The following is a 56,478-nucleotide window of genomic DNA, read 5'->3' on the forward strand; positions in this document are numbered from 1 at the left end:
CTCGTCGACGTCGACGCCGCGGTGGCGGGCGTCGGCGGGCGAGCCGGCTGATCATCCGATCAGCGGCGGCGGACCCGGTGCAGCCGGAACGGCTTGCGGGTGGCCCGGACCGCCGGAGTCGGCCGGGGTGGCTCGGCCTGCGCGTCGGCCGGCAACTCCGCTCCGGCCAGTGGCGCACCGGCCGGGGCGAGCCGGTTCACCGCGCATCCGTCGGCGGCCCAACGCGCCACCAGGTCGGCGGTCGGACCCGGCGCGTTGAGGCGCTTCGCCGCCACCAGCGGCGCGGTGACGTCCCACGCCTCGGTGCCCGGCTGCAACCGGCTCACCCGGGCCGGCCAGGTGACGATCCGACCGCCGTGGTCGCCGCGCAGGGTGACCTGGGCCTCGGTCGCGTCGGCCAGACCCGGCGCGGTCTGCTCGCCCGGCCCGCTGACCACCAGCAGCGCGCCCTCCAGCGGGGCGCACCAGAGCGCGAGCGCCGGCCCGCCGGCAACGCTGACCCAGGCCACGGCGGCCTTCTTCATCGCCTCGTCGACCAGTGGGGTGCCCCCGGGGGCGTCCTCGTCCGTCACATCCGCATCCTCCCGCATCCGCGCCCCCGCTCAGCCCACGAACGGCGGCACGGCGATCTCGCCGCGGGCCACCGGCACCACCTGGCCGGCGACCGTCGCGCCGACCGCCACCCCGTTCGCCGCGGTGACCGTGCAGGCCAACGCGGACGGCCGATTCATCTCCACGCCCTGACGGACCGCGTACTCCGACCGCCCCTCGCCGGGCAGCAGACCACTCGCCACCAGCCAGACACCGAGGCCGAGCGCCGCCGAACCGGTCGCCGGGTCCTCCGGAACGCCGATCCCCGGCACGAACACCCGGGCGTGCGCGGTTTGCGCGGCCTCGTTCCAGGAGAAGACGCTGACGTGCGACACCCCGTACCGCTGCGCCGCCGCCGGGTCCACCCGGGCGCGGGCCACCGACTCCGGCCGCACCGGCAGGTACGGGAACTCCAGCCCGCAGCCGGCGACCCGTGGGGCGGGCCCGATGTGGTCGTCGGCGACCAACCCGGCGATCTCCAGCAACGGCTCAGGGTCCAGCTCCGGCCCAAGGGTCGGGGCGCCACCGGTCAGCGTCGCCCCGGACGCTGTCACCTCGATCGGCAGCACACCGGCGTGGCACTCCTGGGTGATCTGCCCCACACCGAACATCCCCCGCCGGCAGGCGGTGACCGCCGCGCCGACGCTGGGATGCCCGGCGAACGGCAACTCCTCCACCGGAGTGAAGATCCTGGCCCGATAGGTGACGCCGACCTGGGTCGGAGGCAGCACGAACACCGTCTCGGACAGGTTGAACTCCAACGCGAGCGCCTGCATCTGCTCGGTGGCCAGCGCCTCCGCGCCAAACACCACTGCCAGCGGGTTGCCGGCGAAGGGGCGATCGGTGAAGACGTCCACGATCTCGTAGGCCACTGTCGACATGTTGATAAACACTAGGCGCTTAGGCTGGTGCCCGTGAGTACGCCGACCCGGGTCTACATCGCCCGTCTCGCCGGAGTCGCCGTCTTCGACCCGAACGGCGATCAGGTGGGGCGGGTTCGCGACGCCGTGGCACGGCTGCGGGCGACGAAGCGTCCGCCGGAGGTGGTGGGCCTCGTCGCCGAGATGCCGATGCGTCGTCGGATCTTCCTGTCCATCAACCGGATCACCTCCATCGACGCGGACGCCGTCGTGCTCGGCTCCGGCACCCTCAACCTGCGCCGGTTCGAGAAGCGCCCTAACGAGCTGCTGGTGCTCCAGGAACTGCTCGACCGGCGGGTGCAACTCGACCCGGGCGGCCAGCCCGGCGCGGTCGTCGACGTCGCGATGGAGTGCACCCGGGGTGGCGAGTGGTCGTTGACCCGTGTCGCCGTACGTGAGCAGACCGGTCGGCTCAGCCGCCGCGGCCACCTGCACCAGGTCGAGTGGGACCGGGTGCGCGGGCTCAGCGGCATCGCCGACAACAGGGGTACGGCGAACCTGCTCGCCGTCCTGGAGGACATGCGCCCCGCCGACCTGGCCAACGCGTTGCAGGATCTGCCCGACGCGCGACGCAACGAGGTAGCGGCCGCGCTGGACGACGAGCGACTGGCCGACGTGCTCAGCGAGCTGCCGGAGCACGACCAGGTGGAGATCCTCGCCGCCCTCGACCGGGAGCGGGCCGCCGACATCCTGGAGGAGATGGACCCGGACGACGCCGCGGACCTGCTCAACGAGCTGCCCCCACCCGAGCAGGACGTGCTGCTGGACCTGATGGAGCCGGACGAGGCCGATCCGGTACGCCAACTGCTGAAGTACACCCCCGGCACGGCGGGCAGTGTGATGACCTCGGAGCCGGTCATCCTGCCGCCGGACGCCACCGTCGCCGAGGCGCTGGCCCGGATCCGGGAGCCGCAGCTCTCCCCCGCCGTCGCCGCGCAGGTCTTCGTGACCCGGGCACCGCAGAACACGCCGACCGGCCGCTACCTGGGCATGGTGCACTTCCAGGCGTTGCTGCGCGAACCCCCTGCCGACCTGCTGGGCAAGGTGGTGGTCAACGACATCGACCCGCTGCGCCCCACCACGCCACTGCCGGAGATCACCCGCCGGATGGCCACCTACGACCTGGTCGCCATGCCGGTGATCGACCGCAACAACCGGCTGGTCGGCGCCGTCACTGTCGACGACGTGCTGGACCACTCGCTGCCCCGGGACTGGCGGGACCGCGGCGTCCTGGCCGCCCCGGGTACCACCGACCCGGCGCTGGACGGCGCAGATGGCTGACCGGCGTCGGACGGAGCGTCTCGACCAGCCACGCGAGCCCCGGGGCGTCAAGCTGCCCCGGTTCGACGCGGAGGCGTTCGGTCGGTGGTCCGAGGGCATCGCCCGGGGCATGGGCACCGCGAACTTCATCGTCGTCATGACGGTGGTGATCGCGATCTGGTTCGTCTGGAACACCCTGGCCCCGGCGAACCTGCGCTTCGACCCGTACACCTTCACGTTCCTGACCCTGGTGCTGTCGTTGCAGGCCAGCTACGCGGCCCCGCTGATCCTGCTGGCCCAGAACCGGCAGGCCGACCGGGACCGGGTGGCCCTGGAGGAGGACCGGCGGCGGGCCACCGCGCAGAAGGCGGACACCGAGTACCTGGCCCGGGAGATCGCGGCCCTGCGGATCGCGCTGGGTGAGGTCGCCACCCGCGACTTCCTCCGCTCCGAGCTGGCCCGGCTGGCCGAGGAGCTGGACGAGGTGGGGCAACGCCGGCAGCGGCTGGAGCGCCGCCAGCAGGAGAAGGACAGCCGGCATGAGCGGCGTGGCCAGCGGCCGACCGACGGCGTCGGCCTGGAAGAACCCCGGGACGACCTGGACGGCGACTTCACCAGGGAAGCCCGGCCGGACGGCACCGGCCCGCGCCGGTCGGAGAGCTGACCGACGGGTCATCGATTGGCTCACACCGCCCCGGGCAGCGGCGGCAACGGATGCCCCGCGACGTAGCATTGCGGGCATGTCAGCACCCGTCAGCACCGTCGAGGACGCGATCCAGGCCGCCCTGGCCACCGTCAACGACCCGGAGATCCGCCGGCCCATCACCGAGCTGGGCATGGTCCGCTCCGCCACGATCGGTGCCAGCGGTGTCGTCCGCGTCGAGCTCCTGCTCACCGTCGCCGGCTGCCCGCTGAAGGACAAGCTGCGTAACGACATCACCGCCGCCGTCGCCGCCGTCCCCGGCGTCACCGGCGTGGAGATCGACTTCGGTGTGATGACCCCCGAGCAGCGGCAGGGGTTGCAGTCGCAGCTGCGCGGCGGCGGCGCCACCGAGGAGCCCGTCATCCCGTTCGCCCAGCCCGGCTCGCGCACCCGCGTGTACGCGGTGGCCAGCGGCAAGGGTGGCGTCGGCAAGTCCAGCGTCACGGTCAACCTGGCGGCGGCCCTCGCCGCCCGTGGGCTCTCCGTCGGGGTCGTCGACGCCGACATCTACGGCCACTCGGTGCCCCGGATGCTCGGCACCGAGGCCCGGCCCACCCGGGTCGAAGACATGATCATGCCGCCGCAGTCGCACGGCGTGAAGGTGATCTCCATCGGCATGTTCACGTCCGGCAACGCGGCGGTCGTGTGGCGCGGCCCCATGCTGCACCGGGCATTGCAGCAGTTCCTGGCCGACGTCTACTGGGGCGACCTGGACGTGCTCCTGCTCGATCTGCCGCCGGGCACCGGTGACGTGGCCATCTCGCTGGCCCAGTTGCTGCCCAACTCGGAGATCCTGATCGTCACCACCCCGCAGACCGCCGCCGCCGAGGTCGCGGAGCGGGCCGGGGCGATCGCCCTGCAGACCCACCAGCGGGTGGTCGGCGTCATCGAGAACATGTCCTGGCTGGAGCTGCCGGACGGCTCCCGGATGGAGATCTTCGGCGCCGGCGGTGGCGAGGCTGTTGCCGAGTCGCTGAGCCGGACCATCGGCGCGCAGGTGCCGCTGCTCGGTCAGATCCCACTGGACACCCGGGTCCGCGAGGCCGGCGACGCCGGCAACCCGATCGTGCTGGCCGAGCCGGGCTCCCCGGCCGCGCAGGCGCTCGGCACGATCGCCGACCGGCTCGCCCTGCGCCGCGAGTCGCTGCTCGGCAAGCCACTCGGTCTCAAGCCAGCTGGCCGCTGACCACCGCGAACACCGTCAGCCCGTCGGTCACCGTTGGCCGGCGGGCTGAGTCGCGTCGGTGGCTGGTCGAGCCAGGCCGCCGCAGCGTGGCCGGCTTGACCAGAGCAAGCGCCGGGGCCGGGCGGGTAGGTATCGGTCGGGGCGGGTACGGGTCGGTCAGGTGGCGTCGTCGTAGCTGACGCGGGGGGCCGGCGCCGAAGGGCTGCTGGTGGCCGTGCCGGCGGACGGGGTCCCGTTCGACCGCAGGTCGGCGGCGTTGGCCACGTCCTTCAGGTCGTTGTGCACGCCGCTGACATCCGCGCGCAGGTTGTCGTAGACGCCCTGCAACGGCTTGCGGATCGCCGCCTCGTCCTCCTCGCTGAGGAGGTGCTTGCGGATGAACGCCTTCGGGTGCAGGTCTTCCAGCTGGATGTCGGTGCCCAGCTCGCGGCTCAGGTCGCCGGTGGCGTTGCGGGCCATGTTGCGCAGGTTGCGCACCAACCGCAGGCCGTCGGTGATCACGGCGGGGAGCCGGTCGCCGAAGATCAGCAGCGCAAGGAGCAGCAGCGCACCGATCTCCCACCAGTTCAGGTTGTCGAGCATCCCGCGGGCCTCCTCTCGGCGTCAGCAGCAAGACTACGCACGCCGGACGGCTTTCGGGCAAGGGGTGCGCCGCTGTTCACTTCGCGTCCGCGGCGAGAGTTACCGAGGTGTTCTGCCGGGCGGAGCCCCGCCGATACTCGACTGTCACGACCGAGCCCGGCGCGTACTTGCGGACCAATGCGGTCAGGTCGGTCGGCTCGGTCATCGGCCGACCATTGATCTTGAGGATCACGTCGCCGACCTTGAGCCCGGCGCCGTCCGCGGGGCCGGACGGTTCCACCTCGGCCAGCCGCAGGCCACCCCCGACGACCCCGGTCGGGCCGTCGGCCCGGGCGCCGATCACCGTGCGCCGGGCCTTGCCGGTGCCGATGATGTCCTGGGTCACCCGCTTGGCCTGGTTGATCGGGATGGCGAAGGCGAGCCCGATGTTGCCCGCCTCCTGCCCCTCGGCGACAAGCGACTTGATGGTGGAGTTCACTCCGACCACCCGACCGGCGCCGTCGACCAGTGGGCCGCCCGAGTTGCCGTGGTTGACCGCGGCGTCGGTCTGGATGGCGGCGTAGTAACGCACCGGGCCGCCCGGCTCGCCGGCCTGCATCGTCCGGTCCAGAGCACTCACGATGCCGGCGGTGACCGTGTTGGCCAGCGACAACGGCGAGCCGATGGCGAGCACCGGGTCACCGACCGCCAGCGCGTCGGAGTCGCCGAACTCCACCGGTCGCAGCCCGGGACGACTCACCTTGATCACCGCGATGTCCGACTCCGCGTCCTGACCGACGATGGTCGCCGGCGCGGTGCTGCCGTCGTTGAAGACCACCGAAGCCTTGCCGGTGCCGCCGGCCAGCACATGGTCATTGGTGATCACATGGCCGTCGGCGGTGGCGATGAACCCGGAGCCCTCACTGGTCCCGCCGAGGCTGCTCACCCGGACGGTGACCACGCTGGGCAGGACCCGTTCGGCGACCCCGGCCAGCGACTCCGGTTTGCGCTGGGCCAGCGCCGGCACCTCCGCGGGCGCACCACCGAGGACCGCCGCACCGGCGCCGCCGCGCACCGCGAACGCGTACCCCAGCGCACCGCCGAGGGTGCCGGCCAGCAGCGCGGTGATCACGGGAATGAGCAGCAGGTGGCGCAGTGTCGGCCGGCCCGGCGCATCGGGGTCGGTGACCGGCTCGGGCTCGGCGCCGGGTGCCACCACCCCGGGCACCACCACCGCTGTCGGGGCCGCCGGGTCGCGCCAGGGGTCGGCGAGCGCGTCCGACCACCAGGCCGACGCGTCGGCCGAGGTGGGCCCGCCCGCAGCCGGTGCCGGCCAGCCCGGTGTCGGTCCGCCAGAAGGCGCCGGCCAACTCGGTGCCGGCCCGCCGGGAGACGCCGGCCAGCCCGGTGCCGGCCCGCTGCCTGGCGAGGCGAGGGGTGCGGGGTCAGACCCCGGCATGGTCGGCGGCCCCACCGACGGGGCTCCTGCCCCGGGCGGTCGCGCCGGAGCCGGAGTCTCACCGCCCCGGCGCCAGTCCCAGCCGTCGGTCACGTCGGTGCCTCCCAGTCCGTCCCCGGATCCCGCGCCGCGTCGCCCGGCCACGGGCCGGTCTGGTCGCGGCTGACGGGATACCGCCTCCAGGATTGCACGGATGGACGCGGTGCAGTCAGCGGTTGCCCCGGTGATCGCTTCCGGCGGAGGCGCGGCTGCGCCCCACGACGGTCGCCTCTACGCTCACAGTGCCAACCCGCCCCCGCACCACGCACCGCCCCCGGAGGTGCCCCATCGCCACGGTCGCCGGTTCCGGTAGTTCGACGACACAGGCCCAGCATTTCGCCGAGTCGTACGTCACCGAGGATCTCGTTCTGCGTACCGCCCGCAGCCTGGCCCGGGAGGTGGGCCTCGACGCGGTCACACCCGGCGCGGGGGCGGCGCTGCGGCTGCTGGCCGCCGCCGGCAATGCCCGTGCGGTGGTGGAGATCGGCACCGGCACCGGGGTCAGCGGCGTCTGGTTGCTGCGCGGCATGCGCGTCGACGGCGTGCTGACCACCATCGACGTGGAGGTGGAGCACCAGCGGATCGCCCGGCGGATCTTCGCCGAGGCGGGTTTCGCGGCCGGGCGCACCCGGATCATCACCGGTCGGGCGCTCGAGGTGCTGCCCCGGCTCGCCGACGGTGCGTACGACCTGGTCTTCGTGGACGCGGAGGCGACCGGCTTCCATGCCTGTGTGGAGGCGGCGCTGCGACTGTTGCGCCCGGGGGGCGTGCTGGCGCTCAACGGCGTGCTGGCCAGCGGCCGGATCGGCGACCCGGCCGCCCGGGACGCGGAGACGGTGACGGTTCGCGAGACGATAAAGGCGGTCCGGGAGTCGGAGCACTGGATTCCCGCGCTACTTCCGGTCGGGCACGGGCTGCTCGCCGCGGTGAAGTGCTGATCCGAGCCCAGGAGGGGTCAGAGCCTCGGCCGCCCGAGGCTCTGACCCACCCACTAGTTGACGTCGGCGAGCCAGCGCAGCAACGAGCGGACGCCCCACCCGGTGGCGCCGCGGCTGACCTCGGCCTGGTCGCCGTCGGCCCAGGACGGGGCGGACATGTCCAGGTGCAGCCAGCGGTCCCGTAGGTCGCCGGTGAACTCGCGCAGGTAGAGCGCCGCCAGCACCGAGCCGGCACCCTGCGTCGGTGCGCTGTAGAGGTCGGCGATCTCGCTGCCGAGGTACTCGACGTAGTCGGTGTGCAGCGGCATCCGCCACGCCGACTCGCCGGCCGCCTCGGCTGCGGCCAGCACGCCGGCGGCCAGTTCGTCGTTCTCGCTGTACAGGGCGGCGGTGCGCTTGCCCAGCGCCACCGAGTTCGCTCCGGTGAGCGTGGCCAGGTCGAGCAGCAGGTCCGGCTTGAGCTGCTGCACCGCGTACGCCAGCGCGTCGGCGAGGACCAGCCGACCCTCGGCGTCGGAGTTGGTCGTCTCGCTGGTCGTACCGCCGTAGTGCCGGATGACGTCGCCGGGGCGGAACGCCGAGCCGCTGACCATGTTCTCGGCCAGCGGTGCCAACGTGGTGATCCGGACCGGCAGCCGCAGCGCGGCGGCGCCCAGGGTGGCGGCGACGACCGCGGCCGCGCCCGCCATGTCCTTGCGCATCAGCTTCATCGACGCCACCGGCTTGATCGAGATGCCGCCGGTGTCGAAGGTGATGCCCTTGCCGATCAGCACCACGTGCGTGCGCGCGTTGGCGGGGTGCCAGTCCAGTTCGACGAGCCGTGGTCCGCTGGCGGAGCCACCGCCCACGGCGAGGATCCCGCCGAAGCCCTCGGTGGCGAGTTCGGCCGGGCCACGGACCCGCAGCCGCAGGTCCGGAAGGTCGGCTGCGGCGGAGGCCACCTGGTCGGCGAACCACTGCGGGGTCTTCACCGAGGAGGGGGTGTTGGTCAGGTCCCGGGCGAGGTGGGTCATCGCGGCCGTGGTCCGGGCCGTGGCGACGACGTCCTCGTACCCGGTCGGGTCGTGAAGCAGCAGGTCGACGTCGGTGAGCGCCGGTCGGTCGCCGGCCTCGGTGAGCCGGAACCGGTACGGGGCGAGCAGCAACCCCTCGGTCAGCCCGCGAACCGTGGCCGGGGTGACCTCGGCCGGCAGCGCGATGGTGATATGCGTCTCAGCCGAAGCTGAGCGGGCCAGGGCCGCGCCGGCCGTCCGCCAGGCCGCCTCGCCGCCGTCACCGATGCCGAGCAGCAGCAGCCGGCCGGGGGTACGCCCGGGGCGCAGCTGAGTGTGGATCTCGCCGGCTCGGCCCGTCAGTCGGGCCGCTGACGCCAGCGCTGCCGCCTCGTCGGCCGTGCCGTCCGGGCCCGCCACGGCGGTCGACACGGGCTCGGCCGAGGTGTCACCTTCCGCCGTCGAATCGCCGGGGCGGACGGGCAGGACGAGGACGTCGAGCCGGTCGGGCTCGGCGATCAGACGGATGGCGAGCACGCGGACCGCACCTCCAGGAAAGTGTCGCGGGCCGGCGGCGAAGCCACCTGCCCACAGCGTTGAAGACCCTGAGCCACCGGTGGTTCCGGTGGCTCAGGGCCTGAAGAACGTTCCGGGCGGCGTGAGCCGCCCGGAGCACTCCTTACTCAGCCGGCCGCTGCCTTCAGTGCGTCACCGAGCGCGTTGGCCTCGTCGGGAGTCATCTCGACGACGAGCCGGCCACCGCCCTCCAGCGGGACCCGCATGACGATGCCCCGCCCCTCCTTGGTGACTTCCAGCGGACCGTCGCCCGTCCGCGGCTTCATCGCCGCCATGTTGTCTCCCCTCAGACCTACACCAGGGTCGGTGGGTTGCCCCACGCCACTTCGTCACGACCACCCGCAACGGTCACGGGGGTGTCGACAAACGATTTTCCCTGATGAACACCGCCGGACCCAAACCGGAGCAGCATTGATGTAACAGCATCTAGCTTATCTTGAGAAGGCCTGTCACAATGTGCGGTCATGCAGGCACGGTCGGCACTCTTCGACCTGTACGGCGACCACCTCCGTCCGAGGGGTGGCCGGGCACCGGTTGCTGCCCTGGTCAAGCTACTGGCGCCGCTGGGAATCGCACCGCCGGCAGTTCGCACCGCCGTCTCCCGGATGGTGCGTCAGGGCTGGCTCGAACCCCTCCGGTTGGTCTCCGGACCGGGATATTCGATCACACCGAAAGCTGCCCGCCGACTCGACGAGGCAGCGGCCCGGATCTACCGGACCGGCCGGGTCACCTGGGACGGCCGGTTCGATCTGCTGGTGTTGGCGGCTCCGGGCTCCCGGCGGGACCGCCAGCGGCTCGCCGCCAACCTGAGCTTCCTCGGCTACGGGACGCTCGACGAGCAGACCTGGGTCGCCACCCGCCCCGCCGAGGACGTCGACCTGCTCCTCGCCGAGACCGGCATCCGGTTCGAGCGGTTCACCGCCTCGCACTTCTCCGGCACCCCGGGCGCGATGGGCGTGGTCCGACGCGCCTGGAACCTGGCCGAGATCGGCCGCGCCTACGAGCGATTCGTCGCGGACCAGCGTCCGCTGCTCGCCGCGGTCACCGTGCGCAGCAGCGACGAGGAGGCGTACGCGACGCGGTTCCGCCTCGTGCACGCGTGGCGTACCTTCCTCTTCCAGGATCCGCAACTGCCCCCGGCGCTGCTGCCCGAGCGGTGGCCTGGCACCGCCGCGGCCAGCTTCTTCGACCGGCACGCAGCACGCCTGCGTCCGGCCGCCGACCGGTACGTCGAACAGTGCCTCGACGCCGGCAACCGCATCGTCCGACAGAAGGGTCGTTAGACACGTGACCGAGCCGCTGCTCGTCGACCGGACCGATGCCGTCGTCACCCTCACGCTGAACCGGCCGAACGCGATGAACGCGTTCGACGTGGCGCTCAAGGAGGCGCTGCGGGACGCCCTCGCGGAGCTGGAGACCGACCGATCCTGCCGCGCGGTCGTCCTGGCCGGGGCCGGCGGGTCGTTCAGCGCCGGTCAGGACCTGCGTGAGCACGTGGCCACCCTGGAAAACTCCGCCAGTGACCCGCTGGGCACCGTGCGGGCGCACTACAACCCGATCGCCGCCCGGCTCGCCAACCTGCCCAAGCCGGTGATCGCCGCGGTCCGTGGGATGGCCGCCGGGGCGGGCGCGTCGCTGGCGTTCCTGGCCGACATTCGCATCGGCGGCCCGACCACCAGTTTCCTGATGGCCTTCGCCAAGGTCGGTCTCGCCGCCGACACCGGCGCCTCCTGGACGTTGCCCCGACTGGTCGGCCACGCCAAGGCGGTGGAGCTGCTGCTGCTGGCCGAGCCGGTCCGCGCCGAGGAGGCCTGCCGGTTGGGCCTGCTCAACCGGTTGACGGACGACGACGAGCAGGTGCTGCCCGTCGCCCAGGAGTTGGCCGCCCGCCTCGCCGCCGGCCCGACCGTCGCGTACGGGGCGATCAAGCGACAGCTCTCCATCGCCGACGCCGGCACCCTCGCCGACGCCCTCGCCGCCGAGGCGCAGGCCCAGTCGATCTGCGGTGCCACCGCCGACCACCGGGCGGCCACCCTCGCCTTCGTCGGCAAGCAGAAACCGGTCTTCGAGGGACGCTGAACGCGATCCGGACGCCGCCCTTACCGTCCTCGAACACGGGCCGCCTAGCGTCGGCCGGTATGAGCGATCGTGAAGCGGTGGCACACCTGCTGCGCCGGGCCACCTTCGGGCCGACCGCCGACGAGGTGGACGCGGCCGAGCGGGCCGGGCCGGCAGTGACCCTGGACCGGCTACTCAAGCCGCCCGCCACGGATCGGGGTGCTGCCGCCACGCCCGTCCCGACACTGCCCCCCGACCCGTACGCCGGGCTGACCAAGGACTCCTCCCGCGAGCAGCGGCAGCAGGCCAACGCGGAGCGCCGTAAGCAACTCCAGCAGGTCACCGAGTGGTGGCTGGACCGGATGGTGGCCGCCGAGGACGGGCTGACCGAGAAGTTGCTCTTCTTCTGGCACGGGCACTGGGCCACCAGCGCGCAGAAGGTCAAGTCCGCGCGGCTGATGGTGGGCCAGTTGGAGACGCTGCGCCGGCACGGTCGTGGGCCGCTGGGCCCGCTGGTCGCCGCGATGGTGCGCGACCCCGCCCTGATCGTCTGGCTGGACGGGCAGAAGAACACCCGCAAGGCGCCGAACGAGAATCTGGCCCGCGAGCTGATGGAGTTGTTCACCCTCGGCATCGGCGCCTACAGCGAGGCCGACGTGAAGGCCGGCGCGCGGGCCCTGACCGGCTGGGTGGTCGACCGGCGTACCGGCGCGGTCCGCTTCGAGACCAAGCGGCACGACCCTGGCGAGAAGGGCATCCTCGGGCAGAGCGGCCGGTTCGACGCCGAGGCGTACGCCGGTCTGCTCGCGGCTCAACCGGCGGCGGCGACCTTCGTGGCCGGCCGGCTCTGGTTCCGCTACGCCGGCACCGAGACCCCGGCGCCGGATGGCCTGGCCGGCGCGGACACCACAGCGACACTGCGCGCGCTCTTCTCCGCGCCGGCCTTCGCGCAGACCCGGGGCACGCTGGTGAAGCAGCCGGTGGAGTGGCTCGTCGGTGCGCTGCGGCAGCTCGGCATCCGACCGTCCGCGCTGCCCGAGCAGCAACGCAGACAACTGCTCGCCGGTCTGAACGCGCTCGACCAGGTGCCGTTGCGCCCACCGAGCGTGGGCGGTTGGCCGGCCGGGGCCGCCTGGCTGACCACCTCGTCGTTGCAGGCCCGGCTGCGGACGGCCGGGGTGCTCGCCGCCGCCACGGCACCGGCGGTGCTGGCCCGGCTGACCGCCGCGCCCGCCGCCGGCCGACCGGACGCGCTGGCCCGACTGCTGGTGGTCGACAGTTGGGGCGCACGCACCCGGGCGGCTCTCACCCCGCTGGCCGGTGAACCCCGCAAGCTGCTGGCCGCCGGCCTGGTCAGCCCCGAATACACAGTCAGCTGAGCGGAGGAGTCGACATGGACACAGTGACCCGACGCAGGTTCCTGCTCACCAGCGGGGTGGTCGGCGCTGGCGCGCTGGCCGCCGGGGCCGGCGCGTACAGCCTGCGGGACCTGCTGGACACCAGCGGGGACCGCGACCCGCAGTCCCACACGCTGGTGCTGGTGACCCTCTACGGCGGCAATGACGGGCTCAACACGGTCATTCCGTACGGCGACCCGGCCTACCGGGCGGCGCGCCCGGAGCTGGCGTACCCGGACGGCGAGGTGCGGCGGTTGGACGACGACTTCGGCCTCAACCCGGCGCTGGCAGGCCTGCACCAGCGCTGGTCCGGCGGTGGGCTGGCGATCGTGCGCGGAGTCGGCTACCCGAAGCCCGACCGTAGCCACTTCCGGTCGATGGACATCTGGCACACCGCGCAACCGGACCGGCCGGGCAACACCGGCTGGCTCGGGCGGTGGCTGGACCGCGCCGGCGGCGACCCCCGGCTGGCGGTCTCCTTCGAGCCGGCGCTGCCGCCGCTGCTGGCCGGGGCGCAAAGCGCCGGTGCGGCAGTGCCGGTGAGCGACCGAAAGGCCGCCAAGGGGCTGCCCGAGGAGACGCTCATTGCGTTCGCCGCCGCCGAGTCGGGCGAGTCGGCGGCCCGGGGTCGGGCCGCCGCCTGCTTCGCCGACCTACGGTCGGTGGACGAGATGATCCGCCAGGTACGCGACTCCGCCGACCCGGACACGGCGGAACCGGACGGCGAGCAGGCCCCCGCCACTGCCACCGGCGGGGCCCGCACCCCGCTGGACGCGCAGCTCGACCTTGTCGCGCAGTGCGTCGAGGCGGGAGTGTCCACCCGGGTCTTCTCGGTGTCGCTGGGCGGCTTCGACACGCACGCCGACGAGAAACAGTTGCAGGCAGTGCTCCTGGGTCAACTGGACCGGGCGTTGACCGGGTTCGCCGACCGGATGAGTCGCACCGAGGCGGGCCGGAAGGTGGTGGTGGCGGTCTACTCCGAGTTCGGCCGTCGGGTACGCGCCAACGCCTCGGACGGCACCGACCACGGCACCGCCTCGGACGTGCTGCTGCTCGGCGCGGGCGTGCGGGGCGGCTGGCACGGCGCGCCGCCGAGCCTCACCGACCTCGACGACGGCGACCTGAAATACACCACCGACTTCCGGGACGTCTACGCCACGCTGCTGGAGCGGGTGCTGGACACCGACCCGGGCCCGGTCCTCGCCGACTGGCGGGGACGAGTGGACAAACTCTTCTAGTCGCCCTCTTCCGGGTCCTGGTTGGCCTGCTCGCCCAGCACGAACGCCTGCATGGCCAGCTCGTCGCCGGCCGGCGAGACGAAGGCGGGCAGCTCACGCGGGCCCAGTTCCTGCACGTAGGACCAGAACAGCCGAACCGCCTCGGCCCGCGTGCCGGCCTCGATCGGCAGGTCGAGGCTGACCAGCCAGGTGCGCCGAGCCGGGGGCGGGCCGAGCCGGTCGGCCAGCGCCCGGAAGGCCGCCGGCTCCACCGCGGTGACCGCTCCGTCGAGTGTCAGCAGGTCGGCCGGCACCGGCTCGTCGAACGCCCGCCGGGTGTACGCGACGACGAGCGTGCCCGGCTCGACCGGGGACTGGGGGTCGTCCGGGTCTTCGCGGTGACGTCGGCCCGGCGCGGTGACCCGGCCGAGGGCCACCAGCCGTGGCGGCGCGTCGACCAGCACGGCCACCTGGTCTCCCGGCCCTGGCCGGGCGACGTCGGTCAGCCCGGTCAGCTCAAGCGTGTCGTGGTGCACGAGCCGCTCGGCCTCGTACCGTTCGGCGGGCAGCAGCAGCGCCCAGGTGCCCACCCCGTCGGCGTTGCCGGCCGCACCGGCCCGGTGCGCGGTCTCGGTCGTCATGCCTGCCATCTCATCACGCCGCCGGTGGGAGGGTGACGTGACAGCCGACGATGTGATCGTCGACCATCCCGGTGGCTTGCATCAGCGCGTACGCGGTGGTCGGGCCGACGAACCGGAAGCCGCGCTTCTTGAGTGCCTTGGCCATCGCCGTCGACTCCGGTGTGATCGGCGCCAGCTCGGCGAACGAGGCGGGGCGAGCTGGCCGGGGCTCCGGCGCGAAGGACCAGAGGAGTGTGGACAGGCCCTCCGGCAGTTCCAGTGCGGCGCGGGCGTTGGCGATCGCCGCCTCGATCTTGGCCCGGTTGCGGACGATGCCGGCGTCGGCGAGCAGCCGGGTCACGTCGGCGTCGTCGTAGCGGGCGACGGTCGGGATGTGGAACTCGCCGAAGGCCAGCCGGAACGCCGGACGCTTGCGCAGGATGGTCAGCCAGGACAACCCCGACTGGAACGCCTCCAGCGTCATCCGCTCGTAGAGCGCGTCGTCGCCGTGCAGCGGCCGCCCCCACTCGGTGTCGTGGTAGATGGCGTAGTCGGGGGTGCTCGACCCCCAGGCGCAGCGGGGCAGCCCATCGGCGCCGATCACCAGGTCAGTCACCTCGTACACGCTAGGGCATCCGTCCGACACCCCATTGCCACCGGCCGTCCGGCTGCCTATGGTGCTTGTTACCGACCGGTAGGTCGGGGTCACCCGATGGTGCGCCCCGACCGGTGACGGCGAGCGGAGGCCGCGCGATGAAGGAATTCCCGGACGTCATCGCCTGGTCGATTCCGGCCTTCGTGCTGCTCGTCGTGCTGGAGCGGGTCTCCTACCTGCTGCACCGCGACGACGACGAGGTCGGCTACGGCGGCGCCGACACCGCTACCAGCCTGACGATGGGGCTGGGGAGCATCTTCGCCGACCTGCTCTGGAAGGTGCCGATCGCCGCCGCGTACGCGCTGCTCTACGCACTCACCCCGCTGCGGGTCGCCGAGCTGTGGTGGACCTGGCCGCTGATTCTGCTCGCGCAGGACTTCTGCTACTACTGGTCGCACCGCGGCCATCACGTGATCCGCATCCTCTGGGCCTCGCACGTGGTGCACCACTCGTCGCAGCGGTTCAACCTCTCCACCGCGCTGCGTCAGCCGTGGACCGGCCTGACCAGCTGGGTGTTCTACATCCCGCTGATCGTGGCCGGCGTCCACCCGGCCGTTGTCGCGTTCTGCGGCTCGGTCAACCTGCTCTACCAGTTCTGGATCCACACCGAGCGGATCGACAAGATGCCGCGCTGGTACGAGGCGGTGTTCAACACCCCGTCGCACCACCGGGTGCACCACGCGTCGCAGGGCAGCTACCTGGACCGCAACTTCGGCGGCATCCTGATCGTCTGGGACCGGCTCTTCAGGTCGTTCGCGCCGGAACGGGAGCGTTGCGTGTACGGCCTGACCAAGAACGTCGGCAGCTACAACCCGGTCCGGGTGGCCTTCCACGAGTACGCCTCGATCGCCCGGGACCTGCGCGCCGCGGTGACCTGGCGGCACCGGGTCGGGCATCTCTTCCGCGCGCCCGGCTGGCAGCCGGCACCGGGCTCCCCGGTCAGGGCAGTCGGCCCTGCTCGACCAGACGCGCAAACCTCTTCAGCGCCTGGGTGAGGCCGAGCTTGGAGCCGGGCCAGAGCACCGGCCACGCCAGTCGACCGGCCCGGCCGCCCGGCAGGTGGAACCACTCGTGCCAGACGACCTGGGTGCGGTCCCGGCCCAACTGCGTGCAGCGCAGCACCCCCGGGCCGCGCAGCAGTTGGCCGTGGTGCACGACGCCGATCTCGTACGGCTCGTCGACCCGTACCACCAGCATCTCGTCGCGCAGCGTCGCCCGGCCGAGCGCGGTCACCGCCTCGATCCGGCTGCCCTCGCGCCCGTCGCCCTCGACCACCCGCACGCGGGTGAACGGGATCCAGTCGGACTGACGCTCCCAGGCGAGCAGCGCGGCGAACACCCGCTCCGCCGGGGCGTCGACGATCACCGTGGCCGTCACCTCACCGGCACCGGGTCGGGCCGCCTCCCGAAGATCGTCGGCGCCCTCCGGCTCGGTCACGCCGACTCCGACCGAACCACCGCGTCGCGCTGCTCGGTGGCGTCGGCGGAGGCGTCACCGGTCTGCTCACGATCGGCCGACTCGTCGTCGACGGGCGCGGCGGCAGGCGCCACCCCATCGGAATCGGCCGGGGACGAGGTCGCTGTGGGCACCGGGCCGGGGGTCGTCGAGCCGACCGGGGCCGAGCCCGCCTCGCCGGTCAGCGGCACGTCTTTACCCGGCTCCACTGCCTTGCCCGGCTCGGCCGGCTCCGCCGCGTCGGTGGTGGTCACCTTGCTCGCGGACTGCTCGCGGGCCTGCCGCAGCACGTCCGCATCGTCGGTGCGCCCCTCACGCAAGGCGATGACCTCCGACTCCAGTACGCCGATCAGCTCGGACTTGTAACCGATGTCGTAGGCGGCACGGCGCAACGCCTGATCGACCTGGTCCATCCGGTACCCGCGCAACCCGGTGTCGAAACGGACCGCCCCCACGTCGGATTCGCGCAACGGGCGGGTGCCCGGCAACGCCACGGCCTGCGAATCCGGCTCGGCCGGCACCAGGCCGGGATCACGGCCGCTGACCAGCACCGTCACGCCGAATATCACCGCCGCGACGGTCAACGCCACGACCAGGAGGAGCAGAAGCTGACCCATGTACTGATCGTGGCATGGCGGCCGGCCGGGAGCGACCCCGCCACCCGCCTCGATCACGATCGGTGCCGACGCCCGCCCGGAACGGTGGACGGGCGACCGACTAGCGTCGGGACCGGCCGACGCGGCGGCGACGGCGCGAACTTCCAGGAGGCGGGCATGGCCGGGGCGCTTCGGCTGGGTGGGCACACGTTCGCCCCCGGCGAGCTGGTGGTGATGGCGATCATCAACCGCACGCCGGACTCGTTCTTCGACCGGGGGGCCACCTACGCCGCCGACAGCGCTCTGCGCGCTGTGGAACGGGCGGTGGACGAGGGCGCGGCCATCATCGACATCGGCGGGGTCAAGGCCGGGCCCGGCGCGAACGTGGACGTCGCCGAGGAGATCCGACGCACTGTGGACACCATCGCCGCCGTCCGAGCCGCGTTTCCCGAGCTGGTGATCTCCATCGACACCTGGCGTGCCGAGGTGGCGACGGAGGCCGTGGCCGCCGGCGCCGACCTCCTCAACGACACCTGGTCGGGCGCCGACCCGGCGTTGGTCCGGGTGGCCGCGCGGACCGGCGCCGGCCTGGTCTGTTCGCACGCCGGCGGGCTGACGCCGCGGACCAGGCCGCACCGGGCCGCCTTCACCGACGTGGTCGCCGACGTGGTCGCGACGGTGACCGGGCTCGCCGAGCGCGCGGTGGCGGCAGGGGTACGCCACGACGGCATCCTCATCGACCCGGCTCACGACTTCGGCAAGAACACCCGGCACTCGCTGGAGATCACCCGCCGACTGGACGAGCTGACCGCAACCGGCTGGCCGGTGCTGGTGGCGCTCTCCAACAAGGACTTCATCGGTGAGACGTTGGGCCTGCCGGTGGCCGAACGGCTGGAGGGGACGCTCGCCGCGACGGCAGTCTCGGCCTGGTTGGGCGCCCGGGTCTTCCGGGCCCACCAGGTCGGCCCGACCCGCCGGGTGCTGGACATGGTGGCCTCGATCCGAGGCGACCGCCCGCCGACGGCGACCCGCCGGGGCCTCGCCTGACCAGTCGTCGCCGTGAACGACCGCAAACGGCCGGACGGACCGACACGATCGCCGGAGGCCGTGGCGCTCAGGTCCAGCGGAGGATGTTCCTACGCCAAGCGTAGAGGATGCCGAGCGCGAGCACCGCCACGAACACCGCCATCTCCACCACCGTCACCAGGCCGAAGCCCGGCCGGTCGAAGACCACTGCCCAGGGGAAGAGGAACACCGCCTCGACCGCGAACAGCACGTACAGGTAGGCGTACACGTAGTAGCGGATCTGCATCTGCGCCCAGTCGGCACCGACCGGGTCGAGCCCGCACTCATAGCTGGCCCGCTTGCCCGGCGGGTCGGCCGGACGCGCCGGACGTAACACCCGGTTGGCCGAGAACGCCGTAACGAAGAAGAGAACGCTGGCGAGCAGCAGGAGCCCGAGCGTCGCGTACGAGCCCAGGTATCCGGTCACAGCCGGCAGCCTACCGTCCGCCCGGACGGGCCGTCCCAAACACGTTACGAATTTGTTTCCAGTTGGGACTAGTGCATTGGGGCAACTGTTACCGAATATTGGACACCCACCCATGTCACCGGAGGACAGATGGCCCGCGTGAAGGCATCGCCCGGTAACCGGGCGGAGGGGCGGCGTTCCACGCCCCTGCTGGCGACCGCGCTCGCGCTCGGCCTACTCACGGCGCTCGCCGTGGGGCCGGCCTGGGCCAGCGCGGCCGCACCGGACGCGGACCCGGTCGCGACCTCGGCCGAACCGATCAACGAGCCCGGAGGGGAGGAGCCCCCGACCACACCGGCGGAGGAGCCGACCCCGACCGAAGACCCGGGCGGTGAACCGGAGCCGACCGAGCCGGCACCGGAGACCAGCGCGCCACCACCGGAGACGACGCCACCGGCGCCGGTGACCTCAGCCCCGGAGGTCCCGCCGGCGCCGACCGCCAGCGCGCCCGCGCCGGGCGGCACCACCCGACCGCCCAGCCCGGCTCCCCCGGTGCCACCGACGCTGCCCCCGGCCCCGCCGACACCCCCGGCGCCGACGGTCCGCCCGCCCGCGCCGGGTTCGGCGCCGCCGCCGCAGAACCCACTGGGCGTGCAGGTCACCACCGGCGACGTCACCCTCACCGAGGCGTACTGGAACACGCCGAGCACGGCCGTCACCCTCCAGGTCACCGTGCACAACACCGGTACCACCACGGAACAGATCCGATTGGCGTACACGCTGCCCGCCGGGTTGACCGACGCCGGCACGAAGGGCTGCGTCGCCGCCGGTGGTGGGACGTACCGTTGTGGGGCCTGGACCGCCGGAGCGGGCGTCCGGTTCAGTACCGTGCTGCGGCTACGGGTCGCTGGTACGGCGTGGAAGCAGATGCCGCTCAGCGGCTCCGTCCAAGTCGTCGCGGACGCGCCGGAAGCGGCCGGGGAGGCGACCGACGACCAGGGCTTCGCGGTGCTCTTCCCGCCCGGTCCGCCGGTGCCCGGGATCGCGCTCGCCGCCGACGAGGTGGCCTTCGACATCAGCGGCGGCCCCAGCACCCTCACGCTGCGGCTGGGCAACACCGGCGCGGTGGACGCCGCCGGCCGGGTCGAGGTCGTCCTGCCGGCCGGCGTGACCGTGCCGACCCCACCGCTGGGCTGCGTGGCGGTCGACCCGACACGTACCCGCTGCGACGCCGGCCTGGTGCTGGCGGGAACGACCGCCGAGGTGCAGCTACCGGTGGAGGCGACGCCGCAGGCGCAGCGGGAGGCGCCGCTGTCCGGGGCCGTGATCGGTCAACTCGATCCACGCAGCGGCCCGACCCGTCGGGTGCAGATGAGCTTCCGGATCACCGCGGCGGCCGCCCTGGCCACTCCGGTGGTCTCTCCGCCCGCGCCGACCGGCTCGCAGGGCGTACTGCCCGCCGGTGCCGCGACCGACGACGGCGGGTTGACCTCGGCGCAGCGCACCGCGGTCATCCTGATCGCGGTCTCCACGCTGCTGGTGGTGCTGGCTCTCACGCTGGCCACGACCTCGCTGCGCCGCCGGCTCGGCGGTCCGCCGCCCGAGCCCGCGCCCAACCCGGCCGACTGATCGACGGACGACCCCGGCAGCGGGCAGCCGGGGTCGTCCGCGCAACCGGTGGTGATCTGAATTACGGCGGGCGGGGCGTAACACCGCAAATGCGGGCGTTTCGCGACCACATCGGGTCCCAGTCGGCGGACCTCCGGGGATGGTTAGGGCTCCCTTAGACGTAGGCTCTCAGGTGAGGAACGACAGCGGCCGGACCAGCCTGGGGCGGTGCGGTGAAGCGTTGCGTCAAGGAGGTTCCGTGGCCGGGCAAGCCCCGCAGTCGCGAACGAAGGTGGCACAGTGACCAAGCAGATCCGTCAACTCGACCGGGTGGTCATCCGGTTCGCCGGTGACTCCGGCGACGGCATGCAGCTGACCGGCGACCGGTTCACCTCGGAGACGGCGCAGCTCGGCAACGACATCTCCACGCTGCCAAACTTTCCCGCCGAGATCCGGGCTCCCGCCGGCACCCTGCCCGGCGTGTCGAGCTTCCAGGTGCACTTCGCCGACTACGACATCCTCACGCCGGGCGACGCGCCCAACGTGCTGGTGGCGATGAACCCGGCGGCGCTCAAGGCCAACCTGGCCGACCTGCCGCGCGGCGCGGACATCATCGTCAACACCGACGAGTTCACCAAGCGCAACCTCGCCAAGGTCGGTTACCAGACCAGCCCACTGGACGACGACTCACTGGCCGGCTACGTCGTGCACCCGGTGGCGCTGACCTCGATGACGGTCGGCGCGCTCGCCGCCCACCAGGTGTCCAAGAAGGACGCCGAGCGGTCGAAGAACATGTTCGCCCTCGGCCTGCTCTCCTGGATGTACTCCCGGCCCTACGAGTCGACGCTGCGCTTCCTGGAGCGCAAGTTCGCGGCTCGTCCGGAGCTGGTCGCCGCGAACGTCGCCGCCTTCAAGGCCGGTTGGAACTTCGGCGAGACCACCGAGGACTTCGCGGTCCGCTACGAGGTCAAGCCGGCCAAGATGAAGCCGGGCACCTATCGCAACATCACCGGCAACGCGGCGCTCTCGCTGGGGTTGGTCGCCGCAGGGGTCCGCTCCGGGCTGCCGGTCTTCCTCGGCGCGTACCCGATCACGCCCGCGTCGGACATCCTGCACGAGCTGAGCAAGCACAAGCGGTTCGGCGTTCTCACAGTGCAGGCCGAGGACGAGATCGCCGCCGTCGGCGCCGCACTCGGTGCCTCCTACGGCGGGTCGCTCGGCGTGACCACCACCAGCGGCCCCGGCGTGGCACTCAAGAGCGAGACCATCTCGCTCGCGGTGGCGCTGGAGCTGCCGCTGGTGATCGTGGACGTGCAGCGCGCCGGCCCGTCGACCGGCATGCCGACCAAGACCGAGCAGGCCGACCTCAACATGGCGCTCTACGGTCGGCACGGTGAGGCGCCGGTCGCGGTGATCGCGCCCCGGTCACCGTCGGACTGCTTCTTCGCGGCGCTGGAGGCGGCCCGGATCGCGCTGACCTACCGCACCCCGGTGATCCTGCTGTCCGACAACTACGTCGCCAACGGCTCCGAGCCGTGGCTGCTGCCGGACGTGGAGTCGCTGCCCGACCTCCGGGTCGAGTTCGCCACCAAGCCCAACGGCGAGGACGGCACCACCTTCCTGCCCTACCTGCGTGACCCGGAGACCCTGGCCCGGCCGTGGGCGATCCCCGGCACCGCGGGCCTGGAGCACCGGATCGGCGGTCTGGAGAAGGCCGACAAGACCGGGGACATCTCCTACGACCCGGCCAACCACGACTTCATGGTGCGCACCCGGGCCGCCCGGATCGAGACCATTCCGGTGCCGGACATTGAGGTGGAGGACCCGGACGGCGACGCCCGGGTGCTGGTCCTCGGCTGGGGCTCGACGTACGGGCCGATCGGCGCGGCGTGCCGCGGGGTCCGCCAGCGCGGCCTCTCCATCGCCCAGGCGCACCTGCGGCACCTGGCACCGATGCCGGCCAACCTCGGTGAGGTGCTCCGCTCGTACGACAAGGTGGTCATCCCGGAGATGAACCTGGGCCAGCTGGCCCACGTCATCCGGGCTCGCTACCTGGTCGACGCGATCAGCTACAACCAGGTCCGCGGCCTTCCGTTCACGGCCGCCGAGCTGGAGACGACGCTGGAAGAGGTGCTGAAGAATGTCTGAGCCCGTCGCCGTCAAGCTCACCGCCAAGGACTTCAAGTCCGACCAGGAGGTGCGCTGGTGCCCCGGCTGCGGTGACTACGCGATCCTGGCAGCCATCCAGCAGTTCATGCCGGAGCTGAACATCCCCCGGGAGCGCACCGTCTTCGTCTCCGGGATCGGCTGCTCGTCGCGCTTCCCGTACTACATGAACACGTACGGGATGCACTCGATCCACGGTCGGGCCCCGGCGATCGCGACCGGCCTGTCGGTGTCCCGGCCGGACCTGTCGGTCTGGGTGGTCACCGGCGACGGCGACGCGCTCTCCATCGGTGGCAACCACCTGATCCACGCGCTGCGGCGCAACGTCAACCTCAAGATCCTGCTGTTCAACAACCGGATCTACGGTCTGACCAAGGGTCAGTATTCTCCGACGTCCGAGGTCGGCAAGATCACCAAGTCGACACCGACCGGCTCGGCGGACGCCCCGTTCAACCCGCTCTCGCTCGCCCTCGGCGCGGAGGCCAGCTTCGTGGGCCGCACCATCGACTCCGACCGCAAGCACCTCCAGTCGGTGCTGCGGGCCGCCGCAGAGCACGAGGGCTCGGCCTTCGTGGAGATCTACCAGAACTGCAACATCTTCAACGATGGGGCGTTCGACCAGCTCAAGGACCCGTCCACCCGGGACGACTACCTGATCCGCCTGGAGCACGGGCAGCCGATCACCTTCGGCGCTGCTCGCGAGCCGAACGGCCAGCTCGGCGGCGCCGACGGGCGGTTCTGCGTGGTGCACCCGCCGGGCGGCTTCGGCCTGGAGGTCCGGGACACCAGCTCGGTCCGTCCGGAGGAGATCGTCGTGCACGACGCGACGGTGGCCGACCCGGCGTACGCCTTCGCGCTGTCCCGGCTGCCCGGCCTGGACCTGCGCAACACTCCGATCGGGGTGTTCCGCTCGGTGGACCGGCCGTCCTACGACAGCGTGGTGCAGGCTCAGCTCGCGGCCGCCAAGGCGACTGTCACCGAGACCCCCGAGCAGCAGCTCGCCGGCCTGCTGGGCAGCGGCGACACCTGGACAATCATGTAACGCCCCGAAATGGGACAGGGCCCGCAACCGTTAGGTTGCGGGCCCTTCCCGTTACTGCTGCGGACAGCCTGATCAGAAGACCAGGTTGAAGTAGTCCCAGTCGGTGCCGATGACCCCGCCGCTCGAGTCGATCCACTGGCCGTAGCCGTTGGTCGTGTAGAGCCGCATCCGGCCACTGCCGTCGACGCCGAGCATGTCCATCATGTTGTCGCCGCTCCAGTCGCCCGGAACGATGATGTTCTTGAAGCCCTGCCAGCCGCTACCGATCTTGGTGCCGAGCGGGTTGGTCCAGCCGCCCTTGCTGTCGGACTGGTACATCTTCAGGTCGCCGGTCGAGGTACGACCGATCAGCACCTCACGCCCGTCGCCCTTCCAGGCCCCAGGGGTGAGGAACAGGTTGAAACCGTTCCAGCCGTTGCCGATCTTGGTGCCCAGCGGGTTCTCCCAGCCGCCACTACCGTTGCTGGTGTAGCGGATCAGGTCGCCGTTGGACTTGCGCACCAGAAGGCTCGGCCGGTTGTTGCCCAGCCAGTTGTTCGTCACCATGAGCGCGGTGAAGCCCTGCCACCCGGTGCCGATCCTCTTCGCGCCACCGACGAAGTTGCCCTTGCCATCGGTGTTGTAGATGAACAGCTCACCGTTGGGCTTCATCGCCATGATGGACGGCTTCTTGTCGCCGTTCCAGTTGTAGACGCGGAAGACCCGGCTGTAGATGTTCCAGCCCGCGCCGATGGTCTGATACCCGAAGAAGCCGCCGTACCCGTCGTTGGAGAAGCCACTGCCGTAGTGCAGATCCAGGTTGCCGGCGGCGTCGCGGGACAGCAGGTCGGTGTGACCGTCGCCCGTCCAGTCCGCGTTGACCAGCGACGGACGGGTCAGGTCCGCCTTGATGGAGTTGTTGTAGTAGCTCAACCGCTCGTAGTAGCCGGGCGACGAACCACACGGCGCGAAGCCCCAGTCGGTGATGCCGACCTGGACCCCGTTGACGAGTAGCGGACCGCCGGAGTCACCCCCGCAGGTGTCGCTGCTCGGTGTGGCGTCGGTGCCCGCTCCAGCGCAGATCATCCGGTCGGCGAGGTAGAGCCCGGGGATGTCGCAGTCCGCATCGGACCGCATCGGAACAGTCGCCTTGCGCAGCCGGCTGTCCGGGTTCTCCTCGTCGGACGTGGTGACGCCGTAGCCCGCGATCTGGGCCTGCTTGCCAGCCACGTACGGAGTCTGGTCACCCTGGGCGCTCAACGACACCGGCTTGTACACGCTGGGCAGGTTCTGCTTCAGCGTGAGGACCGAGACGTCGTCCACGATCGGCGCGGTGTCGGGGTTCTCATACTGCTGGGCGATGTTCCAGCCCGGGTGGGTCCAGGTCGAGGCGACCTCGGCGACGAACCCGCTGCCACCGACGAGCTGGCCGTTGCTGTCGACCAGCCGGTCGTTGCCGGCGATGACCCGAGTGGTGCCGGGCCCGTCGGCGGTGCAGTGCGCGGCCGTCAGCACCTTGTTGGGGGCGATGATGGTGCCGGTGCACCAGTACCACTGGAACTCGTCGCCGACCTGGAGGGTGGTGACGATACCCACGATGTACGGAAACTCGGAGGCGCTCGCCAGGGTCCCCTGGAAGACCTTGGGGGAGGCGCCGGTGCCGGACTGGAAGGCCCGGCCCTGGGCGCCCGGCTTGGGAAGCGTGAGCTTCCCCTTGTGCAGGTTCGGCAGCTTGCTCGACCGGTCCGGTCGCTCGCTGCTTGCCACGTCGTACGCGCCGCCGCCGGGGGCGGCTTGAGCACTGGTCGTGGGTGCCACGGCCGCCACGCCCGTGAGAGCGAGGCCCGCCGCGACACCGGCGTACCACCGCCGTCGGGCTCCTGCGGATGTTGCCACTTCAGCCACTGATTGCTTCCCGTCGTTCGATTAACGAGGCACTCGGAACTGCCCGGGATGACCTGCGTGGGACGCGACGGGTGAACGACAAACCACACCAGGGCGGAGTCCGCCCGGAACTAGAAAGATTTCCCCGTCGTGCCTGCGCCAACGACGCTGCACCGGCAAGCCCCGGCAGCGACACCCATTGACAGCTCTAAGCCCGGACACCGTAGCAAGGGTTCGTTCGGGAAGCTGCCCGGTAACGAGGTTTTTCCATGATCCGCAACCAGACCGCGACGAACCGAGGGGGTCAGCGCAGCCGCGAATCATCCGGACGGGTTGCGGCTCCCGCCGCCTGGTGCGCACAAACTGGATGTCCCGCCCCGGAGGGGTGGCCGTTCCGGTGTGGAGCGGCCGCCCTCCGGGCGACGAGAGACGAGGGACGACTGGTCAGCGGGCGGCGCCGGCCGGCAGCCAGAGGTTGTCGATCTCCTTCTCGGCCGCCGTGAGACTCGCCTCGTGCAGCGGGATCAGCTCGGCCATCGCCGGCACCGACGGCGCCAGGGTCAGCTCGGCGCTGATGAAGCGCGGCTGCATGCCGGTCATCGACAGGCCGTGCGGGAGCCACGGCTCGGCGTGGTCCCAGCCGTAGCGAGGTGTGCCCTCGCCGTAGCCGCCGCCCCGGGTGGCCAGCACCACGAACTCGCGTCCGCCGAGCAGGCCCTCCTGCGTCGTCGGGTCGTACGCCAGCCCGGGAACGATCAGGTGGTCCACCCAGGACTTGACGCTGCTGGGCGCGCCGAAGTTGTAGAGCGGCAGGCCGAGCAGCACCACGTCGGCCTGCTTCACCTCGTCGACCAGCCGCTCGCTGAGCTCCCAGGAGTCCCGCTGGGCCGGGGTGTGCTGCTCCGGGGGGGTCATCCGCGCCAGGCCACTCTCCGCGTCCAGGTGCGGCAGCGGCTCGGCGCCCAGGTCCCGGTAGGCAACGGTGCCGTCCGGGTGGGCCGCACGCCAGGCGTCGACCGCGCGGGCGGTGAGCCGCCGGCTGACCGACCAGTCACCGCGGATGCTCGAATCAATATGCAGCAGATGCATTATTCCTCCTTCAGGAATCGTCTGTGAAGCACCAACTATTTATAGCAGGCCGATGTTCCGTCAGGTCGGTAGACTGGGTCACATGTCCGCGCAGCCGCTCGACTCCTCCGAGCACCGCTCGGGCGCACTCCTGGACCATCTGGCCCGGCGGATGCGACTGCGCTCGGAGTCGGTGCTGGCGCCGCTGGGCCTACGCCCCCGGCATCTGGTCGCGCTCACCGTGCTGCGCGCCGGCGGCGGCACCGGGCAACAGGCGCTCGCCACCATCCTGGAAATGGACAGCACCAACATCGTCGGGCTGCTCAACGACCTGGAGGCGAAGCAGCTGATCGAGCGTCGGCGCTCAGCCGAGGATCGCCGCCGACACGTCGTCGAACTCACCGACGATGGGGCAAAACGCCTCAGCGAGGCCGAATGCGCCCTGGCCGGCGCCGAGGACGAGGTGCTGGGCGCACTGGATCCCGCCGAGCGGGAGACGCTCTACAAGCTGCTCAGCCGGGCCTCCACCGGCACGTCGATCAACTGCACCGAGGCGATCCGCGCCACCGGCGACACCTGCTGACGCCGCGTCACCACAACGGCGGCGGCCAGCACACCGGCCAACGGCGGCGGAGCCGTCGGGGCCACCTCAGCGACCGAGCGGCCAGGCCCGCCCAGCAGTGGCGGGACGATCAGGCGGTGGTGGCCGACTGGGGGCGGTCGTCGCGTACGTGCACCAGCATGTCGCCGGTCTCGATCACCGCGCCGGCCCGGTCGGCCAGGCTGACCACCTTGCCCCGCCGCACCAGGGCGATCACCAACGACTCCAGCTCTCGCGGCGAGCGACCCACCTCGTCCCGCTCCGCGGAACGCATCGCCAGCGCCATGCCCTGGCCGGGAGTGAGCAGGTCCTCCACCACGTCGATCAGCGGCGGCGCCGAGGTGGACAGGCCGAGCAGCCGGCCCGCCGTGGCCGAGGAGACGATCACATGGTGCGCCCCGCTCTGCTTGAGCAGCGGGGCGTTCTCCGCCTCCCGGGCCGCCGCGATGATGCGGACCTGCCCGGCGGTGAGCTGCCGGACCGTCAGCGCGACCAGCACCGACGCGTCGTCGCTGTCGGTCGCGATGATCACGGCCTTCGCGTTCTTGACGTGCGCCTCGTTCAGCACCGACGAGCGCGTCGCCGAGCCCTCGATCGCCACCAGCCCGGCGGAGGTGGCCTGCCGCAGGGCGGCGGCGCTGCGCTCCACCACCACGATCCGCGAGCGGTCCAGACCGTTCTCCATCAGGGCGGAGACAGCGCTGCGCCCCTTGGTGCCGTAGCCGCAGATGATGACGTGGTCCTTCACGGCTCTCCTCCACCGCGACAGGCGACGGCCGGTCCGGTACTGCTCGGTCAGAACTTCCAGGGTGGTGCCGACCAGGATGATAAGGAAGATCACTCGGGCCGGGGTGATGAAGAGGACGTTGACCAGCCGGGCCGACGGCGCGGCCGGGGTGATGTCCCCGTAGCCGGTGGTCGAGAGCGACACGACCGCGTAGTAGAAGCAGTCGAGGAGGGTGAGGCCGTCCTCGTTGACATCGCGGTAGCCGTCCCGGCCCAGATAGACCGCGGCGACCACGGCGAAGACCAGGCCCAGGGCAGCGGCGAGCCGAAGGCTCAGCGCGCTCAGTGGGCCCCGACGCTGCGCGGGAAAATGGATCACCGTCGAACCTGCTCCCCCGCCGTCGCCTGCACGCCCACAACATAGCGGGTACACCGTCGGCCGCACGTCCGGGTCGCGGCGGACAACCGGCGTCGCGCCCGCACCCGACTACCGGATGAGAGCCCCGGGCCCGCGCCGTCGGAGCGGCGCGGGCCGGACGGGTCGGTCCGGACGGCCGAGGACGGGCATGATGAGGGTGTTCCCGACGACGACCGCGAAAGTGAGGCCGGCATGTCGTTGCTGCGACGAGTCATCGGCGGAGTGCTCCGCCGCCACCGCCAGCGTCAGGGCCGCACGCTGCGCGAGGTGGCCGCGTCAGCCGACGTCTCCGTGCCCTACCTCTCGGAGGTCGAGCGGGGTCGCAAGGAGGCCTCCTCGGAGGTGCTGGCCGCGATCTGCCGAGCGCTCGGCATCAGCCTCGCCGACCTGCTCGGCGAGGCCCGCGACGACATGCGCCGGGTCGAGCCCCGCCTCCCGGCCGCGCCGCGCGCCGCGCTCACCCACCTGGAGCGCGTCGATGCGACTCGCCGGGAGATCGGCAACGCCACCCTGCTGGTGGGTCCACGTGTCGGCGGGTTCGTCCTGCACCGCGGGCCGGTGGCGAGCGAGCCGACCCTCAGCGTCGACGAAAGGGCCTCCGTTGGTGGCTCGCGCCCCGGTCCGCGTACCGCCGCCCTGACTGACTGCGCGCAGACCCGGCCGGGCCTGCGGCGGCTGACCGTCGCGTAGGCCGCGCGGGTTCTGCCGTCGGCGGATCTGCCGGCGGCAGAATCACTGGGCCAGCCACCGCCGTCGCCCGCACGCTGAAGGGGCCGGTCCACCGGGCGGTCCCCACCGCCCGCCGGCGCGGTGGAAGGCGGCGGCACATGATCGGGTACGACGTGCGAATGCTGGAGGGCGGGCAGCCGTCCTTCGGTGACCATGTGTTCGAGCGGCTGCTGCGGGAGCGGATCGTCTTCCTCGGCACCGAGGTGACCGAGGAGTCGGCCAACCAGATCTGCGCGCAGATCCTGCTGCTCGCCGCAGAGGACGACGACCGCGACATCTACCTCTACATCAACTCACCGGGCGGTTCGGTGAGCGCGGGGATGGCGGTCTACGACACCATGCGCTACGTCCGCAACGACGTGGCGACACTGGCGCTCGGGTTCGCCGGCTCGATGGGGCAGTTCCTGCTCTGCGCGGGCGCGGCCGGCAAGCGGTACGCGCTGCCACACTCGCGGATCATGATGCACCAGCCGTCCGGCGGGATGGGCGGCACCGCCGCCGACATCACCATCCAGGCGGAGAACATGCTGCACGTGAAGCGGACGATGCAGGAGCTGATCGCCCAGCACAGTGGACGAACCCTCGACGAGATCCAGCGGGACTGGGACCGGGACCGGTGGTTCACCGCCGAGCAGGCCCGGGAGTACGGCCTGATCGACCAGGTGGTGACCCGAGCCGAACAGCTGTCAACGCTCTGATCAACGTCTGGTGGCACCGGTACCGCCGGACCACCCCACCCATTAGCCTCTGTAGATATTTGGACGGGTGCAGAAGGAGTGGGAATGACGGACGGTTACGAAGGCAGCTGCTGCGGCGACGACACGACCACCTCCGCCGTGAGTCGCCGCACGATGTTGGGCGCGGCGGTGCTGGGTGCGGGTGCCATCAGCACCGGCGGCCTGCTGGTCCCCGAGGCCGCACAGGCCGCGCCGGCGATCTACAACCCGTTCAGCTCCTACCCGATCACCGACACCTGGGAGGGGCACCTCAGCCGCGGATCACTCGGGGGCATCGACTTCGGGATGGGGGTGGGCACGGCGTTGCCGGCCTGCGGCGCCGGCACCATCCAGAACATCCCGAACAACGGCACGGGCGGGCACACCGTCACGATCCAGCACGCGGACGGGTACCGCAGCCAGTACCTGCACCTGTCGCAGTTCCTGCTCGCCAACGGGACGAGCGTGGGCGCGGGCACGATCGTGGGCCGCTCCGGCGGCGCGGCCGGCGCACCCGGCTCCGGCAGCTCGACGGGCCCGCACCTGCACTGGCACATGATCGACCCGTCCGGCACCCGGATCAACCCGCTGGCCTTCATCCAGCAGAATCCTGCCGACCAGCCCCGTCAGGTGTTCGAGGCGGCCAGCAACGCCGGCTGGCGCGCCCTACCGGTCGCCGGCAGCGCGGGCGCGGTGACCGGCACTGCGACGGCAGCGATCACAGTGGGATCCACGAAGATCCTGTACACCCTCAACGGCGGCCGGATCCACGAGGCCGCCAGCAACGCCGGCTGGACCAACCTGTGGACCGGCATCCACGGCGCGCAGGGCACCGCCCTGGCCGCGATCAACCTCGGCGGGGTGAAGCTGGTCTACAACGTCGTCGACGGGTACGTGCACGAGGCCGCCAGCAACAACAGTTGGCGCAACCTCAACACCGGCATCGGTGGCGCCAGCTCGTCCTCGATCTCGGTGATCGTGCTCAATGGCGTCAAGTACGTCTACAGCATCGTCGGCGGTTACGTACACGGCGCGCACAGCGCCAACGCCTGGCGGAACCTGAACACGGGCATCCCGGCCTCGGCGGTAGCGGCGATCACAGTGGGCACCACGAAGATCCTCTACACCCTCGACGGCGGCCGGATCCACGAGGCCGCCAGCAACGCCGGCTGGGCCAACCTGTGGACCGGCATCCACGGCGCGCAGGGCACCTCGTTGGCCGCGCTCAACGTCAACGGGGTGAAGCACATCTACAACGTCGTCGACGGGTGGGTGCACGAAGCCGCCAGCAACAACGGCTGGCGCAACCTGAACAGCGGGGTCCGCGGCACGCGGGCAGCCGCCCTGGGACTGGACGGCGTCAAGCTCATCTACGCCGCCTGAGTCGCACTCAGCGCCGCGAGCCCTTCGGGGTTGATGAGGGTTCGCGGCGCGTGAGCTCGTCCTCGACGAAGGCGGGCTTGGCCAGCGTGAACGCCGGGATGGCCGCCACGAGGGCGACGGCGAGCAGAAACAGCAGTGGCAGGGTCCACCCGCCGCTCACGTCGTGCAGCAGCCCAACGAGCAGAGGACCGAGCGCGCCGAGCGCGTACGCGACCCCCTGCGCGAAGCCGCTCAGCGCGACGGTGCCGCCCTGGGTTCGGGTGCGCTCGTTGATGAGTACGAGGCTGATTGGAAACAGGATCGAGCCCGAGCCGATGAGCAGCACCCAGAGCAGTGTGAGTGTCGCGGGCGCGAGCAGCAGGCCGAGGTAGCCGAGAACGAAGCTGGCGGTACCGGCGGCGATCAGCTGGCTGACAGCGCGCAGCCGCGCGACGAGCAGGGGTGCGATGAGCGCGATGGGCGCGCTGATGATGCCGGTGACGGCGAGCAGCACACCGGCTTCGGTCGGCGTCGAGCCAGCGATGTCGCCGAGGATCTCGGGCAGCCACGCGAAACACGCGTAGGTGAGGATCGTGCTGGTCGAGAACAGGACGGTGATCGACAGGGCCACGCGTGACCGCCACAGTCGCGTGACGAGGGTGGTGGACGGGGACTCGACGGCGTCGGCGTCCGAGAGTCGTCGGCGTCGCTCCCGCGTGATGATGACGAGCCACGGAACGAGCGCGACCACCGAGGTCGCCGCCCATATGCCGAGCGCAAACCGCCATCCGACCTGCTCGGCGACCGGGGCGGCGACCGCGGCGGGCAGGGCCGTGCTCACGCCCAGGATGCAGACGTAGATGGCGGTCAGCAGCGCTGTCCGGTCGGGGAAGTAGCGCCGCACGACCGGCGGCAGCAGCACATTGCCGATGCCCGTGCCGGCGAGCGCGACGACGCTGCCGACGAGCAGCACCGCGTAGCCCGGGGCGGCTGCGCGCACGAGATGGCCGAGGGTCATGAGCAGCAGCGCCAGCACGATGCCGCCGTCGAGGCCGATGCCGCGGGCGACGCGCGGCGCGACGAACCCCGATACCGCCAGCAGGATCGGTGGCAACGTGCCGAGCAGCCCGACGCCGATGTTTGATATCGGGATGTCCGCCCGGATGTCGCCGAGGATCGGCGACAACACCGCAACCGTCTGGCGCAGGGTGAGCGCGACAAGCACGATGCCCAGCAGCGCGGCCACGCGCCCCGCCCACAAGGTAAGGGGTTTGACCGCAGACATCCCCTTACCATAATGCTCCAGGCGGGATCGTGATCATCACGGCTCGATGATTCTCAGCGCCCGCGGCAAGGGAGGTGACCTACGTTTTGCCTGGTGCCCCCGGCAGGATTCGAACCTGCGACACACGGTTACCGAATGTCACGCTCTTGGACTTGTCATTGAGCACCAAAAGTTGTCGTTGAACTGTGCAAACCTGGTCCACCGCTTGTCGACACCTGTCACCGACGGTCGCCACTTTGCAGGGGTTTTCGGGGGGTAAACGGGGGTTCTATCCGGCGCAGTGACCGTGATTTGGTGGCTGCCCAGTGCCATCCGCCGCACGGGGTAAACCTGGAGTAGTCGGTAGCGTCAGAACCGGTAGTGTCACAGGTCGGTTTAATGTATCCGTCGCCGATGAAGGGCACCAGGTGGAGCAGCTCAGGTTCGAGAAAAGTCTCGGCACGTACCTCGCAACCGTTGAGCCAGAGGGCATTTGGATCTCCAGAGGACTTGGGACCCACTGCGTTCGGGCGCAGCTCGCCCTCGCAAACCCTGAAGTCGTGGCGGACGCGGGCCGACTCCTTCACTTAGAGACGACGCTGTACGCCCCAGTTGCCAGCGGTCCCCGCGCGCCCCTCGCGTCATCGAACGTCTCGGTAGCGTTCGGAGCACCGGCCGAGGTCCGGAGAGTTGAGCTGACATACTTTCTGACGAATCCGCAGTTGCTGGCGCTGGAACAGAACCGTCTCGGCGATTTGCGCTTGGAGCTTCAGATCCGCGGTTTCCTGCCAGGGGCTCCGGGCTTCGCCGGCTGTCCGGACGTCACAACGTATCTCAGCGTTGCTGAGAGCAGATGGCGTCAGCAGCTCGAATCGCTCGGCCGCTCGGTCGGAGTGGAGACCTTTGTGCCGTTCCCGGATGACGACGACCCCCTGCGTGGCATAGCCGACTTTTTGCGGGAGGCACAGCGGCAACTGGCCGGAAACGAGATTCGCGCAGCGATGGTTCACGTTCGCATGGCGCTGGAGGGAATCAAGCAGCAGACGAGCTGGTCCTGGCCTGGCAAGAAGGACAGGGAGCAGTGGACCGCTGGTGAGCGGTGGGCGCGAATCCGGGCGACGCTAGAGGACCAAGCAAGCGGCACGGTACACCTTCAAGGCACCAAGGATTACCAGTACAGTCGGGACGAGGTTGAAACCCTGATCGTTATGACTGCTGCGCTGCTCCGGATCGTCCCGCTGAAGCAGGCATTGGCTCCAGCTCTGCCGGAGTAGGTCACCACAATCGCGCAGTACGTGCCTCGGCGAAGCGGACCGCTCTGCGCCGCCGCCAGCCGGGCGCTAGAAGGACGTCTCGGAGTCGGGCTTGTCTGTCTAGATTGCGATGGTGCCCAGAAGGTAGCTTGCCCGGTCGTTGTCGATCGTTTCTACCGCATGAGTGAGGACGGTGTGGGGGTTGCGCTTGTCGGGGCGAGGTTGCGGGTTGCGGTCGTCGTCGGGCTCGGCCGATCTGGCAAGGATGGTGTACAGGTCCTGGGGCATGTGCTCACTCCGTTGGATGAAGGCTGAGGGGCCGGGCTTGGTTGTGTCTTCGCCGCCGTAACGAACGGCCAGATCACTGCATACAACAATGCCGCTGTCACGGCTAGTAACACACCGTCACGAAGCACGGTAATACGGGTGCGGACGGTTTCCTCACCCGCGCCCACCGCGTGGGCGTAGCCGAGGGCCGCCTCACGCAGCACGGGCATCGGCCCACCTGCAAGCTGCCGCGTCTCCAAGCGTCCAAAGTCCGCGCGGGAGGTGAGCAGTGACGCGGCACCGCCGATAGTGAGCACCACCAGCAGGGCGCTGATGGCCCAAACGACCCGCGCTGCAAAACCGAGGAGAAAGACACGGTTGGCGCTGGTCGCCAGCACCGCGAGTTCAGCAAGACCGATCGTCAGCAGCGTGGCGGCACGTGACCGGGTCTTCTCAAGATCTGCGAGTTGGCGATCAACCTGGCGGCGACCTTCTTCAACGATGATCTTGAGGTCGTCCGGGGTGAAACGTTCGATGTCTGCGGTGAACGACGCTGGTTGCCCGAAGGTAGGAACCTCGACGCCCGGTCGAAGCACCGCCAGAACATACCAGCCGTAGACGCGCGCCTCCGCGAGCCGACCCTTGACGACGTGCACTAACGTCCTGCCAGCCAGTCGGCGAGGGCGCGAGCAATGGACGTCGTCGCGCTGCCGGGTAGGAACAGCCACTGCCCGCCGGGGTTCAGGTCGAGGAATGCGGGGCCGTCGTTGTCGACAACCCAGTCCTGGCTGCTGAACCCGACGCGCAAGTGGGCGGCTAATCGAACGGCGGCGATTCCCACTTCCGTCCAGGCGGAAGAGACCTTGAAAGCGTGATGAGCGGGCTGGTGCTCACGCCAGTCGACCGGCACGTCGGTACCGTCGAGTTCAGTCACCCACGCCCGATCGTGGACCGTCACGACCCGTAAGTGGACCTGCGCACGGATGAACTGCTGGGCGAGGAAGGGAGCATCGAGCAGATCGGCCCCGGCGATGTCGGCGGCATGAACGGGGCGTACGTAGACGACGTTCTGGCGTTCGTGGTCCTCGAAATTCCCCGGGCCTAACGGCTTGAGGACAAACGGCTCCCCTAGTCGCTCCGCAAGCTCAGCTGCGTCACCGCTGACCAGGGTGGTCGGGTACCGAATGCCAGCCGCACGAGCTGCGCGATACTGCACCAGCTTGTTCTCAGCGGCGAACAGTTCATCAACCGGCGTCACTAGGGTCAGTGAAGGGTCGCGCAGCAGGGCAGCAAGCAGGACCAGTCGCGAGGACAACACGGCGGCGTCATGTCCGCCGAGGATCGTCCCGTGGTCCCACCCAGCAGGTGCGAGTCGGCGAAGCCAGCCTCGCGCGGGTCTATCATGGTTAATGTCGACCGTGCCGCCGGCCTCGTCGACCAGCACCATACGGATTGGGTCAAGGCTCTTCAGGCCATCGCTCAGCGTTGTGGCGTCGATGACCACCGTGCCTCGTGCGGGAAGTAGTTCAGCGACGGCTTGGACATGAGGATCTGCTCGGTCTCCGACGAGGATCACCGGCATCGGGAGAATCATGGCGCGGTGGAGCCCAACAAGACCCCGGCGCGTCCTTCGTCGGTGGTTTCGGCTGTTTCGGTGAGGCTCGTCATAGGGCCAGGACGCGGCCGAGGTCTCGGCGCGTCAGGGCGCGTATCAGCGCCCGGCTGTCGGGATCCATGTTGGTGCTGTTGCTGTGCCAGCAGTCGGTACAGATTCATCCGGCTGACAAGTCCTTCCGTGCACCGCGTCCCCCGCGAGCATCCGTCGCTTGGACGGCACATGCTATCGGGCGTCAATGCCCTCCACTCTGTCGGCCAACGAGCTGGGCGCTGGTAGCGGCGGAACCGGTCGTGAATGTCGCGAAGTGTGGTGGCGGCGCTCGGCGGTGCGAAGCGGAGGGCCCCGGGCTCCTTGCCCCCGGGGCATTCGTTATGCCTGGTTCAGGTCGACGTCTCAGGCCCTTACGTCCGCATCGCTTCGATCAGCGCGGCTTCGGCCTGCCCGGGCGCTCGTTGTAGCGCCGCGGCGTTGCGTCCTCCGGCACTGGCCAGCGGTCCGGTTCCGCCCGCTCCGCCGCCGATCGTCCTCATCCTGGTCGGCGCCGCACGACGGGGAAGGAACCCGGCGGGCCGGGGTGCCGGACGGGGTGACCGCCGCCGCCGACCACAGACCACCACCGACCCGACCCCACCACCGAGCCGACCCGCCGGCACCCGCGAGTTCGCCCGGCTCTAACTCGTGACGGTTGGGTCGCGGTGGTGCTGCCCGCCCCAAGTTGACAGCCACCGCTCGTGCAAGTCGTCAGCCCGGAAGGCGAACCCCAGCGCAGCGGCCAGCGGCTGGTCGAAGATCTGCTGATGCACGTCGGGCTGCCGGCGGAGATAGGTGATCGCCGTCGTTGTGAGCTGGATGGCGGCCGAGAGCAGCGGCTGAGGGCGCGGGCGCGCCGCCTGGAAGTTGGGCTCGAAGCCGCCGTCGACCTGCACGAGGTGATTGCGCAGCAGGTCGTGCCAGGAGCCGTGTACGGCGCCTGACCCGGTACGAAACGCCGGATACGCCGTCGCGCCGAAAGCCATCTCGATCCGATCCAACGCGGACGGCCAGTTGATGCGGCGGCGGCCTGGAAGTTGCTCGAGGTCGACTCCCGCTGCCTGAGCAGTCTCGTCGATGGAGGCGCGTATACGGGCCTCCATCGGCAGCTCGATGCCGCCGTTGAGCATCTGTTGGCGCTCGACGACCTTCAGGAACTCGCGTTCGGCGATGAGACTGTCTTGCAGGAAGGCGAGGTGTCGTGTTCCGTGCTCGTCGTCCCCGCACAGGTAGGACAGGTTCGACAGCGTTTCGATGAGTTCCCGGTTAAGGGCCAACTGCTGGCGCCCCTTTAACACGCACACGTCCGCCAGCAGGTCCGTGCACAACTTGCAGGCACGCACCAGTAGGCCGCACCGGATCGCGGCGTACAGACCGAGCGGTTGCCCAGGCACGATCCCGGCCATCGCGCTGGCCAGGCCGAGCGAACTCTTGAGAGGGTGGTTCGGTAGGTTATGTCTGTTGTGGGTTTGACCGTTCGTTAGAGGCGCTGCTGGTGGGGCTACGTGGACGGCGTCGGCGGGGCGAGGGTGAACAGGCCGGCCTCGGGTTCGGTCAGGATGTGGCGGGCGACGAGGCGTTTGAGCTTGGCGCGGAGCCCTTCGGTGTCCTTCGCGGTGGCGCCGGTGCCGAGGGCGCGGCAGATGTCCTTGGCGCGCATCGGTGCGGTGGCGGTGTGGAACACGGCGAGGATCTGCTGGTAGGCGGGACTGGCGAGGGTGACGTCAGCGGCTGGCATCGGGCTGGTCTGTTCGGCGAGGCTGAGCAGGGTCTTGCGGGTGATGGCGAGTTCGGCCAGCTCGGTCTCGGCGGCGGTGAGCTGGTCGGTGAGCGTGGTGATCTGCTCGCGGAGCCGCTCGACGGTGATGCCGGCGGCGGTCTCGCGGTCGGTGAGCAGGTTCAGCAGCGGCGGCGGGGTCACCGCTGGTGGCCCGGGTCGCGCCAGGACGCGGTGGTGGTGCCGGTCAGCCGGCGGACCAGGTTCGCCGTGGACGCCCACCAGGTGCGTGACACCGCCGAGGCGGGTCGACTCTCGTACTCGCGGACCAGACGGCGGTGCAGCATCAATGTGCCGTTGGTCTGCTCCACCACCCACCGGCGTGCGATTGGCACGAACCCGGCCGTGGTGTCGGAGCGTTTGACCTGCTCGACGCCGATACCGTTCACCGCGCCGTGGATCTGCACGTCGTCTTTGAACCCGCCGTCGACCCACGCCTTGGTCACCGTCGGGGCGTGCGCCACGACGTTGTCCAGCAGCTTCACGCCGATCGCGTTGTCGGTGACCGACGCGGCGGTGACCACCACCGCGATGATCAGGCCGAGGGCGTCCACGGCCAGGCCCCGCTTGCGGCCCGGCACCCGCTTGCCGGCGTCCTTGCCTGTCGTCGCGGCTGGGACATGGTTGGCCGCCCGGATCGACTGGGTGTCCAACACCACCGCGGTCGGGTCCTCCGCCCGGCCAGCGCGCTCCCGCGCCTGGCAGCGCAGCAGATCATGAATCACCTGATCGGTGCCGTCATCGCGCCACCGGGCGAAGTAGTAGTACGTCGCGGACTTCGGCGGCAGATCGTGCGGCAGGTACGCCCACTGACAACCGGTCCGGTTCTGGTAGAAGATCGAGTTCACGATCTCCCGCAGCTCGTAGCGGCCCTGATGCCCCGACACCGACAGATGCCGGTCCTTCCACGCCTGCAGGAAGGGTCCGACCACTGCCCACTGCTCATCGGTCAAGTCACTCGGATACGTCGCACGTCCACTCACGACCGTCCTAACGCGACACAATGGCGTCGGCTACGGGTCCGCAAAGATCAGGCAACCCTAAAGCGGAGAAGAAGTCACAAACCACCCTCTCAGCACGAGCGGCCATGATTCCCCCGACCACGGCATCGCACCGACGGACGTACTCATCCTGTTCAGGAAGCGGCGGAATCGGCACCCGAACCAAGCCGAAACCGCGCTTGTTGATCTTGACCATCGACCTGCTCGTTCCACCGGCCGTACTAGAGATGCGGGCCCGCAGTTCACGTGAGGATAACGCGTGCTCGAGATAGCTCGTGGAAACACGAGACTCATCGACGCGAAGGCGCCAAATTAGGTCAGGTATGAAAGTCCCGACAGGCACACTCTTTGCGACGGCGACGAAGCCAACGCGCTCCGGCGTGTTTGCCCGCGTGATGAGCAGATCCCCGTTCTTCACAACATGGCTGGGCGAGAATGCAACGCCTTCTGTCAGCGTTTTCGCTTCAGAGGGCTTGAACCAACCACGCTGCACCGCGCTGAGCTTCAGGATTCGATACTCGTCCCCGGCAGAGGATTCCCCTCCAGCCTGTACGCTTTTTCCGCTATCGATCCCAAACAGCACGTCGCCAATGGGTTGGTGATCCACCCCTGGCAATTCTGAGCGCAGGAACTCGAGAATCCCCTCCAGCGTCTCGGATTCGGTATCGAGTGCTGCGATCTGGTCGTCGACCGCGCCGATGACTTCGACTATCCGCTTCTGAACTGGCAACGGAGGGATGTCCATGACAATATTTAGCAAATCTACGGGTTTTACCCGCTCGCGCCTGCCGCCCATCCCCTTCGAAACACCTTGGAGCGCGTCCCACATTTTCTGCGTCGTGGTGAGGATGCGGAAAAAGTCGGGGTCCGCGTCAGACGCGAAGGTGAAGGTAGGAAACTCTTGAGACGCAAAAGATTCCGGCAGGTCGTTGGGGGTTACCGTGATCGCACCCTCGAATGCCTTGAGTCGACTGTAGACGAGTACGCCGCGGCCGATCCGGTTGAGCTTTCTGTAGGCTGTAGAGCTTCCTGCGACGGGATCACGATAGAGGAGCCCTCTCCCCCTGTTCAGGACTCCTACGATCGGATAAAGCTGATCCGGGTCCACATCGACGATCTCGATATCAGGTGTGAGGAACCGTGAAAGAGGTGCCCGAACCCACTCCTCCTGCCTGTCAACTGCCGGGCCATTTTCCGTCGGGTCACTCATCGAATCCCTTAATCCCAGCGTCCGCAAGGACTGCGAGCATGTGCTGCTCGGTCTTCTGAACGTTCGGCTCGGGCAAGGTTGTAAGCCTCGATCAGGATGGGTAGGTCCGGCTGCTCGGCCGTGGCCTGCCTGATGTAGCGACTGATGTTGAGGTCGTAGCCGTTCGCCGCGATCTCGGTCATGCATACGAACCGGGCGGCCAGCCCACCTCCTCCCTCTGGGTCGACGGTGGTGCCGTCAGCATCGATGCTCGCACCGTAGGCGGCCACTGTGTCAGAGATGTCAGCGTCGGTTAGGACGTTGCGGTTCCTGGCCTTGGTAAATCGCTTGGAGGCGTCGATGAAAAGCACCCCGTTCTTGCGCTCGCCAGCCTTGGTGCCGGGAGCGCGGAAGACGAGGATGCAAGTCGGGATCGTCGTGTTGTAGAAAAGGTTCGTCGGCAACCCGATCACAGCTTCAAGCAGGTCATCATCAAGGACCCGCTGACGAATCGAACCCTCCTGGCCGCTGCGAAAGAGGACGCCGTTAGGCAGGACGACACCAGCGCGCCCCTTCTTTGGGTCCATGCTGGCGATCATGTGCTGAACGAACGCCCAGTCCGCCGACGACTGCGGAGCGACACCGCCGATGGCGCGCGGATCTTTGGTCCAGGGCCTCCACTTCAGGCTGTAGGGCGGGTTAGCGACGATCACATCGAAATGCGCGAGCGACCCGTCCGGCTTCTTGAAGCGCGGGTCCTTTAAGGTGTCCCCAACCTCGACCTGAAATTGGGTGAGGTTGTGCATGAAGAGATTCATGCGTGCCACACCCGCAGTATCCGCTACGGCCTCCTGCCCGTACAGGCGAAGCGTGTAGCCCCGCCCGCCGCGGGCCTTCAACAGATTCGCGGAGGCGATGAGCATACCGCCGGACCCACAGGTCGGGTCGTACACCGACTCGTAGCTCTTGGGGGCCAAGATTTCGACGATCAGCTCGACGACCTCACGTGGGGTGAAAAACTGACCGGCGCGGGTGCCAGACCCATCGGAGAACCGCTTCAGCAGGTATTCGTACGCCCCACCGAGCACATCGTGGGACATGTTGCCCTCGTGCATCTTCGGGGTGCGGTCCATCGCCTGCATCACTGCCGCCAACACCTCACCCGACAGCACCTCTTCCGAGGTCCAAGTCATGGACCCGAACAGGCGGGAGAACTTGTCAGGGTTGGCCGTCTCGATGGCTTGCAGGGAGGCGCGGACTCGCTTGCCGAGAGCAGGCTGGGTAATGGTGGCGAGGATGGACGACCAGGAGGCCCGACGCTGCTGGACGGTGCCGGGGTGTATGAACGGGATCTCGAACGATTGGTAGTCGCGGTACTCGATCTCGTGGGCTTCCTCGGCAGAGAGATCGCTCAGCTGTTCCTTGTTGTCGGCCAGGAACTCCTGGTGGTGGTGGTCCCAGGTGTCCGACAGGTACTTCCAAAACATCAGCGGGAAGACGACCGAGGAGTATTGCGCTTCGGGCATCGCCACGCGCAGCTCGTCGGCGGCGTCCCACAACCGGCTCTCGATCTCCTGCTGGGTCACTGCCATCAGTCGGGGTGTCCTTGCTCGTCAGAGGGCGGCGACCCGAAGGTCGCAGTGTTCCTGCAGGTCATCCAATTTCGGGCCTGCCCGGCATGTACACGCCGGGCGTGTCCTGCCGGATGAACACGCGGCGCATTGTAATTCGCCGTGACACACGGCATGGGTAGGGCACGCTGGCCACTCATAGCCCCGCACAGCGCTTCGAACACATCGGGGTAGAGCTTGCCGCGACCGAGGCCGCGGTGGTTGACGGCGGCTTGCAGGACCGGATCGCCGGAGGCGAGGGCAACGATCTGCTCGTACGGGTAGTCGAGTTGCAGGCAGCGCACCAGCGTGGCGTGAACCTGGTCGATGCCGTCGGGTACGGCGTCGTCCACGGTGACCTGGGCGGTGAGCTGATTCGGTGCGCTCTGCCTGATCCGGGCAACGGCGTGGTGGGCGTCCTTGGGTCCGACACGCAGCGGGCGGACCAACTCGTCACCGTCGCGGACCCACGGATAGATCAGGTAGGTCTCCAGCGCGTAGGTGAAGTCGACGTCAGTGTCCAGGTCGAGGACAAGGTCGTGGACGCTCATCGAGCCTCGATCAGGTCGTCGCGGTACCGCAGGACTGGGCTGTTGTCGTCGAGGTGCAACTCGATCGCGCCGCCGATCGGCAGCGGGATCTTGCGGGGGGTGTGCCCGAACTCGACGTTGGTGATCACCGGGAAGGTCCCGCCAACGCATCGCACGATCAGGTCGTCCCAAGTCTCGTCGGGCGCGTCCCCCTGGCTGGTGTCCACGGGCACACCGACGACGAGCGCGGCGATCCGGTCGAACACGCCAGCCAACCGCAGGTGGGTAAGGGCCGCGTCGATGTCTATCCAGCCCACGAAGACCTCTTCGAGGATCAGAATGGCGCCGTCGAGGTCGGGTAGGTAATCGGTCCCGACGAGCGCGCGGATGGTGCCGAGGTGCCCGCCGACGACCGGGCCTCGCACCGTGGCGCCCGCGCCACGCACGATCCTCCAGTCATTGCCAGGGACTTCCCGACCGGTCAGGCCGCTGGTGACGGCATCGAAGAAGGCGGTGGCGGTTTCGTCGTGCACGGGGCGTTGGAAGAAGTCGTACCCGGAGGGGCCGTGCAGGGTAAGCAAGCCGCTGCGGGCGTGGATGGCGTTGAGCAGGATGGAGGGGTCGGACATGCCGGTCAAGATGGTGGGGTTGGCGGCGATGGCGTCGTAGTCGAGCAGAGACAGCAGTTGCGCTGCGCCTTTGCCGCCGGTGGCGGGCACGATGAGCCGCACGTCCGGATCGGTAAAGGCGGCATTGAGGTCAGCGGCGCGCTGCTCGACCGGGCCAGCGAGGTACCCGGTAGCGGCTCGGCAGCTCGGGTAGGTGCGCACAACGTATCCGCGTCCGCGCAGGTAGTCGATGAGCCGATCAAGGTCGTCGTTGCACACCGGGGATGAGGCGGCGACCAGCGCCACGGTGGAACCGGGTGCCGCTGCTGGAGGCCGAATCGTGGTGCGCATTGCCCCTACCTTTCGGGTTGATCGTCTGGTGCACCGTCGCGGACAACGCGGAAGCCCACAAGGTGCCCGCAGCGCTCGGCGGACTCCAGGGGGCGCACGGTGGTGCGCAGGAAGTAGGTGTTGGCGCGGGTGTCACCGCCTCGGTACTGCGGATGGTCGCGGTAGCTGCCGGAGCACCACTGCCACAGGTGGCCGGTCATGTCCTCGACTCCGAACGGCGATGCCCCCCAACAGTTGGCGGTAATCGTATTGAGGTCAGAACCTCGGGCCAAGCAACGCGGCGGCGCAGGCATCGCAGAGCCCCAGGGGAACCAACGGCCGTCAGTACCGCGAGCGGCGAACTTCCACTCGTCCTCGCTGGGCAGCCGACCACCGGCCCAGAGCGCCTAGCGCTGCGCCCAGGCCGGGGCACCAAGAAGAACTGTGCCGCCCCAACAGGGGTGTTGATCATCCAAGTAACGTATGTGCTACCCCCGGCGCGCACTTCACGGCATTGTGGTTGACCAGCGAAGATCCTTATTGATCTTGAGTTAAACCCTCCCCCACGCAGGGGCGCGTCGCCAAGACAAGCAGCGTGACGTTGTTGATCGACGTCTGGGCGATAACGGGGGACGCTCTGGCGCTGAGATTACAAGCGGGAGATGCCCTGACTTCCACCGTCAGGGCATCTCCCGCTTGCTACTGCGGTTAGACGAGTTGTGGCATCCTTCGGGCAGCCTCGGTGATGAGCGACGGCAGTTCCTTGGGCGCGGCGAGTCCAGCGACCTCGGCGACGTCGAACCAGGCGGCGTTGGCGACTTCTTCGAGCTGGGCGTTCAGGTTGTCGTTGTCAGCGCGGCAGATGTAGACGAAGTCGATGTGGCGGTGGGGGCCGACCTTACGGTCTTCGATGTCCATCTCGATGATGGCGAACGGCGGAGGGATGCTGTGCACAGCCGGGTGACTGAATGGCTCGGGTGCCAGGATTTCTGCCTCGACGCCGGTCTCTTCTACCACTTCACGCAGGGCGGCTTCGGCGGGGTCCTCATTCGGGTCGACGTGTCCGCCCGGGTACAGCCACAATCCGATTTTGTTGTGATGTACGAGGAGGACCTGTCCGGACTTGTTGAAGACGATCGCTGAGCTGGTGAAGTGCCGGATCATGCGGTGGTCTCTCCCTTGGCGATGCGGGCGGTTTGGTTGGCGATCCACGCTACCGTCGTCTCTGCTAGCTGGGGGTGAACGGGCAGCTGGATGGTCGCTGCGGCGAGGTGTTCGGCGTTGGGGCAGTCCGTGGCGTATGGCTGGAATAGCGGCTGGTGGTAGAGGGGCTGGTAGTGCCACCGGATTGAGTCCGGGGAGAGCCCGGAGTTGTGGAACGCTGCGGCGATCTCGGTCTGGCGGGCCGTCGCAATAAGCACGAGGTTGTAGTAGTTGGGCTTGTCCGGCACGCCGTAGGGCAGTTCGCGCAGTAGCCCTCCGGGAGGGATAACAGCCAGGATGCGTTCGGCGTTGCGGCGTCGCTGGGCCAGTTGGGCGTCGAGTTGGGCGAGCCGGCGCAGGCCGATGGCAGCGAGCGGTCCGGCGAGTTTGTAGTTGACACCGTGGCCACCGCGTAGGTGGCCGAGGTGGGTGTAGTAGTCAATGCGTTCGGCGAGTTCCTGGTCGTTGGTGAGGATGAAGCCGCCTTCGCCTGTGGACAGAAGTTTCCGGTCGTGGGTGGAGAAGCATCCAACCTGGCCGAGGGTGCCGGCATGTTGGTTGGCGACGCGCGTGCCGTGGGCTTGGGCGGCGTCTTCGATGATGGGTACACCCGCGTCGGCGAGTAGGCCGGTGATGGCGCGTTCGTCGTTGGGGTAGCCCCACAGGGGCAGCGTGATCGCGGCCCGTGTGCGGGCAGTGAGTTTTCGGTCGACGTCGGTGGGGTCCAGGGCGAGGGAATTCGGCAGGGTGTCCACCGGCACCGGGGTTGCACCGCAGGTCAGGATGGGCATGGCGGTGGGCAGCGGCGCGGTCGCGGGGACGAGGACTTCAGTGCCGGGGCGGACGTCCAAGGCGATGAGCGCGGCGTGTAGGGCAGAGGTGCCGGAGTTGACGGCGATGGCCCGCGCGGCGCCAAAGCGGTGGGCGAGGGTGCGCTCGTAAACGGGCAGGATTTGGGCGCCGCCGGAGAGACGACCGTCGTCGAGGACCGCACGAAACTCGTCCAGCTCTCCGCAGGGCGGTGGCGAGTACCGGTCATCGACCGGGTTGTCCAGGTCGTGGGCGATGTCAGTTGTCATAGGTGAGTACCACCTTGATCGTCTCTTCGGGGCGTTGGCCGATGAGGTCGTACGCGTCCTGCGCGCGTGTGAACGGGATGCGGTGGGTGATGAGTCCGTCGACCCGGACGTGTCCTTCGGTGACGAGGTGCCGGGCGGTGGCGCTGAGCCGCGGAAGGTCCCAGGCTGGGTGGGTTCGCTGGGGGCATCCATTGACCGTCATGGACGAGACGAGCGTGACGCGGTTGCGGTGGTACTCCTCGCCGAGGCGCAGGCCGCCATGGTCGCCGTGGTAGGAGGCGACGGTGGCGACCGTCGCGCCGACGCGGACGCAGCGGATGGCTTCATGCAATCCGGCGTAGGAGCCTGATGCTTCTATGGCCACGTCGGCTCCGGCGGAGCCGGTTAGCTTGCGGACCAGGTGGGCCACGTCGGCTCCGGTGCCGGTGTGCATAGCGGTCATGCCCAGTGACTCGGCGGCTTCGAGGCGCAGTGGGTAGCGGTCGATGCCGATAACGCGGCGTGCGCCGGCCAGGTGCGCGAGTTGCCCTGCGATGAGGCCGACCGTGCCGAGACCGACGATGACGACGGTGTCGCCGATGTGGATGTTGGCGTCGTGCACGCCGCCCAGGGCGACGCGGGTGAGGATGAAGAAGACGGCTCGCTCGGCGCTGATGCCGGCAGGGAGGCGACTGGCTTCGGCGGTGTCTAGGCTGACGACGTGTCCGGTGGCGTGGGGGCGGTCGAGCGCGATCAGGTCACCTTCGGCGATCCGGTCGCGGGCGGCGCTGCCGACCGCAGCGACACGTCCGATGGTCTCGTAGCCGGGGGCGACCGGGTAGTCCCGGCCTGGCCCTTCAGTGAAGAGACGTTGCTCGGGCAGCCAGGAGCGGTGCAGGGCGGCGGCCGAGCCGCGCACCCATGCCATCTCGGTGCCGTGACTGATACCCGAAACGACTGCCTGGGCGTACACGTCGGTTGGGCCGAGTGGCGGAAGGGTCTCCGCGATTAGCTCGACCGTGCCAGGGCCGGTGATCATCAGGCGAGTGGTGGGTGGGCACGTGGCGATGCCCTGGTTGGCGTAGGTGGGCTGGGTCACGGGTTCTCCGATCCGGTGAGTTGGGCGATCAGCTCGTTAAGGTCCTCGTCGTTGAGGGCGTCGAAGGTGCTGCCATCGCGTTGGATGACGTCGGAGGTGAAGGTGCGCTGGAATGCGTCGTTAAGGGCCGCGAGGTTTGCTTCGGACACGGCAATTTCCATGTCCCGGCCGCGCTGCCTGACGCGGTGGAGCAGCGTCGACGGGGGCGCGGTCAACCCGATCAACACGTCGGGGCTTGGGCTGTCCTTCGACCAGATGCCGCAGGTTTGTGCCACGCGGCCCGCGTCTGCGGCGGGCAGTGTTTTCGAGGCGAAGATGTGTTGCTGCACCATCGCCCAATCGGCCACAACCCGACCGCCAGCACTGGTGATCATCTCGATCTGCCGCAACTGCGCGACTCGAAGAGCGATGAACGTCAGTTCAACCTTCAGGGCGAGATCGTCAGTGGCTCGTTCGGCCTCGACGTAAAGCTGTGGAAGGTAGGGGTTGTCGGCGAATGGATCGAGCATCAGCGTCGCGTCCAGCCGAGCTGCTAAGCGGCTCGCGAGCGTGGTCTTACCCACTCCGGTCGGACCTGTGATCGCGATGAACATCGGCACCTCTTTCACGAAGCCGCACTGCTACAGGGGGTTGTGGGGGGCCAAGGGGTTGGCCGGCGGATCGGGTCGAAATCCTGTTTCCGCGCGGGGCAACCGCCAGGACGGCATAGGCGGTGAGGCCAGCGGTGCTACCGGGTCTGGGTAGGCCGGCGGCAGGGGGACGGGGGTGCCCGCTGCCGCCGGCCCGGTGACCGGCCATCCGTGGCCACCCCTGTCACGGGCGGCCGGTCAGTAGCCGCCTCACGGCGACTACGGGTAAGGGCGGAAGGATCTCGGGTCTCCTCCAGCCCTGGTCTTTAAAGGCTCAGCGCCTGCCCGTGAACAGCAGGCGGTCGGGTAGGTGCCTTGCCGCAGCTATTGGATGGTCCTGGTGGGCGGCAGCATCATGACGGCCCCAGCTTGGGGGCTGCGGGGCGGAGGCCGCGTAGCTCAGCTGGCCTTCCGGGCGTGGATTGCCCTGCATTCGTAGGAGCCGAGGACCACGCCGGGGTCGGACATGAGGGTGACGAACCGGTCGAGGTCGGTGTCGGTGATCTCGGGTGTGATCAGGACCGGGCGAAGCTGGTTAACCGCGTCGACAAGCAGCCGACATCCGGGGCCGTTACCGGTCCAGGTCTCGGTGATCGTGTGGGCACAGACCTGCGCCATGTTCTTGGCGACAAGGAGTGCGGAGGTGTCAGTCGTCCAGGTTCCAGCGGTGTCCGGCCCGGCGATGGTGCGGTAGACGCGCCGCAGAACGGAGTGGATAAGGGCGGCGTCATCACCGGGTGCTCGGAAGACACGCGGTGGGGTGCCGGTGATGTCAGCCAGGACGAGCCAGCCGCCGGGACATAGCCGGGTGATCATCTGGTCCAGTACCTGGGCTGGGTGCGGTAGTGCGCCGTGCAGCCATCGGGCGACGACGAGGTGGAAGCGGTTGGGCTCGCCGGGCAGGGTGTCGCGGCCGAGGTCGCGGTGGTAGACGTTGATCACGGCGGTCGGGTTGAGGTGGCTAGTGTCGCTGTCGACCGCGCTAACCGTGCCGTAGTTACCGACGAGGCGAGCGAGACGGGCGGTGACGGCGCCGGTGCCGGCGCCGATTTCGAGCACGTGATGTCCAGGTCGGATGTCGAGCTTGTCCAGCTCATGCCCGATGGTCGGGTCGAGCAGTTCGCGTAGTCGGACTGGTTGTGCCTGGCCGTTGTGAGTAGTCGTCACGGTGCTCCCTCTAGTAATCAAGATTGAGGCGTGCAGGGGTGCTTGGCGGGGACAAGCCACACACCCGACCCGCGGGGCATCTCCCGCTGGTTCGGGGAGGCCATGGGTGGTGGGGGGTGGCTCCCAATAGCGGTGGGGCGTGTGGCTGTGAGTAAGCAGGAGCAGGTAGACGCGTGTGCGCCAGCCGGTCGGCGTGAGGATGGCGCGTTCGTAGGCCAGGACGGCTCCGGTGCTGGGGTGCAGGATCAGCAGGTGCCGCTCACGGCCTTCATCGCTGATAGCGGCTACGGCGATGCCGGTGCGGCCGGCGTGGTCGCGAGTGTTGGGGTGCGCGGTCAACCCGGTGGTGTCTGCGAGGGCCTGCGCGGCGAGGGCGCGTTGCGGCGGGCCGGGGCTGTGCCAGGTGGCGAGTGCGGCGAGACCGGCCACGAGCTGTGTGGTCCTGTTGATCTGCGCGTTTTGCAGCCTTGACTTGGCTCGGAGCCAATCGGTGCTGCGGTAGGCGGGAAACAGGTTTCTGTCGTGTAGCCACCCTGGTGGCCAGAAGTCCTCTATGACACCGAACCCATAACTCGGGTGCTGGGTCATCAACTCCGCGCCGGAGTCGTCGTCGGCGTACCAGCGCACAATGTCCCGCGTAGTCTGCTCGCCTTCGTTGTCGTACCAGGCGCGGTGGTGGACCAGATTGAATCGGCCGACCGCCGAGTCGCAGGGGTCCGCTGCTGTGTGGTGCGCTAGGTGAAGCAGGATCGGGCGGGCCGGTTGGCCGGGCCGCAGCTTTGTCGCCAGCGGGGTGTGCGCGGTGCTGGCGAGATCATCGCTTGGCGACGGCACGTCGCAGCCGTCAGATGCGCCGGGTAGAAGCGGCGATTCTTGACTGGGCGGCGGGGGCACCTGCCCGGCGATGAGAGCGGTGACGAGTACGGCTACCCCGACGTTCCCGCAGCGTGCCCACCGCCCAGAGGCGGCGATGGACGGCAGAGACGCAGTGCGGGTGTCCACTGCGCCCGAAAGGACAGCATGCGGTGCGGCCAAGGCATCGCCGGGACGGTTCTTGGCGCCGATGGGCTTGGGGCTCATGACGGCCTGCTCGGGGTTGATAGACCGTCCCGTCGCGCCCGGGGTCGTGGGATCAACCGTGGCGGTGCGGCGGCACTGAGGTCGGCGACGAAGGCGTCGACCTGGCGGTAAGTGACGCCGGGCATGCAGATGAGATGACTGGTGGCTCCGTCAGTGGCGAGTAGCCACTTCTTGCGCACCTGCTCGGGTGGGGTGGGCAGGACGACGGTGAAGGCGTGGGGATGCCGCCACGCGGGCCAGCCGGCGGCGTTGATTTGATCGACGGTGTAGGCGGCGAGGCGGCGGGCTTGAGTTGCCCGCCAGCGGTGCCCTTCATGGCCGTGGGTGGCGATGGCGTGCCAGAGCAGGGCGGCGGCCAGGCCGCAGCGGGAGCCGGTGATGGTGGTGTCGAGGGTGGCGGTGTAGGCGATGTGGCTGACCGTGTGGCGGGCGTGGTCGCGGATGAGGACGACTCCGCAGGGCGTTGGCACGCCCAGGAATTTGTGGCCGCTGATGGCGATGCTGCTGATGCCGCTGTCGTCATCGAGGCGTAGCCGGCCGTCGAGTGCGAGGGGGATGCCGGACAGCGCCGCGTCGACATGGAGGTGTCCAGTGACCTGGTGCTCATCGAGAACGGCGCGGATGGTTGTAGTGTCGTCCACGGCTTCGGTCAGGGTCGTGCCAGCGGTGGCCACCACGATCGCAGGCCAGCGTCGGCGGCGGCTGACCTGCGCGGCGAGGTGTGCGTAGTCCATCTCTCCGCCCGTGTCGGCGTTGACCGCTACGCCGCGCGCCCCGAGCATGTGGACGATCTTGGGTATGGAGTAGTGGGCGGCGGTGGAGTAGTAGATGCGGGCGGTGGGGTGGCGGTGGTGGGCGGTGTGCAGGGCGGATAGGTTGCCTTCGGTGCCGCCGGTGGTGACGTAGCCCCACCGGTCATCTGGCGGCATGGCGAGGGTGTCGGCGACCCAGGCGATGACGGCCCGTTCCAGCACTCGGGTGTGGGCGACTCCGCCAAGGTCTGCGGGGTCGCCGATGTTGTTCCATAGCCGGTTGCCGAGGCGGGTCATGACCTCGCTGTAGTCGAGGTCCACGGCGCCGGGAAACCCGATGCTCGTCGCGGCGGCGGCGTCGGCCTCGTGGATGAGGTGGTCGAGCACGGCCGTGACGTCGATCGGCTCGCGGCTGAGGTCCGCGGCGTCGGCGAGGCTGAGGCTTTGACGGCTACTCACGCCCGCCGCCCCGAGAGCAGGTGCGCGCTGAGGGTGTGGTGCAGTGCGGTGAGCTGCCGCCAGATGTCGCGGGTTTCGTCGTCGCCCTGCTCGGTGAGGTGCTCGTACGGGTTGTAGTAGGTAATTCGGTCCGGGTTGAGGGTTTTGTTGCAGCGCACGCCGTTGTCGCCGAGGCGGGCGTGCGGATCGCGGTCGATGTGCAGGGCGGTGCCGTCAGTCAACAGGACGTAGCACTGCCCTTTGAGGTTGAACGCTGACATGTGGCGGCCGGCGGCGGCTTCGCGCAGTGTCCGGGCGACTTGGTACCAGCGGCCCTGGTCGGAGTCGAGGGTGCTCACCCCCACGCCGACGTACCACGCACCTGGAGGCAGGGTCATGTCCCCGCCGTTGACCATGGAACCCTCTGGACCGAGGGGACTCCACTCGCGTCCGATGGCGGCGATGTTGTCCGCGGCGACCTCAGTCATATCCGCGAGCAGTTGCGGCAAGACATCCGAGTCCGGCGACTGCGGCCACGTGCGGTGGGCGGTGTGCAGCTTGTAGCCGTGCGGCTCGCTGGGGGCGTCGGAGACGAAGAACAACATCAACGCGTGAGCGCCGAGCGCGTTGCGCTGCCCGAACCGCTGATCAGCCTCAATCAGGTGGCCGGTGTTGAGCCGCTTGGACCGGTACACGACCTGGTTGCGCAGGTCAGCCCAGCGACGGTCCACCCGGCGGGCCTCAACCGATATCCCGTCATCAACCTGGTACTGGTCAGGAACGGGTGGGGTAGGGGAAATCGTGGTGTCGTGCGTCCGGCGGTAGTCGGCGGGGACAGGGGCCGCGCCGTAGACGGGCAGCGGCATGGTGGCCGAAGGCTCGGGCTGGCTGGCGGGTGTTGCTGCGTGCGGATGGCCGGGTTGCCAGCGCGGGTCCAGGGGATCGACTCCGTGGTGCCCGCCAGGTGACATGGCCGCGTGGGTCCTCATCATCGCCGCCTTCAGATCGAGACGTTGATGGCGTCGGGAACGGCATGCGTCTTCGGTGTGCCACGCCCGATGCCGGCGTAGACCTCCGGGCGCGCCTGCCGCAGATGCCCGGCCCACACTCCGCCCGCGACAGCGGTGGCAACGAGGATCACGGGCAGCAGGAACGGAGACAGCGACCCAGGAGCGGCACCAAGCAGAGACCCGGCGTTGCCGACCATCAGCGCCAGCACCACCGACCCGCTGAGCACGCCCAGGGCGGGCGCGAGCCGCCACTCCCAGACGCCGGCCCGGGGGCCGCGCACCCTGCCCGGTGCCGTCATCGCGGCCACCGACGCGGCCAGCAGCAGACACAGCAGGCCCATCGCCCCCAACGCCGACAACCACGTGAACATCACCGCCACCGGGTCAGCGCCGCTGAACGCGAACACCCCCACCACCAGCACCGCGACGGCCGTCTGCATCAACGACCCACCACGCGGCGCACTGACCCGAGTCGCGCTACTGCTCCGGGCAAGACCCGCCGGCAGCACCTTCTCCCGAGCCATGGCGAACACGTACCGGGCGAGCACCGCATGGAACGCCAGCATCGACGTGACGATCGCGAAGATCAGCACCACGTTCGCGAGGGCCGTCCACCAGCTGCCCAGGCGCGCCAGGACCGAGAACGGCAATCCGGCCGCCGGATCAGCGGCCACCTCCGCAACGACGTCAGGGCCGACCGCCACCCCCATCGCGAACGCGGCAACGGCATACACACCGCCGAGAACGAGTGCCCCGCCGACGGTGGCCCGGACAACTGACCTGCGGTCGACGGCCTCCTCGACGAGCGACCCCGGCGCGTCGAAGCCCATCAGCGCGGCTACGCCGAAGGCGACCGCGCCGCCGATGCCGCTGACCGCCAGACCCGAGGCGTGAAAGCCGTCCCAGGACACCTCCCCGCCGGCTGGCTGTCCCACCCCGGCGAGGACGAACGCCGCGACGATCAGCAACGACACGGCCAGCACGACGGCCAAGACCCGGGTCGACAACATGATCGCCCGCACACCGAGCAGTCCGACGACGGCCAGGGCGAGGCCGGCCCAAACCCACCACGCGCCGCCCAGGTGCGCAGCCATCGTCGCCCCGAACGGCCCATACAGGCTGATCTGGATGGCGTTGTAAGCCACCAGGGCGACCATGCCGGCAGCGACACCCCAACTCCGGCCCAGCCCGTGCGCGAGGATCGCGTAGTAGGCCGCCGGGTGCCCGAGCTGGCGGGCCATCGCCGCGTACCCCACCGCCAGCAGCGCGACCGTGCCCGCCACGACCACGAAAGTCAGAGGAAGAGCCGTCACCTTCGTCGTCGCATAGGTGGCGACGACGCCTCCGCTGAGCACCACCATGGGCGCCGACGCCGCCGCCCCAAACACCCACAACCCAAACGGAGCCAGCGTCCGCCGCGCGAGCCCCACCTGCACCTGCGCCGACTTCACCGCTGCCCCCGCTGCGGCGAGTCCGGGCACCCCGACCTGCGGCATCCAGCTACTGGATGCGCGCCCACATCGGCGGCGTTGGCGGGCACGAGGTAAACCGCCGACGGCCGTACCGGGCCGCCCCGCCAGAAGCTCCGGTCGCGGTTGAGCCGGCGAATCGCGGTCTCGGTATCGGCCGCGAACCCGAACAGGTCATGCGTCCCATCTGGCCACTCGCGCCGGATCGCATACCCCCACGCATACTCCGTCGACGTCACGTCGTCCGCGAGCGAGAGGCCGGTGCCGGTGCAGGCAGTGGCAATTCCTGCTGTCACCCACCGCCACAAGGCGGGACTTCGTGGTCGGAGTGCGGTGGTGGCCTGAGTGGCTCGGGTCAGCATGAGGGTGCCTTCCTTCGGAATCTGGGCGTGATGGAGTGGCCCGCCGGCAGAAACGTGGCCGCCAGCAGGTAATGAATCGGTGCCTCAATGGGTGGTCAGGGAGAACGCGGCTTTGCTGCCGGGAGGACGCGGCCGAGGAAAGGAACCGCGGTGCGGTCAAGGCGGACTCGTGGCGGCAGCCGACCGCCAGCTCGTCCGCAGGGCTGCACGTCGTCGGGTTGAGGGCGCCACATCCGCCACAGAGCGGGGCCTCCTGACGGGAGCAGGGCCGGCGAGCGCGGTTGATAACCGACTCGCGCGAGCAGTCCGTCTCGGGGCCGGTCGCTGCTGTACTCCGCACACGACGGCAGCCCCGCGAGGTCCAGGGTCCGATGGTGGGTGGCCAGCAACGCCCGTGCGGCGTCCTCATGCCCAGAACGGACCGCGACGTGAGCGAGCTGGTGGTGCGGGCGGTGTGGACGCAGCCCATCGACGTATGCGTGTAGCAGGGCGAACCGGGCCGCGTGCGGGCCGAGGAGCCGGTGCAGGTCATACATCCAAGGCGCAGCCGGCGGGTATGGCTCCAACCGCGAGTACCACACCGCCACCGCCGCGCCGTCGTCGGTCATGTCGACTCGGCCATGCTCGATCCCTTGCATCAACACGAGCCGCGCGTAGCGGCGCACCACCACCGGACGCTTGGCCACATCTGGCACCAGCCAGACACCCAACGGCTGAGCCATCAGCGCGTCAGCGACGACCGAGGACAAGGCGTCAACGTCCTCGTCGGTCGCACAACGGACCGCCGTCTCCATCAGCCTCATCGCGCATCCCCAACGGCGAGGCCGAGCCCGCTACCGTCACCGGCCGTCCCCAACGCGGACGCCAGGGAGGCAGTGTCTGGCGAGCGGCGGCGAGACCCCCAAAGCGCCGAATCGAGTGCGCGTTGAAAGGTCGCGGCGAGGTGCAGGCTGTCCACGGACACCCCTGCGGAAGGCAGTCTCTTCCGCGCCGCCTCGATCAATTGCGGCGGGCCGCAGACATAGAACGCCTGCCCCGGCTTATGGAGATACAGGGCCATGCTGAGCAGGTCGCCCTGCGCGGCTGGCTCAACATCACGGTCATCGGAGAGAGCCGGCACAACCGTGAGCCAGTCACCATGTGCCTGCTCAAGCTTGTCTAACGCGACCGCATCGTAAAGGTCGAGCAGGGTCCGCGCCCCCACAACCAACGTCACCCGACGGCCGCTTGGCGACGCGGCGACTTGTTCGACCAGAGCCCGCAGCGGCGCAAGCCCCGTGCCCCCAGCCGCCAACAGCAAGTCGGCGCCACCGGCGGCCTCCAACGACAGCCCCACATCGCACGCCGGCCCCAACCACAACAGATCCCCAGGTGCTACCCGATCGACCAGCACGGGTGAGACCACACCTCCAACGACGGCACGGACGTGAAACTCCACCCGCCCATCCGGGCGCGGAGCGTTGGCCGGCGAATACCACCTCCACAACCCGGGCAGTCGAGGCGTACACACCGGCATCGCCTGACCAGGCATATACCTCAGCCGCCGCATCGGCCGGACAGTCAACACCGCTACACCGTCAGAGACCGCCTCGCACGTCTCCACCTCGCCCAGCGTCACCTGCGGACCATCGCCCAGCGCCCCCGCCGCTCGCTCCGCGAGCCGAAGCGCCCGACGGCAACCCCGCTCCCAATCACTCGCCAGCTCGGGCTCCCAGCCATCGCCCGCGAACCGCCGCATGGTATCGATCAACGCAGCCGCAATGGCCGTAGCGTGATACGGCTGAAGCTCGAAACGCCGGTACATCCGACCCAACACGGCCACAGCAGCACGCCGGCCGGCAGGATCACTCCGAGTCCCGATCAGCTGCCCAAGCGTCGAGAAGATCACCGGTGCGATCCCGTGCGGAATTACGCGCACGCCGCGATCCTCCATGAACGACCAGAAGTGATCCGCGGCCCGCTCATGCGCGGCGAGGGTGACCGCCAGCGACAGTCTCAAGTCAGCCACGAGGCGGCACCTTGCCTGTCACGTGCGAACTGCAGTCTCCCCGTAGGACCTTCATCCCCAGCTCCCTCCTGACCAGGCAACTGGTCATCGCTGGCCTCATGTCGAGAATATATTCTCCACATGCAGCGTGGCATTCTGCACTAGGGATGTCAATCTTCTGATGTAACTTTGCGTCCCCGGATCGCTGCCCAGGGGATGTACGCTCCATGAGCCGAGCTGTGGTGTCGCGCTGGGTCAGGAGCACTGAACGTCCGCGATGCTGCTGGCCCCAAGGAGGAGCCCCATGCCCAGGCCAATCGGCCCGACCATCCCGAGGTGGCAGCTCGGCGAGCAACTCAGCGCTCTTCGCGAGGGGGCGCGCGTATCCCAGAGTCAGATCGCAGACCGCCTTGGTTGCTCTGTGAGCAAGATTCAGAAGATCGAGGCCGGCGAGGTCGGCGTCGTACGAGCCGAGCTGGAGTTGATGCTCACTACCTACGATGCGGCGGACGATCAGCTCCGCACCGAGCTATATGCGCTGCAAAAGCTCGGGAAACAACGTGGATGGTGGTCAAAATTTGGGGCGGTGCCTGCCCCCTTCGCGACCTTCCTTGGCATCGAGAGTGCAGCGACCAGAATCAGGGCCTATGAGCCAATGGTCATCCACGGTCTCCTGCAGACCGAGGAGTATGCCCGCGCCATCGCCGGCACCGTCGCCCTGATCGCGGACGACGGCCAGCGTGAGCGACAGGTGCGGATCCGCATGGAGCGGCAGGAAAAGCTGCTCGGCGATGACCCTCCAGAGATATGGGCAATCCTGGACGAGAGTGTCCTGCGCCGTGAGGTCGGCGGTTCTCAAGTGATGACGGCCCAGCTCAAACACCTGCTGACCATGCCTCAGTGGATCACGGTGCAGGTGGTGCCGTTCAAGAACGGGGGGTACCCGGGCACTCGCGGCGCGATGACTATCTTTGATTTCGACGATCGCCTGCACAGCCCAGTGGTCTACGTAGAGTGCCAGGCGGGCAACCTCTACTTAGAGAAGGGCGACGACCTGGATCGCTGCAACCTTGCGTACAACCACATGACCGCCTCCGCTCTCAGCAAGCAAGAGTCCGCCCGGCTAATCGAGGCCGTGGCCCATCAGTACGAGGATTTCGCGAGGAGTGAACGTTGAAACCCGATCTGTCCGGCGCTCGGTGGCGCAAGAGCAGGCGTTCCCAAGACAACGGAGGCTGTGTCGAGGTTGCGACCAACCTTGGCCCTTGCGTCGCCGTCCGGGACTCGAAGGATCCCGCAGGCCCTGCGTTGGTCTTCGACAGCAAGACGTGGCTTGAGTTCGTGGCTAGTGTCCCAGGGCATCGGTGAGCACGCATCAGGCTGGCCTGACCTCGGCCGCTTAAGGTCAAGGAACTATTCCCCCGCGTAGTGCCAGCGAGCCCAGCCTGGCTGCACCGGCACACACCAACCTGCCAGAACAGTCGAATATTGCGAATAATTCGGGGGTATGCGAGCATTCTCCTGCGCACGCGCTACGACGGGAGCGGCGCGGTGAGGGAGAGGTGCGACGACATGCAACTCGAGTTCATACGCAAGTGGAGCGAAAGCGGTACAGGCAACTGCCCCGCGTTGTACCGCGCCGAGAACGGAAACTATGTAGTCCAGGGCTGGCAGCTGGACGAGGCGACGCGCGCCAACCTCCGCGATCTCGGCGAGAACGAAACGGCCATCGAGGTCCCTGCCGATGTTATCGC

The 56,478-nt window shown here is 69.3% G+C and carries 55 protein-coding genes and 1 pseudogene (2 of these 56 cut by a window edge); 22 read left to right on the plus strand and 34 right to left on the minus strand.

Annotated elements, in window-relative coordinates; translation table 11 throughout:
• Positions 1–51 carry the 3' end of an HAD family hydrolase gene (locus ABZS40_RS21225; RefSeq protein ID WP_354945015.1) on the plus strand. 669 nt of this gene lie to the left of the window's left edge, so the window shows 51 of its 720 coding nt (coding positions 670–720); the start codon falls outside the window, past its left edge; it ends in the stop codon at positions 49–51.
• Between the two features lie 8 nt (positions 52–59).
• Here the strand turns inward: ABZS40_RS21225 and ABZS40_RS21230 are convergent, their stop codons facing one another.
• Together ABZS40_RS21230 and ABZS40_RS21235 are read right to left on the minus strand one after the other, a co-directional pair.
• Positions 60–590 carry a hypothetical protein gene (locus ABZS40_RS21230; RefSeq protein WP_354945016.1) on the minus strand — a complete coding sequence of 177 codons (531 nt, stop codon included), beginning with the start codon at positions 588–590 and terminating at the stop codon, positions 60–62.
• A gap of 12 nt (positions 591–602) precedes the next feature.
• A complete protein-coding gene (locus ABZS40_RS21235) occupies positions 603–1,472 on the minus strand; it encodes a PhzF family phenazine biosynthesis protein (protein WP_354945019.1) in 870 nt (289 codons plus the stop codon).
• A gap of 33 nt (positions 1,473–1,505) precedes the next feature.
• On the opposite strand from ABZS40_RS21235, the gene ABZS40_RS21240 reads away from it, so the two are divergent.
• The 3 genes from ABZS40_RS21240 to ABZS40_RS21250 all read left to right on the plus strand — a co-directional run bounded on the left by ABZS40_RS21240 (position 1,506) and on the right by ABZS40_RS21250 (position 4,660).
• Positions 1,506–2,792: a CBS domain-containing protein gene (locus tag ABZS40_RS21240; protein WP_354945020.1), complete on the plus strand. Its 1,287-nt coding sequence runs from the start codon at positions 1,506–1,508 to the stop codon at positions 2,790–2,792.
• Positions 2,785–3,435, plus strand: a complete 651-nt coding sequence (locus ABZS40_RS21245) for a DUF1003 domain-containing protein (protein ID WP_354945021.1) — start codon at positions 2,785–2,787, stop codon at positions 3,433–3,435. The genes ABZS40_RS21240 and ABZS40_RS21245 overlap by 8 nt, the downstream gene beginning before the upstream one ends.
• A 76-nt stretch (positions 3,436–3,511) precedes the next feature.
• Complete coding sequence (locus ABZS40_RS21250) at positions 3,512–4,660, plus strand: Mrp/NBP35 family ATP-binding protein (protein WP_354945022.1); 1,149 nt, start codon at positions 3,512–3,514, stop codon at positions 4,658–4,660.
• 156 nt (positions 4,661–4,816) lie between these two features.
• On the opposite strand, the gene ABZS40_RS21255 is transcribed toward ABZS40_RS21250, so the two are convergent.
• Positions 4,817–5,242: a preprotein translocase subunit TatB gene (locus ABZS40_RS21255; RefSeq protein ID WP_354945023.1), complete on the minus strand. Its 426-nt coding sequence runs from the start codon at positions 5,240–5,242 to the stop codon at positions 4,817–4,819.
• A 76-nt stretch (positions 5,243–5,318) separates the two neighbouring features.
• Positions 5,319–6,680 (minus strand): trypsin-like peptidase domain-containing protein, encoded by a 1,362-nt coding sequence (locus ABZS40_RS21260; protein ID WP_354945024.1) that lies wholly within the window; start codon positions 6,678–6,680, stop codon positions 5,319–5,321.
• 281 nt (positions 6,681–6,961) lie between these two features.
• Between ABZS40_RS21260 and ABZS40_RS21265 the strand changes: the two genes are divergently transcribed.
• Positions 6,962–7,657: an O-methyltransferase gene (locus ABZS40_RS21265; protein ID WP_354945025.1), complete on the plus strand. Its 696-nt coding sequence runs from the start codon at positions 6,962–6,964 to the stop codon at positions 7,655–7,657.
• A gap of 53 nt (positions 7,658–7,710) precedes the next feature.
• On the opposite strand, the gene ABZS40_RS21270 is transcribed toward ABZS40_RS21265, so the two are convergent.
• The gene (locus ABZS40_RS21270) at positions 7,711–9,186 is read right to left on the minus strand and encodes a leucyl aminopeptidase family protein (RefSeq protein ID WP_354945026.1); all 1,476 of its coding nucleotides are present in this window, start codon (positions 9,184–9,186) and stop codon (positions 7,711–7,713) included.
• A gap of 146 nt (positions 9,187–9,332) precedes the next feature.
• Entirely contained in the window at positions 9,333–9,500 is a 168-nt protein-coding gene (locus ABZS40_RS21275; protein WP_007455245.1) for a DUF3117 domain-containing protein, read from the minus strand.
• A gap of 189 nt (positions 9,501–9,689) precedes the next feature.
• On the opposite strand from ABZS40_RS21275, the gene ABZS40_RS21280 reads away from it, so the two are divergent.
• Genes ABZS40_RS21280 through ABZS40_RS21295 form a run of 4 tightly spaced genes read left to right on the plus strand, consistent with a single transcriptional unit; the run spans position 9,690 to position 13,918 of the window.
• Positions 9,690–10,508: a PaaX family transcriptional regulator C-terminal domain-containing protein gene (locus ABZS40_RS21280; RefSeq protein ID WP_354945027.1), complete on the plus strand. Its 819-nt coding sequence runs from the start codon at positions 9,690–9,692 to the stop codon at positions 10,506–10,508.
• 4 nt (positions 10,509–10,512) lie between these two features.
• Entirely contained in the window at positions 10,513–11,304 is a 792-nt protein-coding gene (locus ABZS40_RS21285) for an enoyl-CoA hydratase-related protein (protein ID WP_354945028.1), read from the plus strand.
• A 59-nt stretch (positions 11,305–11,363) separates the two neighbouring features.
• Positions 11,364–12,662 carry a DUF1800 domain-containing protein gene (locus ABZS40_RS21290; protein ID WP_354945029.1) on the plus strand — a complete coding sequence of 433 codons (1,299 nt, stop codon included), beginning with the start codon at positions 11,364–11,366 and terminating at the stop codon, positions 12,660–12,662.
• Between the two features lie 14 nt (positions 12,663–12,676).
• Positions 12,677–13,918, plus strand: a complete 1,242-nt coding sequence (locus tag ABZS40_RS21295; protein ID WP_354945030.1) for a DUF1501 domain-containing protein — start codon at positions 12,677–12,679, stop codon at positions 13,916–13,918.
• On the opposite strand, the gene ABZS40_RS21300 is transcribed toward ABZS40_RS21295, so the two are convergent.
• The gene (locus ABZS40_RS21300; protein ID WP_354945032.1) at positions 13,915–14,538 is read right to left on the minus strand and encodes a hypothetical protein; all 624 of its coding nucleotides are present in this window, start codon (positions 14,536–14,538) and stop codon (positions 13,915–13,917) included. The genes ABZS40_RS21295 and ABZS40_RS21300 overlap by 4 nt on opposite strands.
• A 13-nt stretch (positions 14,539–14,551) precedes the next feature.
• A complete protein-coding gene (locus ABZS40_RS21305) occupies positions 14,552–15,133 on the minus strand; it encodes a DNA-3-methyladenine glycosylase I (RefSeq protein WP_354945033.1) in 582 nt (193 codons plus the stop codon).
• Between the two features lie 137 nt (positions 15,134–15,270).
• Between ABZS40_RS21305 and ABZS40_RS21310 the strand changes: the two genes are divergently transcribed.
• A complete protein-coding gene (locus ABZS40_RS21310; RefSeq protein ID WP_354945034.1) occupies positions 15,271–16,167 on the plus strand; it encodes a sterol desaturase family protein in 897 nt (298 codons plus the stop codon).
• Here ABZS40_RS21310 and ABZS40_RS21315 read toward each other — a convergent pair.
• Positions 16,112–16,609 (minus strand): SRPBCC family protein, encoded by a 498-nt coding sequence (locus ABZS40_RS21315; RefSeq protein WP_238661362.1) that lies wholly within the window; start codon positions 16,607–16,609, stop codon positions 16,112–16,114. The two genes, ABZS40_RS21310 and ABZS40_RS21315, sit on opposite strands and share 56 nt — an antisense overlap.
• Complete coding sequence (locus tag ABZS40_RS21320; RefSeq protein ID WP_354945035.1) at positions 16,606–17,244, minus strand: DivIVA domain-containing protein; 639 nt, start codon at positions 17,242–17,244, stop codon at positions 16,606–16,608. The genes ABZS40_RS21315 and ABZS40_RS21320 overlap by 4 nt, the downstream gene beginning before the upstream one ends.
• 156 nt (positions 17,245–17,400) lie before the next feature.
• Between ABZS40_RS21320 and folP the strand changes: the two genes are divergently transcribed.
• Complete coding sequence (gene folP, locus ABZS40_RS21325; protein WP_354945036.1) at positions 17,401–18,270, plus strand: dihydropteroate synthase; 870 nt, start codon at positions 17,401–17,403, stop codon at positions 18,268–18,270.
• Positions 18,271–18,337: 67 nt separating this feature from the next.
• Here the strand turns inward: folP and ndhC are convergent, their stop codons facing one another.
• The gene (gene ndhC, locus ABZS40_RS21330; RefSeq protein ID WP_088986508.1) at positions 18,338–18,715 is read right to left on the minus strand and encodes an NADH-quinone oxidoreductase subunit A; all 378 of its coding nucleotides are present in this window, start codon (positions 18,713–18,715) and stop codon (positions 18,338–18,340) included.
• 129 nt (positions 18,716–18,844) lie between these two features.
• Here ndhC and ABZS40_RS21335 point away from each other — a divergent pair, with 129 nt between their 5' ends.
• From ABZS40_RS21335 to ABZS40_RS21345, 3 genes are all read left to right on the plus strand, one after another.
• Positions 18,845–20,323: a hypothetical protein gene (locus ABZS40_RS21335; protein WP_354945037.1), complete on the plus strand. Its 1,479-nt coding sequence runs from the start codon at positions 18,845–18,847 to the stop codon at positions 20,321–20,323.
• A 279-nt stretch (positions 20,324–20,602) separates the two neighbouring features.
• Positions 20,603–22,450, plus strand: a complete 1,848-nt coding sequence (locus ABZS40_RS21340) for a 2-oxoacid:acceptor oxidoreductase subunit alpha (RefSeq protein WP_112581690.1) — start codon at positions 20,603–20,605, stop codon at positions 22,448–22,450.
• A complete protein-coding gene (locus tag ABZS40_RS21345) occupies positions 22,443–23,510 on the plus strand; it encodes a 2-oxoacid:ferredoxin oxidoreductase subunit beta (RefSeq protein ID WP_354945038.1) in 1,068 nt (355 codons plus the stop codon). Before ABZS40_RS21340 ends, ABZS40_RS21345 begins: the two co-directional genes overlap by 8 nt.
• A gap of 72 nt (positions 23,511–23,582) precedes the next feature.
• Here the strand turns inward: ABZS40_RS21345 and ABZS40_RS21350 are convergent, their stop codons facing one another.
• Together ABZS40_RS21350 and ABZS40_RS21355 are read right to left on the minus strand one after the other, a co-directional pair.
• The gene (locus tag ABZS40_RS21350) at positions 23,583–25,307 is read right to left on the minus strand and encodes a trypsin-like serine protease (RefSeq protein ID WP_354945039.1); all 1,725 of its coding nucleotides are present in this window, start codon (positions 25,305–25,307) and stop codon (positions 23,583–23,585) included.
• Positions 25,308–25,817: 510 nt separating this feature from the next.
• Entirely contained in the window at positions 25,818–26,462 is a 645-nt protein-coding gene (locus ABZS40_RS21355) for an NAD(P)H-dependent oxidoreductase (protein WP_354945040.1), read from the minus strand.
• Between the two features lie 82 nt (positions 26,463–26,544).
• Here ABZS40_RS21355 and ABZS40_RS21360 point away from each other — a divergent pair, with 82 nt between their 5' ends.
• A complete protein-coding gene (locus ABZS40_RS21360; RefSeq protein ID WP_354945041.1) occupies positions 26,545–27,024 on the plus strand; it encodes a MarR family winged helix-turn-helix transcriptional regulator in 480 nt (159 codons plus the stop codon).
• A 109-nt stretch (positions 27,025–27,133) separates the two neighbouring features.
• On the opposite strand, the gene ABZS40_RS21365 is transcribed toward ABZS40_RS21360, so the two are convergent.
• The gene (locus ABZS40_RS21365) at positions 27,134–28,147 is read right to left on the minus strand and encodes a potassium channel family protein (protein WP_354945042.1); all 1,014 of its coding nucleotides are present in this window, start codon (positions 28,145–28,147) and stop codon (positions 27,134–27,136) included.
• Between the two features lie 231 nt (positions 28,148–28,378).
• Between ABZS40_RS21365 and ABZS40_RS21370 the strand changes: the two genes are divergently transcribed.
• The 3 genes from ABZS40_RS21370 (at position 28,379) to ABZS40_RS21380 (ending at position 31,014) form a co-directional block, all read left to right on the plus strand.
• Positions 28,379–28,876, plus strand: a complete 498-nt coding sequence (locus tag ABZS40_RS21370; RefSeq protein ID WP_354945043.1) for a helix-turn-helix transcriptional regulator — start codon at positions 28,379–28,381, stop codon at positions 28,874–28,876.
• A gap of 137 nt (positions 28,877–29,013) precedes the next feature.
• Positions 29,014–29,613: an ATP-dependent Clp protease proteolytic subunit gene (locus ABZS40_RS21375; protein WP_354945044.1), complete on the plus strand. Its 600-nt coding sequence runs from the start codon at positions 29,014–29,016 to the stop codon at positions 29,611–29,613.
• A gap of 84 nt (positions 29,614–29,697) precedes the next feature.
• On the plus strand, positions 29,698–31,014 hold the full coding sequence (locus tag ABZS40_RS21380) for a M23 family metallopeptidase (RefSeq protein ID WP_354945045.1): 1,317 nt from the start codon (positions 29,698–29,700) through the stop codon (positions 31,012–31,014).
• Between the two features lie 7 nt (positions 31,015–31,021).
• Here the strand turns inward: ABZS40_RS21380 and ABZS40_RS21385 are convergent, their stop codons facing one another.
• On the minus strand, positions 31,022–32,239 hold the full coding sequence (locus ABZS40_RS21385; RefSeq protein ID WP_354945047.1) for an MFS transporter: 1,218 nt from the start codon (positions 32,237–32,239) through the stop codon (positions 31,022–31,024).
• A gap of 446 nt (positions 32,240–32,685) precedes the next feature.
• Between ABZS40_RS21385 and ABZS40_RS21390 the strand changes: the two genes are divergently transcribed.
• Entirely contained in the window at positions 32,686–33,531 is an 846-nt protein-coding gene (locus ABZS40_RS21390; RefSeq protein ID WP_354945048.1) for a hypothetical protein, read from the plus strand.
• 152 nt (positions 33,532–33,683) lie between these two features.
• Here ABZS40_RS21390 and ABZS40_RS21395 read toward each other — a convergent pair whose 3' ends face one another.
• The 19 genes and pseudogenes from ABZS40_RS21395 to ABZS40_RS21485 all read right to left on the minus strand — a co-directional run bounded on the left by ABZS40_RS21395 (position 33,684) and on the right by ABZS40_RS21485 (position 54,745).
• The gene (locus ABZS40_RS21395) at positions 33,684–34,433 is read right to left on the minus strand and encodes a hypothetical protein (protein ID WP_354945049.1); all 750 of its coding nucleotides are present in this window, start codon (positions 34,431–34,433) and stop codon (positions 33,684–33,686) included.
• Positions 34,433–35,359, minus strand: coding sequence for a hypothetical protein (locus tag ABZS40_RS21400; RefSeq protein ID WP_354945050.1), 927 nt, complete (start codon positions 35,357–35,359; stop codon positions 34,433–34,435). Before ABZS40_RS21400 ends, ABZS40_RS21395 begins: the two co-directional genes overlap by 1 nt.
• A 707-nt stretch (positions 35,360–36,066) precedes the next feature.
• The gene (locus tag ABZS40_RS21405) at positions 36,067–36,831 is read right to left on the minus strand and encodes a DUF5677 domain-containing protein (protein WP_354945051.1); all 765 of its coding nucleotides are present in this window, start codon (positions 36,829–36,831) and stop codon (positions 36,067–36,069) included.
• Positions 36,832–36,926: 95 nt separating this feature from the next.
• Positions 36,927–37,346, minus strand: a complete 420-nt coding sequence (locus ABZS40_RS21410) for a hypothetical protein (protein WP_354945052.1) — start codon at positions 37,344–37,346, stop codon at positions 36,927–36,929.
• A complete protein-coding gene (locus ABZS40_RS21415) occupies positions 37,343–38,185 on the minus strand; it encodes an IS5 family transposase (RefSeq protein WP_354945054.1) in 843 nt (280 codons plus the stop codon). The genes ABZS40_RS21410 and ABZS40_RS21415 overlap by 4 nt, the downstream gene beginning before the upstream one ends.
• A gap of 7 nt (positions 38,186–38,192) precedes the next feature.
• Positions 38,193–39,413: a hypothetical protein gene (locus ABZS40_RS21420; protein ID WP_354945055.1), complete on the minus strand. Its 1,221-nt coding sequence runs from the start codon at positions 39,411–39,413 to the stop codon at positions 38,193–38,195.
• Between the two features lie 8 nt (positions 39,414–39,421).
• The gene (locus ABZS40_RS21425) at positions 39,422–40,984 is read right to left on the minus strand and encodes a class I SAM-dependent DNA methyltransferase (RefSeq protein WP_354945056.1); all 1,563 of its coding nucleotides are present in this window, start codon (positions 40,982–40,984) and stop codon (positions 39,422–39,424) included.
• The gene (locus tag ABZS40_RS21430; RefSeq protein ID WP_354945057.1) at positions 40,984–41,553 is read right to left on the minus strand and encodes a hypothetical protein; all 570 of its coding nucleotides are present in this window, start codon (positions 41,551–41,553) and stop codon (positions 40,984–40,986) included. The genes ABZS40_RS21425 and ABZS40_RS21430 overlap by 1 nt, the downstream gene beginning before the upstream one ends.
• Positions 41,550–42,446: an LD-carboxypeptidase gene (locus ABZS40_RS21435; protein ID WP_354945058.1), complete on the minus strand. Its 897-nt coding sequence runs from the start codon at positions 42,444–42,446 to the stop codon at positions 41,550–41,552. The genes ABZS40_RS21430 and ABZS40_RS21435 overlap by 4 nt, the downstream gene beginning before the upstream one ends.
• Positions 42,447–42,496: 50 nt before the next feature.
• A pseudogene (locus ABZS40_RS21440) lies at positions 42,497–42,865 on the minus strand (SUMF1/EgtB/PvdO family nonheme iron enzyme); the annotation flags it as partial.
• A 313-nt stretch (positions 42,866–43,178) separates the two neighbouring features.
• Complete coding sequence (locus tag ABZS40_RS21445) at positions 43,179–43,634, minus strand: NUDIX domain-containing protein (protein WP_354945059.1); 456 nt, start codon at positions 43,632–43,634, stop codon at positions 43,179–43,181.
• Positions 43,631–44,752, minus strand: coding sequence for a DegT/DnrJ/EryC1/StrS family aminotransferase (locus ABZS40_RS21450; protein ID WP_354945060.1), 1,122 nt, complete (start codon positions 44,750–44,752; stop codon positions 43,631–43,633). Before ABZS40_RS21450 ends, ABZS40_RS21445 begins: the two co-directional genes overlap by 4 nt.
• Positions 44,742–45,830, minus strand: a complete 1,089-nt coding sequence (locus tag ABZS40_RS21455) for a zinc-binding alcohol dehydrogenase (protein ID WP_354945061.1) — start codon at positions 45,828–45,830, stop codon at positions 44,742–44,744. The genes ABZS40_RS21450 and ABZS40_RS21455 overlap by 11 nt, the downstream gene beginning before the upstream one ends.
• A complete protein-coding gene (locus tag ABZS40_RS21460; protein ID WP_354945062.1) occupies positions 45,827–46,423 on the minus strand; it encodes a deoxynucleoside kinase in 597 nt (198 codons plus the stop codon). Before ABZS40_RS21460 ends, ABZS40_RS21455 begins: the two co-directional genes overlap by 4 nt.
• A 435-nt stretch (positions 46,424–46,858) precedes the next feature.
• Positions 46,859–48,706 (minus strand): methyltransferase domain-containing protein, encoded by a 1,848-nt coding sequence (locus ABZS40_RS21465; protein WP_354945064.1) that lies wholly within the window; start codon positions 48,704–48,706, stop codon positions 46,859–46,861.
• Positions 48,703–49,917 (minus strand): histidine decarboxylase, encoded by a 1,215-nt coding sequence (locus ABZS40_RS21470; protein ID WP_354945065.1) that lies wholly within the window; start codon positions 49,915–49,917, stop codon positions 48,703–48,705. Before ABZS40_RS21470 ends, ABZS40_RS21465 begins: the two co-directional genes overlap by 4 nt.
• The gene (locus ABZS40_RS21475) at positions 49,914–50,627 is read right to left on the minus strand and encodes a hypothetical protein (RefSeq protein ID WP_354945067.1); all 714 of its coding nucleotides are present in this window, start codon (positions 50,625–50,627) and stop codon (positions 49,914–49,916) included. The genes ABZS40_RS21470 and ABZS40_RS21475 overlap by 4 nt, the downstream gene beginning before the upstream one ends.
• Positions 50,628–50,896: 269 nt before the next feature.
• Positions 50,897–52,402 (minus strand): APC family permease, encoded by a 1,506-nt coding sequence (locus ABZS40_RS21480; protein WP_354945068.1) that lies wholly within the window; start codon positions 52,400–52,402, stop codon positions 50,897–50,899.
• Positions 52,403–53,536: 1,134 nt separating this feature from the next.
• Entirely contained in the window at positions 53,537–54,745 is a 1,209-nt protein-coding gene (locus ABZS40_RS21485) for an FAD-binding oxidoreductase (RefSeq protein ID WP_354945069.1), read from the minus strand.
• A 283-nt stretch (positions 54,746–55,028) separates the two neighbouring features.
• Here ABZS40_RS21485 and ABZS40_RS21490 point away from each other — a divergent pair, with 283 nt between their 5' ends.
• The 3 genes from ABZS40_RS21490 to ABZS40_RS21500 form a co-directional block, all read left to right on the plus strand.
• On the plus strand, positions 55,029–55,901 hold the full coding sequence (locus ABZS40_RS21490) for a helix-turn-helix transcriptional regulator (protein WP_354945070.1): 873 nt from the start codon (positions 55,029–55,031) through the stop codon (positions 55,899–55,901).
• Entirely contained in the window at positions 55,898–56,092 is a 195-nt protein-coding gene (locus ABZS40_RS21495; protein ID WP_354945071.1) for a DUF397 domain-containing protein, read from the plus strand. Before ABZS40_RS21490 ends, ABZS40_RS21495 begins: the two co-directional genes overlap by 4 nt.
• Before the next feature lie 204 nt (positions 56,093–56,296).
• Positions 56,297–56,478, plus strand: the 5' portion of a protein-coding gene (locus tag ABZS40_RS21500) for a hypothetical protein (RefSeq protein WP_354945072.1). The gene runs 25 nt beyond the window's last position; only the first 182 of its 207 coding nucleotides appear in the window; it begins with the start codon at positions 56,297–56,299; its stop codon lies off the right edge, out of view.

Source organism: Micromonospora sp. NPDC005324 (assembly GCF_040607155.1).
GTDB classification, from domain to species: Bacteria; Actinomycetota; Actinomycetes; order Mycobacteriales; family Micromonosporaceae; genus Micromonospora; species Micromonospora trifolii.

Coding starts and splice junctions, on each gene's coding strand:
- ABZS40_RS21335 (WP_354945037.1), top strand. CDS start 18,845: ATGGCCCGCGTGAAGGCATCGCCCGGTAACCGGGCGGAGGGGCGGCGT.
- ABZS40_RS21355 (WP_354945040.1), bottom strand. CDS start 26,462: ATGCATCTGCTGCATATTGATTCGAGCATCCGCGGTGACTGGTCGGTC.
- ABZS40_RS21230 (WP_354945016.1), bottom strand. CDS start 590: ATGCGGGAGGATGCGGATGTGACGGACGAGGACGCCCCCGGGGGCACC.
- ABZS40_RS21450 (WP_354945060.1), bottom strand. CDS start 44,752: ATGACAACTGACATCGCCCACGACCTGGACAACCCGGTCGATGACCGG.
- ABZS40_RS21255 (WP_354945023.1), bottom strand. CDS start 5,242: ATGCTCGACAACCTGAACTGGTGGGAGATCGGTGCGCTGCTGCTCCTT.
- ABZS40_RS21295 (WP_354945030.1), top strand. CDS start 12,677: ATGGACACAGTGACCCGACGCAGGTTCCTGCTCACCAGCGGGGTGGTC.
- ABZS40_RS21320 (WP_354945035.1), bottom strand. CDS start 17,244: ATGGGTCAGCTTCTGCTCCTCCTGGTCGTGGCGTTGACCGTCGCGGCG.
- ABZS40_RS21400 (WP_354945050.1), bottom strand. CDS start 35,359: ATGCCGGTGATCCTCGTCGGAGACCGAGCAGATCCTCATGTCCAAGCC.
- ABZS40_RS21465 (WP_354945064.1), bottom strand. CDS start 48,706: ATGAGCCCCAAGCCCATCGGCGCCAAGAACCGTCCCGGCGATGCCTTG.
- ABZS40_RS21310 (WP_354945034.1), top strand. CDS start 15,271: ATGAAGGAATTCCCGGACGTCATCGCCTGGTCGATTCCGGCCTTCGTG.
- ABZS40_RS21345 (WP_354945038.1), top strand. CDS start 22,443: ATGTCTGAGCCCGTCGCCGTCAAGCTCACCGCCAAGGACTTCAAGTCC.
- ABZS40_RS21445 (WP_354945059.1), bottom strand. CDS start 43,634: ATGATCCGGCACTTCACCAGCTCAGCGATCGTCTTCAACAAGTCCGGA.
- ABZS40_RS21375 (WP_354945044.1), top strand. CDS start 29,014: ATGATCGGGTACGACGTGCGAATGCTGGAGGGCGGGCAGCCGTCCTTC.
- ABZS40_RS21260 (WP_354945024.1), bottom strand. CDS start 6,680: ATGCCGGGGTCTGACCCCGCACCCCTCGCCTCGCCAGGCAGCGGGCCG.
- ABZS40_RS21235 (WP_354945019.1), bottom strand. CDS start 1,472: ATGTCGACAGTGGCCTACGAGATCGTGGACGTCTTCACCGATCGCCCC.
- ABZS40_RS21420 (WP_354945055.1), bottom strand. CDS start 39,413: ATGAGTGACCCGACGGAAAATGGCCCGGCAGTTGACAGGCAGGAGGAG.
- ABZS40_RS21480 (WP_354945068.1), bottom strand. CDS start 52,402: ATGCCGCAGGTCGGGGTGCCCGGACTCGCCGCAGCGGGGGCAGCGGTG.
- ABZS40_RS21380 (WP_354945045.1), top strand. CDS start 29,698: ATGACGGACGGTTACGAAGGCAGCTGCTGCGGCGACGACACGACCACC.
- ABZS40_RS21370 (WP_354945043.1), top strand. CDS start 28,379: ATGTCGTTGCTGCGACGAGTCATCGGCGGAGTGCTCCGCCGCCACCGC.
- ABZS40_RS21425 (WP_354945056.1), bottom strand. CDS start 40,984: ATGGCAGTGACCCAGCAGGAGATCGAGAGCCGGTTGTGGGACGCCGCC.
- folP (WP_354945036.1), top strand. CDS start 17,401: ATGGCCGGGGCGCTTCGGCTGGGTGGGCACACGTTCGCCCCCGGCGAG.
- ABZS40_RS21300 (WP_354945032.1), bottom strand. CDS start 14,538: ATGACGACCGAGACCGCGCACCGGGCCGGTGCGGCCGGCAACGCCGAC.
- ABZS40_RS21460 (WP_354945062.1), bottom strand. CDS start 46,423: ATGTTCATCGCGATCACAGGTCCGACCGGAGTGGGTAAGACCACGCTC.
- ABZS40_RS21275 (WP_007455245.1), bottom strand. CDS start 9,500: ATGGCGGCGATGAAGCCGCGGACGGGCGACGGTCCGCTGGAAGTCACC.
- ABZS40_RS21490 (WP_354945070.1), top strand. CDS start 55,029: ATGCCCAGGCCAATCGGCCCGACCATCCCGAGGTGGCAGCTCGGCGAG.
- ABZS40_RS21360 (WP_354945041.1), top strand. CDS start 26,545: ATGTCCGCGCAGCCGCTCGACTCCTCCGAGCACCGCTCGGGCGCACTC.
- ABZS40_RS21245 (WP_354945021.1), top strand. CDS start 2,785: ATGGCTGACCGGCGTCGGACGGAGCGTCTCGACCAGCCACGCGAGCCC.
- ABZS40_RS21290 (WP_354945029.1), top strand. CDS start 11,364: ATGAGCGATCGTGAAGCGGTGGCACACCTGCTGCGCCGGGCCACCTTC.
- ABZS40_RS21430 (WP_354945057.1), bottom strand. CDS start 41,553: ATGAGCGTCCACGACCTTGTCCTCGACCTGGACACTGACGTCGACTTC.
- ABZS40_RS21405 (WP_354945051.1), bottom strand. CDS start 36,831: ATGGCCGGGATCGTGCCTGGGCAACCGCTCGGTCTGTACGCCGCGATC.
- ABZS40_RS21250 (WP_354945022.1), top strand. CDS start 3,512: ATGTCAGCACCCGTCAGCACCGTCGAGGACGCGATCCAGGCCGCCCTG.
- ABZS40_RS21280 (WP_354945027.1), top strand. CDS start 9,690: ATGCAGGCACGGTCGGCACTCTTCGACCTGTACGGCGACCACCTCCGT.